Genomic DNA, 56009 nt, shown 5'->3' with positions numbered 1-56009 from the left:
GGCGAGGACCGGCCGGAGCACATCCCGCTCCTCGTCGCGGAGGCCGAGGCCCACCCCGATTCCGTGATCTGCGCCCGGCGCCGACGCCGCTTCGAAGGCGTGCGCTTCGCGCTCGGCTACGGCCTGTTCAAGGCCGTGTTCCGGCTCTGCACGGGGCGGCGCATCGACTTCGGCCATTACTGCGCGATCGCGCCGGCGCACCTGCCGCGGCTCGTCCACGCCCCGGCCCTGTGGAGCCATTTCGCCGCGAGCCTTCTCCGCTCCGGCCTGCCCCTCCACCGCGTCCCCCTCGACCGCGGCCAGCGCTATGCCGGGCGCTCGACCATGAACGCGACGGCGCTGATCCGGCACGGGCTCAACGCCATCGCCGTCTTCGAGGACGTCTGCCTCGTGCGCCTCCTCGTGCTGCTGGCGGGGTTCGGGTGCGGGGTGGTCGCCGCGATGATCGGCGTGGTGCTCGTCCGCTTCTGCACCGACCTCGCCCTGCCCGGCTGGGCGACGAACGCGGGCGGCCTGCTCCTCGTGGTGCTGTTCCAGGCGGCGCTGCTGGCGGCGACGGCGGCCGCCGCGCACCTCAACCGGCGCGCGCTGCCCGAGATCGTGCCGGCCCGCGACGCGCACTGGTTCCTGCTCGCGCCCGCCACCCCCGCGCACGAGACCAACGACGGAGACGCGAAGTGGCCAGCGGATCGCCGAGCGGCGTCCTGACGACGCCCTCCGACTACGTCGGCGGCGAACTCGAACTCTTCGCGGCCGCCCGCAACTGGAAGCGCTACTGGTCCGACGTCATCGCGCCGTTCGTCGGCGGCCGCGTGCTCGACGTGGGCGCCGGGCTGGGCGCCACGGCGGAGGTCTTCTCGGAGCGGGCGGGCATCGAAGCCTGGACCTGCCTGGAGCCCGACGCGCGCTTCGCCGCGCGCCTCGCGACGCGGGTCGAGGCGGGCGGGCTGCCCGCCCGCACGCGGGTGCTGCGCGGAACGATCCAGGACCTCACGGCCGCCGACCGCTTCGACACCGTCCTCTACATCGACGTGCTGGAGCATATCCGCGACGATCGCGGCGAGCTGGCGCGGGCGGCCGCGCGGCTCGCGGAGGGCGGCCACCTCGTCGTGCTCTCGCCGGCCCACCCGTTCCTCTACGCGCCCTTCGATGCCGCGATCGGCCACGAGCGGCGCTACACCCGGGCGACCCTGCGCGCGGCCGCGCCGGAGGGCCTGCGGCGGGTGCGGCTCGACTACCTCGACGCGGTCGGGTTCGGCGCCTCCCTCGGCAACCGCCTCGTCCTGCGGAGCGCGATGCCGAACGCGGCGCAGATCGCCGCCTGGGACCGGCTGATGGTGCCGCTCTCCCGCCGGCTCGATCCCTGGCTGGGATTCCGGGCGGGCAAATCGGTGCTGGGGATCTGGGCGCGATGAGCGCCGGGCTCCTCGGCGGCGCGTCGCCGTCCGTCGCCACGCTGCCGCGCAGCGCCGAACTCGGTTGGGGCCTGCTGACGGCCTGTCTCGCCGTCGCGACCGCGGCGGTCCCGCTCGTCCACGAGCCCACCTTCTACTTCACCGACGACTACCAGACGTACTTCATGCCGGGCTTCCTGGAGGTCGCCCGGCTGATCAAGGCGGGGGAATGGCCGTTCCTGTCTCCGCGCCTGTTCCAGGGCGGGGCGTTCCTCGCCGAGTATCAGTACGCGCTGTTCAATCCCGTCAGCGTGGCGCTCTATCTCGCGCTCGACGGGTTCGCGCGCCTCGACCGCGCCGCCGCCTTCTTCGCCCTCGTCCATGTCGGCCTGCTCGCCGGCGGCACGCACGCCCTGGCGCGCCAGGTGGGTGTGAGCCGGCCGGCCGCCGTGCTCGCCGGGCTGACCGCCGCGACGAGCGGATGGATCATCTACTGGGGCGCCATCACGTGGATCGCCGGCCTCGTCAGCACCGCGTGGCTGTCCTGGGCGGCGGCCGCGCTGATCCGCGCCTACCGGGCACCGGGCTCCGTGCCGGCGGCCGCGTGCGCCGTCTACCTGACGATCGCGAGCGGCTGGCCGTTCTCCGACGCGGCGCTCATCGCCGGCCTCGGGGTCGGCCTCCCCCTGGCGTTCCGGGCCGGGCGCGAGTGGCGGGCCTGCGTGCGGGCGGCCCTCGCGGCCGGCCTCGGCGGTCTGCTCGCCGCGCCGTCCTGGATGCCGCTCGCCGCCGCGATCGGGACGAGCTCCCGCCAGCCGGAAGTCCTGTTCCACGACATGCTGCACGCACCCCCCGCCGTGCTCCTGGCGATGGGCGTGCCGATCTGGCCCGAGACCTGGCTCGGCTTCAACGGCCTGAAGATGCATGTCGGGCCGCCGGCCCAGTACGTCTCGTGGTGGGTGCCGGCCGCGCTGGTGAACGCCTCCCGGGCGCGGCTCAATGAGCCGGCGGGCCGCGGCGTCGCCCTGGTGCTGGCGGTGACGGGCGTGCTCGCCCTGCTGGCCATCGCCCCTGGCGTGTCGCAGTTGCGCTGGCCCTTCCGCTACCTGCCCTACGTGCAGATCGGCTGCGCGGTCGTGGCGGCCTGGTTCGCCGCCCGCGACCGCTGGGCGCCCGTCCCGACGCTGGCGGTCATCGTGATCGGCGGCGCGGTCGCGCTCGCGCGCGATCCGGATATCGCCACGCTGCAGATCGCCCTGACGGCGCTCGTCGCCCTCGCGGCCGTGCTGGCCCTGCGGACGGAGGGGACGGAGCGGCTCGCCGTCATCGCCGCGAGCCATATCGTGATCTTCGCGATCCTCACCGCGGTCATGCCGTTCAACGGCCAGGTCGGCACGTGGCGGGCGCCGATGGAGCGATCGGCCTACCTGGCCCCGCCCCTGCGCCCGGGCGACACGAGCCTCGTGCTCTACGACCCGGAGTACCACCGGGCTCCGATCGCGCCGGAGGCCCAGGCCGCGCTGTTCACCGAACTGCCGCACGCCAACACGGCGCTGCTCACGGGGGCCGCGGTGGTCGGTGGCTACTCGCCCATGCCGGCGCAGGGCTTCCGCGCGTTCTGCCTGTGGCGCGGCGGGGCGACCTGCCCGGAAGCCGCCGAGCGGCTGGCGCGCCTCGACCCGGTGACGGGCGCGCGCACGCTCGATCTCGCGCGCGTGGTGCGCGTCGCGGCGGAAAGGGGCCTGCGCGCGGAAAGCTTCGCCGCTGTCGCCGGACCGGGCTGGATCCGGCGCCCCGGCGTCGTGGCGGACCTGTTCGAGCGGTCGGGCGATGGGGTCGCGCTGCCCGGGACGCTCTCGGCCGGGCCGGCGGGCTTCCGCGTCGCCGCCAGTGCGGAGGCCGCGGCCTCGGGACGCTACGATGTCGCCTCGCCGGGGGGCGGCCGCGTCGTCTGGGCGCGGGCGTGGTACCCGGGCTACGCGGCGTCCTGGAACGGCGCACCGCTGGCGGTCGAGGTCGTCAACGACGTCCTTCTGTCGACGGTGATCCCGGCCGGAGCGGGTGTGCTGCGCCTGCATTACGTGCCGGCCGGGCTGCTGCCGGGGCTCGCTCTCTCGGCGCTCGCCGCGCTGGTGCTTGCCGGCCTCGTGATATCGGGCCGGCGGGCCCGGTAGCCCTGGCCCAAGGCCGACCATCCCTACTGCGCGCAGGAGGACGAGGATCCGGCGCCGGGGCTCACGCGACCAGCGTGCCCGGAGACCCGGATCGCCGCTTCCGATGTCCAGCCGACGCCTCGATCCGGGTTAGTGTGATCGTGTCGAGACGACCGGTCCGGCACGCCGCGCTGCCCACTCAAGCCCAGGGGATCTGCATGCGCTTCCTGACGCTCGCCCGCGCTGCCGTGATCCTCGCCCCTCTGGTCTGCGGTGCCGCGCGCGGGGCGGAAACCGGGCCCCCGGGCGCGTCCACAGGTCCCGTCATGACGCCCCTCGTCGCCGACGTGCTGGCGGCGCCCCGCGCCGTGCCCATGTCGGACGGCCGCAAGCACCTCGTCTACGAGCTTCGGCTCTCGAACGTGCTGGACGGGCGCTTCGACCTCAGGCGCCTCGTCGTGCGCGACGGCCGCTCGAAACGGCCGCTTCTGGCCCTCGATCGGGAGGCGATCGGCCAGCGCCTGTCACTCGGTGGCCGGCGGGCGAGCCCCACAACGTCACTCGGGGCTTACCAGTTCGGGGTCGTCTTCCTTCACGTCCGTCTCGAGGCGGGGGCGCCCATCCCCGAGACGCTCGTCCACGACGTCGACGGCTTCGCCGAACCGCTGAAGGCCGACCTGTCGATGCAGATCGCGCCGACCCCGGTCATCGATCGGCCCCTGCCCGTGCTCGGGGCACCGCTGCGCGGACACGGCTACATCGCCGGCGACGGCTGCTGCGACTCCGTCCGGCACGTCCGCGCCCTCCTGCCGCTCAACGGGGTCTTCCGTCTCGCGCAGCGTTACGCGATCGACTGGGAGAAGATCGATGACGGGAACCGGATCGTGCGCGGTGATCTGAAGGACGTGAGGAGCTACCGCATCTACGGTGAGCCCGTGCTGGCCGTGGCGGACGGCACGGTGGTCGGTGCCCGCAACGACCTGCCCGATCAGGTCCCGGGGGCGCTGCCGTCCGACCTGCCGATCGGCGAGGCGGACGGCAACTTCATCGTCACCGACATCGGGAACGGGTCGTTCGTTCTCTATGCCCATCTCAGTCCGGGCAGCGTCAGCCTGCGTGTCGGCGATCATGTCACGCGCGGTGACCGTCTCGGTGAGGTGGGCAACAGCGGCAACAGCCAAGCGCCACACCTGCATCTGCACGTCATGGACGGTCCGAACGCGCTTCTGGCGGACGGCCTGCCTTACGTGTTCGAGGCCTTCACCGTTCCGGCTGCGGTCGAGGCGGGGACCGCCGCTTTCGATCAGGCCGAGGCGACCGGCTCGCCGCTTCACCTCGCCAGCAAGATCCCACCGTCAGCCGTCCGCGATGTCCTGCCGCTCGATCTCTCGATCGTCGATTGGGGGACGCCCCCGTCGACGCCGACCAAGCCCTGAGCGGGGCCGCGCTGGCAGGCCGACGCTCCATCCGCCCGGGTCCTTGCTGCGTCGCGGGCCTTCGGCGCAGGACCGGCGGCCACGCCTGCCAACCCCGATCAGGGTCCGTGCCGTCAGGGCGCGACCCCCACCGACGCTCGTCAGCCGCCCGCGTCGAGGCCGGCGACGAGGTGGTCCAGCTGCTCGAACTGCTCGCCCCACCCGCTCGTGCTTCCGGACGCCATCGCCGCGTCGAGCGCGTCCTTCGAGGGATAGAGGTCGCGCACGACGACCCGCGTGCGGCCGTCGATCTCCTCGAAGGTGACGGTGGTGATGGCCCCGTCTCCACCGCCCTCCTCGTTGGTCCAGACGAGGCGGGAACAGGGTGTCACCTCGATATATCGGCCGACGAACGCCATGGGCCGGTCCGAGGACGGATGGCCCATGACCAGCCGGTAGGTACCCCCGGTGCGGATATCGGCTTCGAAGGAGATCAATGAGACGCCGAACGATCGGGGCGCCCACCAGCGCTGGAACAGCTCCGGCCTCGTCCAGGCGTCGAACACGATGCGCGCCGGACCGTCGACGATCCGCGTCACCACGAGTTCCCGGTCCGATATCCGCTCGACCGTCGTGCCGGCCTTCCCGGCGGCGGCCTCATTCGGTTGGCTCGCATCCATCGGCCGTCTCCCTCTGCTTCAGTTCCTCGACGATGTGGTCCAGCGCGTCGAAACGCGAGGCCCAGAGCTTGCGGTAATCCTCGATCCAGGCCGTCTCGTCCGCGAGCCGGCTGCGGCCGAGCCTGCAGGTCCGCACGCGTCCGGCCTTCCGCGTCGTGACCAGCCCCGCCTCCTCCAGGATGCCGACATGCTTCTTCATGCCCGTGAGGGTCATCTGGAACGTGTCGGCGAGTTCCGTGATCGAGGCATCCCCGCGCCCGAGCCGTTCGAGCACGCCCCGACGCGTGGCGTCCGAGAGCGCCGCAAAAGAGACGTCGAGGCACGCTGCTAGAAACTGAACCATGTGGTTCAGTTTCTAGCAGGCCGGGCGACATCCTTCAAGGGACCGGGTCCGGGAGGGGGCCTCGCCCTGCCCGCCCGGACATCCCCGCCGCGTCCTACGCGACCTCCGCCAGATCCCCGAACAGCGACAGCACCACGGGGCGTCGGTCGAGGTTGTAGGTCGCCGCCTCCCGGGCGGCGCGGCCGAACCGTTCGGCGACCGCCACCAGGGCGGCGAGCCGGGCCGGCGGCTCGTCCCGGCGCCGGTCGAGCTCGCCCGAGACGAAGCGCAGCACCGCGTCCTGGGCCGCCTCGAACCGCGCCTCCGCGTCCCGGCCCGCCAGGGTCTCGGCCAGCTTGAGCACCCGGCCCCAGTCGGGATTGCGCGCCCGCGCCAGCAGGGTCTCGACCTCCGCCACGAGGCCGGCTGTGACCGGATCGAGCAGCGCCAGCGCCCGGGCGACCGAGCCCTCGCACAGGGAGAGCGCGCGGGCGAGGACCGCATCCTCGGGCTGGGGGAAGGGCGCGGGCAGGGCGCGCACCACCCGGGCGACGTCCTCGGCCGCGAGCGGGCGCAGCATCAGCGCCCGGCACCGGGAGCGGATCGTCGGCAGCAGGCGGCCGGGCTGGTGGGACAGGATCAGGAACAGCGCCCGCGGCGGCGGTTCCTCCAGCACCTTGAGCAGGGCGTTGGCGGCGTTGGCGTTCAGGTCCTCGGCGCTGTCGAGGATGCAGACCCGCCAGCCGGAATCCGCGGCCGTCGTGGCGAACAGGTCCAGCGCCCGGCGGACCATGTCGACGGAGATCTTGGTCGGCAGCGCCTTGGCGCCGGCCGTCCGGTGGCGGCGCAGGGCCACGAGATTCGGGTGCGACAGGCCCGCGACCTTGCCGGCGACGGGATCGTCCGCCGCCACGTCGAGCCCGGGCGGACCCCCGCCCCCGGGATGGGCGAGCAGGCGCCGCGCGACCCGGTAGGCCAGGGTCGCCTTGCCGATGCCGGGGCCGCCGCCGATCAGCCACGCATGGTGCAGGCGCCCGGCGGCGATCGCGCCCGCGAAGGCATCGGCGGCGGCCCCGTGGCCGACGAGACCGAGGGTCTCGCGCGGGCGCGGGATGCCCGGCAGGTCCCCGGGCTCGACGTCGTCGGCGGCGCGATCGATGGGCTTCATGGCGGCTGCCTACTGCGATGGGGCCGACAGGGGATAGGCCGATAGGGGCACGCGTTCACGCCGCATCGCCGCGGCTGCCCTCCCCCGGAAGCAGGTCGGGCAGGCGGGCCGCGACGGTCGCGCGGATCGCGGCCTCGACCGAATCGGGATCGCGGGCCGCGTCGATCACCGCGCAGCGCGCCGGCTCGGCCCGGGCGATCGCCAGGAATGCCTCCCGCAGCCGCACGTGGAAGTCGAGGGCTTCGGCCTCGAACCGGTCGGCCCCTTCCCCGGTCCCATTCCCGCCCCCCTGCCCCGCTCCCCGGGCGGCCGCGCGGGCGAGGCCGGCCTCGGGGGCCAGGTCGAGGATCAGGGTCAGGACCGGCCGGGTCGGGCCGACGACGACCCGCTCCAGGGCGGCGATGAGGCCGGGCTCCAGGCCCCCCGCGGCGCCCTGGTAGGCCCGGGTCGAGTCGATGAACCGGTCGCACAGCACGGTCTCGCCCCGCTCGAGCGCCGGGCGGATCAGCCGGTCGAGATGGTCGATCCGGGCGGCGCTGAACAGCAGGGCCTCCGCGAAGGGGCCGTAGGGCTTGGCGACGCCGTCGAGCAGCGCCGCGCGGATCTCCTCGGCCCGGGGCGAGCCGCCGGGCTCCCGGGTCACGCACACGCCCCGGCCGGACCGGGCGCGCAGGGTCGCGGCGAGGCGGGCGACCTGGGTCGACTTGCCGGCCCCCTCCCCGCCCTCGAAGGTGATGAAGGCGCCCCGCGCCTCCGCGGGATCCTCGAACCGCGGCACGATCACGCGCGCGGGGTCACGACGGGTTGGCGGCCCCGGCCCCGCCCCTGTCGCCGGCCTTGTCGCCGCTCCTGTCGCCCCCCTTGCCCGCCCGGTCCAGGGCCTTGCGGACGAGCCCGGTGCCGAATTCCAGCGCCGCGTCCATGGCCCGCTGCGGCAGCGTGCCGGGCTCCACGGCCGCGCCGGCATAGAGCGGCTGGTCGAGCGCCACCGTGTCGCCCCGCTGGATCCGCAGGGCGCCGACCCGCTGCCCCTCCTCCACCGGCGCGACGAGCGGCCCGGTATAGATCACCTTGGCGCTGACCCGGTCGCTGGAGCCGCGCGGCAGCAGCACCCGCACGGGCTTCTTCGCCACCAGGGGTACCGAGCCGGACTGGCCGCCGAACACCGAGGCCTCCGCGACCGTCTCGCCCGGCGCGAAGACCTGCCGGGGCTCGAAGGCCCGGAACCCCCACTCCATCAGCTTGCGCGACTCGGAGGCGCGGTCCCGGGCGGTCTTGAGCCCCGAGACCACCAGCACGAGCCGCTGGCCGTTCTGCACCGCCGAGCCGGTGAGCGCGTAGCCGGATTCCTCCAGGTAGCCGGTCTTCAGCCCGTCCGCGCCGATGTCGAGGGCGAGCAGCGGGTTGCGGTTCTGCTGGCGGATCTTGTTCCAGGTGAACTCCTTCTCGGCGAAGATCTTGTAGTAGTCCGGATAGGTGTCGATGATGTGCAGCGCGAGCTTCGCCATGTCCCGGGCCGTGACCTTCTGGTCGGGCGCCGAGTAGCCGGTGGCGTTGCGGAAGGTCGAGTTCGTCAGCCCGATCTCCTTGGCGCGCTGGTTCATCAGCCCGGCGAAGGCCTCCTCGGACCCGGCCATGTTCTCCGCGATGGTGATGGCCGCGTCGTTGCCCGACTGCACGATCAGGCCGCGGAGCAGGTCCGACATCTTGATGCGGCTGTTGACCTGCGCGAACATCGACGAGCCGCCGCCGCCCGCCCCGCCGCGCTTCCACGCGTCCTCGGTGACGGTGAACTCCGTGTCCATCGACAGGCGGCCGGATTTCAGCGCCTCGAACACGATGTCGGTGGTCATCAGCTTGGCCATGCTGGCCGGCGAGAACCGCTCGTCGGCGGCCTTCTCGAACAGGACCGAGCCGGAATCGGCGTCGATCAGGATCGCGTGGGGGGCGGCGGTCTGGAAGCCCTGCGCGGCAACGCCGGCGAGGCCCGCCCCGAGCGCGCAGGCGGCCGCGAGAAGGGTGAGAAAGGTCCTGCGCATCACCGTCGCGTCCCGCGCCTGTCCACCGGCCGAGGAAACCCCGCCCGCATCCGGATAACAAGCGTGACCATATTACGGTTTCGGCGCCGGATCGAATGCGAAATGCCGCATCGGCACCGGACGCCGTCCGCCCGGCCGGGCCGCGTCCGTCCTCAGTAGATCCCGGCCAGGCGGGCGTTCTTCGTCCCGGCGGGGCCCGCCGCGCGACCCGCCATCGCCGGCTTGGCGGCGCCGGCCTTGGGGGCCGCACCGGCCTTCCCGGGGGCGCCCGCCTGGGCGAGCGTGCCGGCCCTGGGCGGGGCTCCGCCGACGGGCGCGGCCGCCTTGGACGGGACCGCGGCGAGGCGCGCCAGGGCGAGCTTGGCGGAGGCGGGCATCGCCGCGGCGGGCGCCTTGGCGAGTTGCGTCGCGCCGGGCACGGGATGCCCGGTCCCGACCGCCTTCGGGGCGGTTCTGGCGGCCGCAGGCATGGCCTCATGCCCGGCCTCATGCCCGGCCCTATTCCCGGCCGCATGACCGGACGGCGGGGCGGCCTGGGCCAGAGCCGGGTTGAGACCCGCAACCTTCACACCCGCGGCCGGCACGCCCGCACCCCTGGAGCCCGCCTCCCGGGCCGCGGCGACCTGCACGGGCGCCGGGCGGAAGTCCCGCACCGGCGGGGCCGTGGGCTGCACCGCCGCCGGGACCGACACGGCGGCCGCGGCGAGCACGATCGGTGCGCGCACCGGCGCCCGCTCGGGCCGGGCGGCCGGAGTCGCGGCGGGCTCCTCACGCTCTTGGACACGCTCTTGAGCGGGCTTGAAGGCGAGGGGCTCGGGGGCCGAGCGCGCGTAGCGCTCGGGCTCCTCCGACGGGCCGAGATCGGCCACCATCACGGCGGAGCGCCCGGCCGGGCGCCCGTCGGTGCGCAGGCTGGCCAAGAGCTTGCGGTCGTCGCTGCCGGCGACCGAGGCCTTGCCGACATACTCGACCCGCACCCGCGCGGTGCCCTTGCGGTGGAAGCCCAGGGCATCGGCCGCCTCCTCCGAGACGTCCATGACCCGGCCCGCGTGGTAGGGGCCGCGGTCGTTGACGCGGACCACCATCGAGTAGCCGTTGTCGAGGTTGGTCACCCGGGCGTAGCTCGGCAGCGGCAGGGTCGGGTGGGCGGCCGCGATCGAGTGGCGGTCGAACACCTCGCCGTTGGCGGTCATGCGGCCGTGGAAGGCCGATCCGTACCAGGAGGCGAGGCCCTCGCGCACGTAGCCGTTCGGGTTCTCCTTCGGCACGTAGGTCTGGCCGGCCACCACGTAGGGTTTGCCGGTGTAGCGGCGTCCGCCGCCCTTCGGGATCACGTCGCCCTCGTTGTAGAGGCGCGGGCTCGCCTTGACGCCGTATTTCGGATCGACGCCGTTGCCGGCCGCCGCGAGCTTCTGCTGGGGAGAGGTGGCGCAGTTGGCGGTGGCCAGGGCCACGCCCGAGACGGCCATGAGCCGCAGGGCGAGGCGCGCCGGCCGGGGAAGCGTCGTGCGCACCATCGTGGGGGGTCACCAAACTCTACGCGTGGCCGGGGCCCGAACCGGACCGGAGGCGGCCGCGCCAAGGGGCCGCAACCGGGTCCACCCAGAATTGTAGCGGTCGCGTAAAGGAAGCCTGAACAAAGCCGGCCATCGGGGTTCAGAAACCCGGCCACGGCGGTGCCGGCAGCGCGTGTCCTGCAGGAGAGCACGGACACAGTCGGTGAGATGAACCAGAAGTTCGAAATCGCGGGGGCGTGCGGGTTCCCGCGCCGCGCCGGCGACGCCGCTCACGCAACGGCCCGGCACACCGGCCCTGGCGAAGCGCGGCGCCCCCTCGTCCAGGAGGAGAGGAGGACGCGCGCGTCAGCGGCCTTGCGCGTCGGTCAGCTGGGCGATGGACCGGGCGCCCCGCTGCTTGAACAGCAGGTCGAGGCCCTCCAGCATCAGGGCGTGCATCTTGGTCCGCTCGGCGTAGGCGAGGTCGCGGAGCTGGTCGTAGACCGGCGGCTCCAGGTAGACCGACATCTGGCGGGCGCGCTGCTTGAGCGTGGCGGCGGGCTTCGGCGCCGGGGGGGCGAGGGCCAGCGACACGATCTCGGCGCCCTGCGGCCGGGCCGCGGCCCCCTTCGCGGACAGAGCCTTGGCGGGCGGGTTCGCCGAGGCCACGATCGCCGCGAGGCTGAGCTTAGGCGGCTTGGACATGCTGGCCCGTCCTCAGGGACTGCGTGCGGCGCTCGATCCACGACCACAGGCGGCGGACCTCCCCGGCAGCCTGGCCCTTGGGGTTGAACTCGGTGACGCCCTGTCCCAGGCCGATCGCGTCTTGATGGTCGGTGCGCGACACGATGTTCACGTCCGGCAGGATTCCGAGCACCGCCAGGCCGTCCGCGGCGTCGCGGACGCGGTAGGAGCGCGGCGGGGTCTGGTTCAGCACGAAGGCGAACTTCTTCTCCAGCCGGTAGACCGCCGCCAGCGTCGGCTTGAAGGCCCGCAGGTCCGCGGGTGTCGGCCGGCACGGGATGATGCACAGGTCCGCCGCGCGGATCGCCGACAGCGTGCCGGTGGAATCGACACCCGGCGTGTCGATGAAGACGAAGTCGTAGGCGGAGTCGCGCAGGCGCTCCATCACGGCGTCGATCTGGGTGGCGTCGATCTGAGCCACCTCCGGACCGTCGGCGGTGCGGTGGTCGAGCCAGTCGGAGATGGTGGCCTGGCGGTCCATCTCCAGGATGCAGACCGTGTGGCCCGCCTCCCGGGCGGCCACCGCCAGGGAGATGCACAGCGTGCTCTTGCCGCTGCCGCCCTTCTGCGTGACGAAGGTGATCGCTTTCATCCTGGGCGTCCTCCAGAAGGCCCCGCGCGTCCCGTACCAGGCGCCAGCCGGCTCCGGCCGGCGCGCCGAGCGGGTCAACCTCAGGTGTCGAGATTCGCGGCCTGCCGCGATCCTGTGACCCAAGGATGCCCCGACGCACGGTGGGGCCATCATGGTTAACGACCCGTTAAGATCGCCACTCGCGCCGGCGACACGGATTCGGGTGGAAAGCTGGGCAGGTATCTAAACTTCAGGTTAAGATTTTCGGCACAGAATGGGTTAACAGCCTTTCCAGCGCCGTTCGAATACCGTAGCGTAGACAGGGCTGGCCTGAGGAGCGTGTCGGAGGTGAATACCTCAAGTTTAGAGACAATGGATGTCCCGGCGAGGAATGGCATGGCCGAAGCCCCGATCCCGCAATCCGTCCTGGACGCCTCCGGCGTGGTCGGAACGTGGGTCCACGATATCTGGGCCGGACAGCTGGCGCTCTCGGCCTCCCTGGCGGGTCTGCTCGGCCTCGACCCGGAGAAGGCCGCGGCCGGCGTGCCTCTCGAAGCCTTCCTCGACCGCACCCATCCCGAGGATCGCATCCGCATCGAGAGCTACCTGCACGCGGTGGCCGAGACCGGCGGCCCCATGGAGGCGGAATTCCGGACCCGCGACACCCGGACTGGCATCCGCACCCTGCTGCTGCGCGGCCGGATCGAGCGCGACCCCGCCGGCGGGGCGACCCGGGGCCGGGGCATCGCCATCGACCGGACGGAGGAGCAGGCGGCCAACCTCGTGCAGAGCGAGCGCGTCGTGAACCGGATGGCGGAGCACATCATCGCCCTGCGCGACCTCGCCCGCGCCCTCAACCGGCCGGCGCTCACGGACCGGATCGAGCACCTGATGATCGAGATCGGCTTCGAACTCGCCCGCTTCCTGCCCGAGCCCGAGGACGAGCCGCGCCACTGAGCCCCCGGACGCGCCCCTGACGGCGCCGCGCGCCCTCGATTGATCGCGCCCGGCCCGGCAAGCTACTGTCCCGGCAAAGACTTGCGGAAAGACTTTGCCGGGAGGACGGGAATGGCCCGCGACACGATCTACGACCGCGACCTCGACCGCGTGCCGGCCAACCACCAGCCGCTGACGCCCCTGCTCTACCTCGACCGGGCGGCGCGGGTCTTTCCCGACCACGTGGCGGTGATCCACGGCGCCCTGCGGCGGCCCTACCGGGACCTCTACGCCCGGGCCCGCCGCCTCGCCTCGGCGCTGGTCGGACGCGGGATCGGCCGCGGCGACACCGTGGCGGCCCTGCTCGCCAACACGCCCGAGATGATCGAGTGCCACTACGGCGTGCCGATGACCGGCGCGGTGCTCAACACCCTCAACACCCGCCTCGACGCCGAGGCGATCCGCTTCTGCCTGGAGCACGGCGAGGCCAAGGTGCTGATCACCGACCGGGAATTCGCCCGGACGGCCGCCGCGGCCCTCGAGGGCCTCGCGGCGAAACCCCTCGTGATCGACGTCGACGATCCGGAATACGACGGCCCCGGCGCCCGCCTGGGCGAGACCGACTACGAGGCCTTCCTGGCCGGCGGCGACCCGGAGCACGACTGGCAGCTGCCCGGCGACGAGTGGGACGCGATCACGCTGAACTACACGTCCGGCACCACGGGCGACCCGAAGGGCGTGGTCTACCACCACCGCGGCGCGGCGCTGCTCGCGCTCGGAAACGTCATCACGGGCGGGCTCGGCCAGCACCCGGTCTATCTCTGGACCCTGCCGATGTTCCACTGCAACGGCTGGTGCTTCCCCTGGACCCTGTCGGTCGTGGCCGGGACCCATGTCTGCCTGCGGCAGGTGCGGGCCGAGGCGATGTACCGGCTGATGGCCGAGCACGGGGTCACGCATCTCTGCGGGGCGCCGATCGTCATGCAGATGCTGATCAACGCTTCCGACGCCGAGCGCCGGGACCTGCGGACGCGCGTCGCCTTCTTCACCGCCGCGGCCCCGCCCCCCGAGGCGGTGCTCGCCGGCATGTCGGAGGCCGGATTCGACGTCACCCACCTGTACGGTCTGACCGAGAGCTACGGCCCGGCGGTGGTCAACGCCTGGCACGCCGACTGGGACGCGCTCGCGGCGGACCAGCGGGCGGCCAGGAAGGCGCGCCAGGGCGTGCGCTACCCGGTGCTGGAGGCCCTCGACGTGCGCGACCCGGAGACGCTGGAGCCGGTGCCCGCCGACGGGAGCACGATCGGCGAGGTGATGATGCGCGGCAACGTGGTGATGCGCGGCTACCTCAAGAACCCGGCGGCCACGGAGGCGGCCTTCAAGGGCGGCTGGTTCCGCACCGGCGACCTCGGGGTGAAGCACCCGGACGGCTACGTCCAGCTCAAGGACCGCTCGAAGGACATCATCATCTCGGGGGGCGAGAACATCTCGTCGATCGAGGTCGAGGATGCCCTGTTCAAGCACCCGGCGGTGGCCGCCGCCGCGGTGGTGGCCAAGCCGGACCCGAAATGGGGCGAGACGCCCTGCGCCTTCGTGGAGCTGAAGCCCGGCACCTCGCCCAGCGCCGACGAGCTGATCCAGTGGTGCCGGGGGCGGCTCGCCTCCTACAAGCTTCCCCGCCACGTGGTCTTCGGCGAATTGCCGAAGACCTCGACCGGCAAGGTGCAGAAATTCCTCCTGCGCGAGCGCGCCCGGCAGGATGAGGCCTGAGGACGAGGCGTGAGGCCTGCGGTCAGGCCTGCGGGGGATCCCGGCGGTCGGCCCGGACCGGGATCCGCACGGCCCGGGCGGCGCGCAGGTCGGCCGCGATCTGGGCGAAGAACGCCTGGATCGACACCAGGCTGAACAGGGCGATGGAGGCGACCAGGGCGGCGGAGACCAGGGTCTTGGCGGTTGCGGGATCCACGGCTTGGAGTCCTTGGTTCGGTCCCGCCCGGGCTGTCCGGGCGGGGGCGCCGCATCGGGCGTCCGATCTGCAAGGTGGGTGCTCCGCCGCGCCGACGCCAGCGTCGCCGTGGTCGCGCCAGGCATGCGCCTGGGTTCGGGCTCGGCCGGGATCGCGGTTGCCGGATGCGCGAAGGCCGGGCGCGATATTCGGACCTGACGTGCGGGGCGGTGCAGCTTTCCCGGTTGGCCGAGCGTTGCGTTTCCCGCAATAAGCGCCCGCGCGGAGCAGGGCGCATCCGGGAGGGACGGCATGGCCGGCAACGGCATCGCGAACGGCGCCCGGGTGGCGTTGCTCGCCGCTCAAGGGGTGATCCTGGGAATCACCTTGGCGGCAGGGGCGGCGCTGGCCCAGGGGACGGTCCCGGCCCAGATACCGGCCCAGATACCGGCCCAGGCGACCTCGCAGGCCCGGCCCGCCGCCCAGGGGGGACCTCAGGGCCCGTCGCAGGCGACGGTGCAGGCCACGGCGCAGGAGCCGGGCGAGCCGGTGACCCGGGCGGGCTACTTCTACATCGGCGGCCGCTACGAGAAGCTCGGCGACAAGACCGTGATGGTCGGCCAGATGTTCGTGCAGTCCCGCACCCCGGCCCGGATCACGCAAGCCTACCCGGTGGTGATGGTCCACGGCCTCGCCCAGACCGGCGTGAACTTCCTCGCCACCGCGGACGGCCGCCCGGGCTGGGTGCAGCGCTTCGTCGAGAGAGGCTACCAGGTCTACGTGGTCGATCAGGTGGGACGCGGGCGCTCGGGCACCAACCCGGAGGTCTACGGACCCTACGACCGGCTGGGCACCCGCAGCCTGGAGCGGACCCACACGGCGCCCGAGGTCTACGACCTCTACCCGCAGGCCAAGCTCCACAATCGCTGGCCGGGCGGGGCCGGCGTGCAGGGCAATGCCGGGTTCGACCAGTTCTTCGCCAGCCAGGTCCCGTTCCTGGCCAACAGCCAGCAGACCGAGGAGCTGGTCGACCCCGCCCTGGTGGCGCTCCTCGAGAAGGTCGGGCCGGCGATCCTGCTCACCCACGGCCAGGCGGCCCTGTTCGGCTGGGCGGCCTCGGACGCCCGGCCCGACCTCGTGAAGGCGCATGTGGCGGTCGAGCCGAGCGGGCCGCCCTTCTTCGACGTGCAGTTCCGCGGCGGCAAGGACTTCTGGGAGAAGGCCGGGGACGGGCGCGCCCGCGCCTATGGGCTGACCCGCATGCCCCTGACCTTCGATCCGCCCGTCAAGGCGCCCGAGGACCTGATCGTGGCGCAGCAGGCCAAGGCGACGGCCGACGGGGCCGTGCGCTGCTGGCTGCAGGGCGAGCCGGCCCGGACCCTGCCGAACCTCGCCAAGGTGCCGACCGTGGTGGTGACCGCGGAGGCCTCGTTCCACGCCACCTACGATGCCTGCACGGTCGCCTTCCTGGCCCAGGCCGGCGCCAAGCCCGACGTGATCCGGCTGGCCGACCGGGGCCTGAACGGCAACGGCCACATGATGATGCTGGAGACCAACAGCGATGCCGTGGCGGATCTGCTGGCCGGCTGGATCGCGGGCCGGGCGCGGTAGGCCGGGCCGGTAGGCCGATCGCGCGCCGGTTCCGGACCGTCGCGTCCCCTGACACGTGCCTGACCTTTCGGGCTGCCGGCCTTCGCTACCGAGGCGTGTCGCCACGGCAACAGCCGTCGCCTGAAGCGCGAGGGCCGCTTGCGATGAAGCGTGGCTGCGCGTACTCCGGGTTGAAGAAAAATCAATCCCCCCAGCAGTTTAGCACAATTCTAAACAGCGCGGCAGCGACGTCGGGACCGGTTCCGGCGCGTGCGGCCGGCTGCCCGCTTCGTCGCACACGGCCAGGTCCCATGAGAGTCGCTCACCCCCGTTCCGGCGCCCTGCGTGCCCTCCTTGCCGGCGCCTCGCTCGCCGTCCTGGTCCAGGCTGCGCCGAGCTTCGCCCAGGACGCGACGCCGCCGCGCCCCCGGGCGAACAACCCGGCCAACCAGACCGCGCAGGGAAGCGTGCAGCTCGAGGAGCTGAGCGTCACCGGCCAGGGCGGGCCGGTCGTCGCCGGACCGGTGCGGGAGGATCCGCGCGGGCCGATCACCGGCTTCGTCGCCAAGCGCTCGCTCACCGCCACCAAGACCGACACGCCGCTGATCGAGACGCCGCAATCGATCACCGTGATCGGGCGCCAGCAACTCGACGCCCAGAAGCCCCAGTCGGTCTCGGAGGCGATCCAGTACGCGCCGGGCGTGTTCGGCAGCCCCTTCGGCCCGGATACCCGCCAGGACTTCTTCCTGATCCGCGGCTTCACCACCAACGACACCGGACTCTACAAGGACGGGCTGCAACTCCTGAACTTCGGCTTCGGCGGCTTCCAGCTGGAGACGTTCGGCCTGGAGCGCATCGAGGTGCTGCGCGGACCCGCCGCCGTGCTGTTCGGCGCCGGCAATCCGGGCGGCGTCGTCAACCTCGTGTCCAAGCGCCCGCCCCTCGACCCGCTGCGCTACATCGAGGCCGGAGGCGGCTCCTTCGGGCAGAAGTACCTCGCCTTCGACCTCGGCGGCCCGGCCGACGCGGAGGGGCACTGGTTCTACCGCCTGACCGCCATCGGGCGGAACGGCGGCACCCAGGTCGACGGCGTCGAGGACAACCGCGGCTACATCGCGCCGTCCTTCACCTACAAGCCCGACGGGGCCACGACCTTCACGATCCTGTCGAGCTTCCAGCACGACGAGACCGGCCGCATCAACGCGTTCCTGCCCTATTACGGCACCGTGCGCCCGCAGGCCGAGGGCCTGCGCATCCCGCGCTCGTACAACACCCAGGACAACATCCAGAACCGGTACCGGCGCACCCAGGCCTTCATCGGCTACGAGTTCGAGCACGTCTTCAACGACGTCTGGACGGTGCGCCAGAACGCCCGCTACGCGATCTCGCAATCCTACGACAACTCCCTCAGCGGCGGCATCGGATACGTCGACCCGGTCACGCAGACCCAGCTCAGCCGCTACCGTTTCCAGGCGGCCTCGACGGCACGCCAGTTCAACGTCGACACCCAGGCGATCGCGCGGTTCGACGACGGCCTGTTCGCCCACACCTTCCTGATGGGCGTCGACTACAAGTATTTCAGCCTGAACGACAATCAGGGCACGTTCTTCGGCGTCGACCCGTTCAACCTCGCGGCGCCGAACTTCGTCAGCCCCGCCGGGCCGGTCTCACCCTACCTCATCAACTTCGACCAGTTCCAGCAGACCGGCCTCTACGTGCAGGATCAGATCAAGCTCACGCCGCAGCTGACCCTGATCGCCTCCGGCCGCGGCGACTTCACCACCAACGAGGTCAACAACAAGCTCGCCAGCCCGATCTCCCGCACGACCCAGAACGCCAACGCGGCCACCGAGCGCTTCGCGCTGATCTACAACTTCGACTTCGGCCTCGCGCCGTACGTCTCCTACGCGACCTCGTTCAACCCGCAGGTGGGCACGAACGCGTTCAGCCAGCCGTTCAAGCCGACCACGGGCGAGCAGTACGAGGCCGGCGTGAAGTACGAGCCGCCGGGGACGAACCTGTTCGTCACGGCCGCGTTCTTCGACCTCGCCCTCAACAACTCGCTCACCACCGACCCGAACAACGTCTTCAACTCGCTCCAGCTCGGGCTGACGCGCTCGCGGGGCTTCGAGGGCTCGCTCACGGCGAGCCTCACGCCGGAGCTCAACGTGGTCGCCTCGGTGACGACCTACGACCTGAAGATCGAGCGGGGCGACAATGTCGGCCGGACGCCCGCGGGCGTGCCGCAGACCTTCGCGTCGGTGTTCGGCGACTACACGATCCCCACGGGCGAATTCGCGGGCTTCGGCTTCGGCGGCGGCGTGCGCTACGTCGGGTCCTCCTTCGCCAACACCGACAACACGCTGAAGGTGCCGGAGCGCGTCCTGTTCGACACGCTGGTCCACTACACCAGCGGCAACTGGCGCTTCGCCATCAACGCCGCGAACATCTTCGACAAGCGCTTCGTCTCGTCCTGCACGTCGATCAACGCCTGCTTCTACGGCGAGGCGCGGCGGGTCACGGCGAGCCTGAGCTACAAGTGGTGAGGCGGGGGGCTTGGCGCGCTCTCCGCCGAAGTGGAGACCGGTTCGGCGAGAGCGCGCCACGACAAAGGCTTAGAGCCGCGCCTGATTGCGACGCGCATGGTACACGACAATGCGCTGTACCAAGTCGATCCACTCAAACCCCCTCATCCTGAGGTGACCGCGTCAGCGGGCCTCGAAGGAGGGCTCCAGGGATCGCGCAGGCTTCTGGAGGGCTCCTTCGATGCCTCCGCTCCGCTCCGGCACCTCAGGATGAGGTGGTGGGTGGGATGACCGGTCCGAGAGCTTCCCGGTCTTGTGTCGTGTCTCGATTGTAACGCGATCGGTCTCGGCTCTAGCGGCGCGCCCCGATCGACCGGCCGCAGCTTCCGCGCCGGTGGCCCGCGGCGGGCGTAGCGGATGCCGCTTCGCCCGCCGCCGTCAACGATGACGACGTCCCCGAAAGCCCGCGGAGCCGGAACCGGTCCGGACCCGTCAGCGGTGATGGCGGTGGTAACGGTGATGCCGGTGCATCCGGTGGGCGCGGTGCCGCATCATCCGCGATTCCATCCGGGCGTTGCGGTGCATGCCGCCGAAGCGGCCGTTGCCCTGCGCGGCGGCGTTCCGGTCGAGGCCGTCGCCCGGCGAGGCGAGGCTCGGGCTCGCGGCGCCGAGGACGAGGCCGAGCGCGAGCGTCGCGCCGAGGATGATCTTGTTCATGGGACGAATGTCTCTCCGCGACCCAGCGCCGCGCGGACCGAACGGATTAAAATCGGCCCGGTTCCGGCGCGGCCGGGGATCGTGCCGCGGCATCCTGCGGCAGGGAACGTCGGCGCTGTCCGATCGGGCCCGCTCACTCCGCGATGGCGAACAGGGTCAGCGGTCCGGGCAGCACCGCCTGCGGCACCGGGACGGCCCGGATCCCCACCGGCAGCGTTCCCTCGAGCAGATCCATGAAATCCCCTGAGGCGGCGAGCGCGATCTCGGCCGCCTTGGCCTGCGTCTCGATCCGCGCCAGGGCGTTCATCGCCGGACCCAGCACCGTGTACTCGGCCCGCACCCCGTCGTCGAAGACGCCGACCAGGAGGTCGCCCGCGTGCAGGGCGACCACGACCCGCACGGTGAACAGCCCCTCCCGCGCCCGCTCGGCGTTGAGGGCGGCGATCCGATCCCGGATCGACAGGGCGCAGGCCAGAGCCGCGCGCGCCTGGGCGTCGGGCCGGTCGAGCACGAACTGCACCAGCACGGCGTCGCCGATATACTTGTCGACCAGGCCGCCCTGCTCCGCCACCGCCGCCTGCGCGGCCGCCCGGACCGCCAGCAGGGCCTTCACCATGGCCTCGGGCGGGTGCTCGCGGGAGAGCCGGGAGAAGCCGCGGATGTCGAGGATCATCAAGCAGGCGTGGCGCCGGTGGATCCCGAGGCCGGAATCGCCGTCCTCGGCGGCGAGGTCGAGGGCGACCGTGTCGGGGACGAACCGGGCGAGCTGGGTCCGCTCGTGCTCCATGCGCAGAGCCCGGGCCACCGCGGCGCGGAGGCGGATCATGCCGTCGATCACCAGGAGGCCCGCCGCCATGAAGGTGGCGAGCCCGGTGATCTGCGCGGTCGGGAAGGTGTCGGCGTTGGGGAACAGGTCCGGATGCACCAGCCCGACCAGGAAGGCCGCGCTCCAGCAGACCGTGACCAGCCCGCAGAACACCAAGGTCTGGGCCACCCGCATGCTCAGGCCGGTCTGGAGCAGGAGCAGGAAGGCGGGCAGGCGGCTCACCGCGTCGGCGCCGAGGCCCGCCCCGCCCCCGGCCATCATGTGCTCGATGATCACGTAGACGGCGAGCCCGGCGTTGAGCCCGGTGCCGGCCCAGCTGTAGGCGTTGGCCGCGGGGCCGCCGCCCCGCTCCCGGAGCCCGAACCAGACCGTGCCGAGGCCGTAGAGGCCGAGGATGAACCAGTGGCTCAGGGCGTGGAGCGAGCCGTCATAGGCCTGCGCCGCCATCAGCAGCACCAGCACGATCACCACCCGGAGGCCGAGCAGGCGCAGGCCGCCGCCGGCCTGCATCGCCCGCAGCACCGCCGCGTCGTCGGATCCCGGTTCCGCGCGGCCCTCGGCCGGAGACCGCGCGGGCTGCAGCGCGGCGAGCGTCGGGTTGCCGGCGCTGCCCGAGGCCATCAACCGCCCCGGCCGAGGCGCCGGGCCGCCGCGAAGCGGTTGAGGAAGCGCGGCTCCTTCTCGGGGGCGATCCGGACCGCGAGGTGCAGGGTGCCGTCGGCCTCCGACCGGCGGTCGAGGATCTCGGCGTTCTCGTAGAGCCAGTTCAGCGCGGCCCCGTCCTCCGGGGGCAGCGACACTGCGAAGCTCGCGCGGTTGCGCCCGATCCGCGCCTCGATCCGGCTGGCGAGGGCGGCGAGCCCCTCCCCGGTCAGGGCCGAGACCAGGACCGGCGCGGCGCTGTCGCGGTCGTTGCGGGCCTTGGCCTGGCCGCTGAGGTTCAGGAGCCGGGTGCGCTCGCCGTCGTCGAGGAGGTCGGCCTTGTTCCAGACCTCGATGATCCGGTCCGCCGTGGTCTCGATGCCGAGCTCCCGCAGGACCTCGCCGACATCCTCGGCCTGCGCCTCGGAATCGACGTGGGCGACGTCGCGCACGTGGAGCAGCACGTCGGCCTCGATGGCATCCTCCAGCGTCGCCCGGAAGGCCGCGATCAGCGGCGTCGGCAGGTCGGAGATGAAGCCCACCGTGTCGGACAGGATCACGGTCTCGCCGTGGGGCAGCTTGGTCGCCCGGGCGGTGGGGTCGAGGGTGGCGAACAGCATGTCCTTGGCGGTGACCTCGGCGCGGGTCAGGGCGTTGAACAGGCTCGACTTGCCGGCGTTCGTGTAGCCCACCAGCGCGACGATCGGGTACGGCACCCGTGCGCGGCTCTGCCGGTGCAGGCCGCGGGTGCGCACCACCGCGTCGAGATCGCGCTCGATCCGGGTCATGCGCTCCTGGATCATGCGCCGGTCGGCCTCGATCTGGGTCTCGCCGGGGCCGCCCAGGAAGCCGAAGCCGCCGCGCTGACGCTCCAGATGGGTCCAGGATCGGACGAGCCGGGACTTCTGGTAGGCGAGGTGCGCGTGCTCCACCTGGAGCGTGCCCTCGCGCGTGGAGGCGCGCCGGCCGAAGATCTCCAGGATCAGGCCGGTGCGGTCGATGACCTTGGCGCCCCAGGCCTTCTCGAGGTTGCGCTGCTGCACGGGCGAGAGGGCGCAGTCCATCACGACGAGGCCGATCTCGCGGGCGCGGATCAGGCCGGCGATCTCCTCGACCCGGCCCTTGCCGAGATAGGTGGAGGGGCGGATCCGCGGCAGGCTGACGGCGAGGCTCTCGACCACGTCGAGCTCGATCGCGGCGGCGAGCCCGGTCGCCTCGTCGAGGCGGGCCTCCACGGAGCGCGTGGGCGTCACCGGTCCGTGCCCGGCTCCCGCGGCGCCCCGCGCGAGGTAGGGGCCGATCACCAGGGTGTGGGTCGCCGCGGCGATCTCGCCCTCGGGGGCGGCCTGCGCCTGGAGGCGGGCTTCGCCGGACGTCAGCGTTTCGGTCATACGGCCTTTGGCACCGCCGGTCGGCTGGCGGCTTCGTTCGAGAGGTCGGATCCGTCAGAATGGGGATGCGGGCGGGCCGGGCCAAGGCTTGGGGCCGGAAACGCAGCGGATATCCGCGAGGGCGCGGATTGCGCACGTCCTTCCTCCCCCTCGCCGGGCTCGCAGATTCGCATCCTTGACCGACGCGCGCTCTCCTCCCCCTTGTGGGGAGGAGTTGGAGGTGGGGGTGGTGCAGGATCGAGCGGTGCGGTGCCTTCTGCACCACCCCCACCCCTGGCCCCTCCCCACAAGGGGGAGGGAAAAGCGCCCATTTTTCAGAGCGTTGGTCTCAGACCCAGACGTGTGAATATCGTAACCTTTGCAAGGGGAGGAGACGCGCGGATCTACCTCGCCCCAACCCCACCGAAAACTCACGCCTTCTCGGCGGTCTCGTCCGGCTCGAACAGCTGCACCGGGTGGCCCGGCATGATCGTGGAGATCGCGTGCTTGTAGACCAGCTGCGAGTGCCCGTCCCGGCGCAGCAGCACGCAGAAATTGTCGAACCACGTCACCACGCCCTGGAGCTTGACGCCGTTGACGAGGAAGATGGTCAGCGGGATCTTGTTCTTGCGGACATGATTGAGAAAGGTGTCCTGAAGGTTCTGTGCGCGTTCGCCCGCCATCTTCTTGGCCTTCTTGTTGTCCCGGCTCGCTCCGTCCGGGATGGGTCTGCCGCGCGCCGGATCGTCCGACCTTCCCGACCGCGGCTGTGTATACAAGCACCATGATCTGGTGAAAGCGTGGGCGCAAGCAACCCCCGCGCCGGCCTCATCCGTGACGGATCGGCACCGCTCTCACCGCATCCCCCCGGCCGCCCGTCTCACGGACCGATGCCGAGGGATTTCAACTTACGGTGCAGGGCCGAGCGCTCCATGCCGATGAACTCGGCGGTGCGCGAGATGTTGCCGGAGAACCGCGCGATCTGCGCCACGAGGTACTCCCGCTCGAAGATCTCGCGGGCCTCCCGGAGCGCGAGGCTCATCAGCTTCTCGCCGCCCGCGCCGCCCGGCGTCGTCGGCACCAGGGCGCCGATCTCGGAGGGCAGCATCTCCGAGGTGACCTCCTGCTCCGGGTCGGCCTGGGTCAGGATCATCAGCCGCTCGACGTTGTTCTTGAGCTGGCGGACGTTGCCGGGCCAGTTGTGCGACTGCAGCACCGCCATCGCGTCCTCGGCGATCCGGCGCTTGGGCAGGCCGGTCTGGGACGAGATGTTGTCCATGAAGAACTGGATCAGCTCGGGCACGTCCTCCCGGCGCTCCGACAGGGCCGGCACCCGGATCGGCACCACCGACAGGCGGTGGAACAGGTCCTCCCGGAACCGGCCCGCGGCGATCTCCTCCTGAAGATCCCGGGATGAGGACGAGATGATGCGCACGTCGACATGCACCCGGGTGGTGCCGCCGACCCGCTGGAAGTTCTGGTCGACGAGGACGCGCAGGATCCGGTTCTGGGTCTCCCGCGGCATGTCGGCGACCTCGTCGAGGTAGAGGGTGCCGCCATGGGCTTCCTCCAGGGCGCCGACCCGCCGGCCGCTCTCGCCCTCGACCCCGAACAGCTCCGCCTCCATGGTCTCGGGCAGGATCGCGGCGGCGTTCAACAGCACGAACGGGCCGTTCGAGCGGGCCGAGGCCTTGTGCAGGCTGCGCGCCGCGAGCTCCTTGCCGGAGCCCAGCGCCCCGGTGATCATCACCCGGGCGTTGGTCGGCGCCACCCGGTCGAGGGTCTGGCGCAGCTGGTTGATGGCGAGCGACGCGCCGACGATCCGGTTGGTGGCGCCGGAGCGCGCCGTCAGGTCGCGGACCTCCCGCCGGAGCCGCGAGGCCTCCAGCGCCCGCTCGGCCACCAGGATCAGCCGGTCCGCCTTGAACGGCTTCTCGATGAAGTCGTAGGCGCCCGCCTTGATGGCCGAGACCGCGGTCTCGATGTTGCCGTGGCCCGAGATCATCACCACCGGCAGGTCGGGGTTCGCCGCCTTGATCAGGTCGAGCACCTGCAGGCCGTCGAGCCGGGAGCCCTGCAGCCAGATGTCGAGGAAGACGAGGTGCGGCCGGCGCGCCTCGATGGCGGCGAGCGCCTCGTCCGAGCCGCCGGCCGTGCGGCAGCGGTGGCCCTCGTCGTCCAGGATCCCGGCGACGAGGTCGCGGATGTCGGCCTCGTCGTCGACGATCAGGATATCGGCGCTCATGCGTGCATCTCCGCGATCCGGGGGGCCGTCGACGCGGCGCCCTTCTCCTCTGTCGTGACGGGTAGGGTTTCAGACGGCGCCGCCGCCGGCTCGGGCCCGTGCTCGCGCGGGACCCGCATCCGCACCTGGCCGCCGCGGCCGGCGGGATTGTCGTTCAGCTCGATCCCGCCGCCGTGCTCCTCAAGCACCTTGCTCACGATGGCAAGCCCCAGCCCCGTCCCACCCTCGCGGGTGGTCATGTAGGGCTCGAGCAGCCGCTGGCGGCCCTCGGCGGGGAAACCCTTGCCGTTGTCGGTGACGGCGATCACCGCGAACCCGTCCTCGACGGCGAGGCTGAGCGAGATCTTGCCCTTGCCGAGCTCGGCCTCCGGTACCTCGGCCACCGCCTCGACGGCGTTCTTGAGGATGTTGGTGATCACCTGGCTGAGCAGCCGGATGTCGAAGGCCGCCACGATCTTCTCCGAGTTCGCCGCCCCGCCCTCCGCCGCACCCGTCTGGGCCGAGAACGCGAAGTCGATGTCCGGGTGCGCGACCCGCATCATGAACAGGTTCTGCTTGGCGATCTCGGTGAGGTCGTTCGGCGCGATGGCGGGCTTGGGCATCCGCGCGAAGGCCGAGAACTCGTCGACCATGCGCTTGATCTCGTCCACCTGCCGGACGATCGTGGCGGTGCATTGGTCGAACACCTCCTTGTCGGCGGTGATGACCTTCCCGTACTTGCGCCGGATCCGCTCGGCGGAGAGCTGGATCGGGGTCAGCGGGTTCTTGATCTCGTGGGCGATGCGGCGCGCCACGTCGCCCCAGGCGGAGCTGCGCTGCGCCTGGACGAGGTCGGTGATGTCGTCGAGCGTCACCACCGAGCCGCGCGAGGCCCCCTGCGCCTGCTCGCTCGTGACCCGCACCGTGATGGTGCGCTCCCCCCGCGAGCGGGTGAGCTGGACCTGCTGCTGCTGCAGGCTGCGCGGGCGCGCCTCGCTCTCGGCGAGCACGGGGGCGAGCTCCGGCACCGCGCGGGCCAGCGGCTGGCCGACCAGGGCGTCGCTGGCGAGGTCGAGCATCCGCTCTGCGGCCGGGTTGGCGATGGTGACGAAGCCCGCTGCGTCGAGGCCGATCACCCCCGGCGAAACGCCCGACAGCACGGCCTCGGTGAAGCGGCGGCGGGTGTCGATCAGGTCGCTCGCGGCGATCAGGCCGGCGTGCTGGCGGCGCAGCTCCTGGGTCATCTTGTTGAAACTCTCGCCGAGATGGGCGAGGTCGCCGCTGGTCTTCTTGGTCGGCACCTGGGCGTAGAAATTGCCCGACGCCACCTGATCGGCGGCGTTGATCAGCCGGCGGATCGGCGCCACGAACCGGTTGGCGAAGTTCATGCCGAACCACACCGCCGAGAGCAGCGCGATCAGCGCGATCAGCAGGAACACCGACGCGAAGGTGATCTGGATCGAGCGGCGCAGCGAGTCGTAGGTGAGGTACTCGGCCGCCGCCGCCCGGGAGACGCCGGGGAAGTCGATGGCGAGCTGGCTCACCTCCCGCTGCACCATCAGCACGGCGTCGTCGTAGGCCGGCATGCGCAGCAGCGCGGCGAAGACCCGGCCCTCCGTGGGGAGCAGGCAGATCGGGTCGGCGGAGTTCGCCGCGTCCTCGAAGGCCGCCGCCGAGGGCAGGCGGTTCGTCTTCAGGACGTCGATCTTGGCCCGGGCCACCACCTCGGTGGGCCCGCGCATGATCTGCGCCACCGGCAGGCCGAGATTGGTCGCCCGGGTGGTCAGGAAGGTCTGGAACCAGTCCCGGTTGACGTCGAAGTTCGGCCGCGCGCGGGTGAGGTCGTCGGCGAGGATGCGGATCTCGCGGGCGAGGCTCTGGCACTGGTTCTCCTGGTAGGCGTCGGCCACCTCCACGGATTTCAGCACCACGTCGCGGACCCGGTCGGTGAAGCCGAGCGACAGGCCCCGGTCGATCGTCACGGACGCCACCACGGCGAGCAGGATCGTCGGCAGGATCGCGATCAGCGAGAACAGGCCGACGATGCGGGTGTGCAGCCGCGCCACCGCGGCGTTGGCCTTGCGGGCGTGCAGGAAGACCCGCGCCTCCCAGGCGATGATGACGGCGAGGCCGAGCACCAGGACGGCGTTGATGGCGAGCAGCGTCACACCGTAGGCGGGCGTCGGCGTCACCCGGATCACGCCGGCCAGGATCAGGAAGGTTGCCAGCGCCGAGACCAGGGCGATGATCACCATGGCGGCGCCGATCCAGCCCGGACCGCGCGGTCCGGGACGCAGGGACTCCGCCAGTGACGCGTCGGGGCCCACCCCCTCGCCGATCCCCTCGGGGTCGGTCGACGGGCCTTCCTCTGTCCGTGAGCGTCTCAGGAACGGCATGACTGGTGCAGGGCCACAACAGTGTGGCGGAATTAATACGAATTCGGACCGGGCGGCCACGGCCGGCTCGGCAATCCGTCGCAGCGTGCGGCAGCGGACGGAGCACATCCGTATGGCGGAGGACCTCTTGGGGCTACCCTCCGGCCGAAAGGGGGGCGTGTTGACATGCCCGGTCTCGGCCCGATCGTTCAGGGCAATCCGAAGTGTCTGCGTCTCGGGAGATTGAATACGCGGTCCGGCTGCGAGAAGATCCTGAACGAGCGTTGGCCTAGCAGCGGATGATATCGCGCGCCGGTCGTAAAATCTGTCGTGCGACAACTGGGGCCAAGCTAGATGGCGTCTCGCATATACTCTCGATCGACCGGAGGGGGCGTCGCATGGGCGACCGCGTGGCAATCGTGCCGGTGATGGCGCTGCCCCGGGGCCGCGCCTGCGGGGCGGGGCGGTGAGCGCCGCGATCCGCGTCGGCCTCATCGGCTACGGATATTCCGGCCGGACCTTCCACGCGCCGCTGATCCGGTCCGTCGCGGGCCTCGAACTCCGCATGATCGGCTCGCGCGATCCCGCCAAGGTCGAGGCCGACCTTCCCGGCGTGACGGTGGTCCCCGACCCGAACGCCGTCGCCGGGTCGGAAGCCGTCGATCTCGTGGTGATCGCCGCACCCAACCACAGTCATGCCCCCCTGGCGCGGGCTGCCCTGGCGGCGGGCAAGCACGTCGTCGTCGACAAGCCCTTCACCCTCGATCTGGCCGAGGCCCGCGCCCTGCGCGCGGCGGCGCGGAGCCGGGACCGGCTGCTCGCGGTCTTCCACAACCGCCGTTGGGACAGCGACTTCCTGACCGTCCGCAGGGCCATCGACGCGGGCGTGATCGGCCCGGTGCGGCACCTCGAATCCCATCTCGACCGGTTCCGACCCCGCGTGCGCGACCGGTGGCGGGAGAATGCCGGGCCCGGCAGCGGGATCTGGTACGATCTCGGCCCGCACCTCGTGGATCAGGCGCTCCAGCTCTTCGGCCTGCCCGATCGGGTGACCGCGAACCTCGCACAGCTCCGGAACGGCGCGCGGTCCGACGATTGGGCCCACGCGGTGCTGGACTATCCGGGCCTGCGGGTGGTGCTGCACGCGAGCATGCTGGTCGCCGGCGGATCGCCCCGCTTCGTGGTCCACGGCGAGGGCGGCAGCCTGATCAAGCACCGTGCCGATCCGCAGGAGGGGCAGTTGCTGGCCGGACTGGCCCCGGGCGCGCCGGGATGGGGCGCAGATCCGGACGAGCTGGAGATGCACGACGGTTCGGGTGCGGTGACGCGCATGCCCGCCGTGGCCGGGGATCAGCGGCTGTTCTACCGGAGGGTGGCGGAGACGCTGCTGCGCGGCCCGGTCGACGATGCGGCGCTGGAGGCGGTGCGGGTGATGGCATGCCTGGAGGCGGCCCATATCTCGGCCCGCACCGGGAGGTCGGTCGCCCCCGCGGTTGCGCTGGACGAGCGCGGACCCTGAGGGGCGCGACCTTTGCGCGCTCCTCCACTCTGGGCGGCGGCCCGCGGCCGGCCGGATCTTGACCCTGCCCGCGGTGGGCCATAACCCCGGAACCGGAGGCGAACGGGGTCTGGTGGCCCTCCTGGTCTTCAAAACCAGTGGTACGCCAACAGCGTACGGTGGGTTCGATTCCCATCCGCTTCCGCCAGAAACCGGTCCACCGGCACCCGCGATCGTCCAGACACCGTTGCTCCGGAAGCAGCCGCTCGGATCAACCGCCCGAGAGCGTCCGCCGGTGTTCGGCCAGATCCACGCTCAAGGTGCGGAGGCGGATGCTGTGCCGGATAAGCGCAAACCTCGTTGACGAGAACCTGCAGGTCCCGGTGCGCCCTCCGAAGGACCTGATGCCCCAGGGTCGGATGATGAGGGCGTTCCGGGCATCGCAGCAGGGATCGCGGATGTCGGCGCACGATTCGGAGGCGCGGTTGCCGAGCCGGTCGCCGCGCATGAACCGTCACAGGTCCTCATCCCGAGCCTGTCGAGGGACATCGGCAAACCAGGTCTCCATCGGCTTGCCGCCAACGGTCTGCGTGATCGCCTCCGGACGTGCAGGGGGGCTCTCTAAAGACCGGGTTGGCCTCCGGATGCCGGGCGCGGTGGCGCAGGTGGACGAAGCATTTGCGTCCCGCCCATCGGTGCGACGACAGCATGCGTTCACGCTCAGCTCCACTTTGTCGCGGCGTCCTCCAGTCACTCTCGACACGTATCAAGCATCCTATTAACGGTACGGCGTCGAATGGGGTGAGTCGATGATAAGATTTATAATGATATTATTATCTTCATCGACTTTCCTGTCCGGGCCGGCTTTGGCGCGTCTCAAAATAGACGATTTGGCGTCCTCATGGCCGCGTGCGTCGATGTCCGACAAGATCGATTTCACCAACCGCATGGGAAAGGCGATGAGCGCTCTCTCGCCCGATCTGACACACGAATACTTCATGCGTTGCCTGGAAGAGACTGCCAATGTCGGCGATACGAAGCAGCTGACGCTGAGCGACATGGTCCGCACATGCGTGTCGCTCCAGGGCGCTCCCCCCTCCGATGATCCCTGATCCGTCCGGTGTTCGCCGCACCCGTCAGAGCTTGGCGGGAATGGCCATGTCGGCCATTGGCGGCGCTCTTCCGTGTGGCGCCTTCTGTTCACGTCGATCGTCTCGGCCGCGGTCCTTGTGGCGCTGACGGTCGCCTTCATCGTCCGATCGAGCCCATCCGAGACGGGTTCGGGCCCGGTTCCGGTCGGGGCTGGACACATGGTTGCCACGCCCCGGACGGCGACCGCGGCCCTGTTCTGCGCGTTCAACACCGTCTCCCGCCAGACGCCCCCGACCGGCTTCTCTTCCCGCGCCGCGGTCCAACCGGAGGAAACCCGCCATGCAACGTCACGCGATCCTGGGGGCGGCCGCCGTCCTGATCCTGAGCGCAGCCACCGCCCGCGCCGAGGCGCCGCCGGATCTCCCGGCTCCCAAGCGAAACGCCGCCAAGATCGCCGGTCTCGTCGGCTTCGTGAATGTTCATTGCGGGCAGCTTCGGACCGACAGTGACAGGTTCAAGCGCGCCGTTCAGGCGCTGGGCGTCGATCCGGCCGAGCTCGACCGGGATGCTCTGCTACTGGAGGCGCGGTCCTATCTCGCCGCGTACGAGAAGGACGTCCCGAGCAGCTGCCAGCGGGCGGACGATCTGTTCGGCCCGGGCGGCAAGGTCATTCCCGGCCTGTTCCTCCCGCGGTAGGGGCGCATCCCGGAGCGTTGCCGGCCAACGCCGCGAGCCCGTCAGTCGTTCAGGCAGAGCCGGAAATACGATGCCCGGATCGCCTCCTTCTCGCGAAACCCCTCGGCGCGGGGGTTGAGCAGTTCCGGGCCGTCGGGGACCCGGCCGAATTCCCGCGTCCTCAGATCAACCAGAAATCCGCGCTCGCCCGTGTACAAGCCGTCGCGATTTTTGACGTTGACCGACCCGCAGACATACAGGCCGTCTCGCCGCCGCAGCACGGAGACCTTGGCGTCTGGACTGTTCAGGTTGCGGCCGATCAGCGTCAGGACGGTTCCGGTGTCGGCCGGGCCGAGGGCGGCGTCGGAGCCGTCCTCGACTGTTTGACCGAGGACGGGTCCCTGCATCGCCGACAGGACGGCCAGCACCGCCGCGACGACAGGGCGTTTGCTGCGCCAACCGTGCGGACCCATCCCGTTCCCCTCCCGAAGATTGACAAATCAAGGCCGCGCATCCCGTCACCCGGACGGGTCGCGCATCGCCGCGGTCGGTGCAGCGGCGCGCGCTGTACGACCGCGTTCCCGCAGATCAGCGCGGGCGGGTGCGGCCGGCTTCCTTGCGGAGCGCCGTGAGGAGTTCGCCCTCGAAGATCAGGGCGGATCCGTAGTGGAATTCCGGATCGAACGCATGCTTGGCGTTCATGACCGAGGACGCGCTCTGCATGGCGATGAGGCGGCCCGCCTCATCGAACAGGCCCGAGCCCGAGCCGCCGTAGCCGTCGTTGCAATCGTGCCGCACGCGGCGGATCGCGTCCTCGCTCGGCGGATCGATCCGGTGGATCGTGCAGTGCTCCAAGCTGCTGGACCCGCGATAATTCTCGTGGCCCGCAGGCGACACCAGGGTCACGGGCAGCGCGACTTCGCCGGACGGCAGGTCGGGAAGCTCGGGCAGCGGCTGGGGCATGGCGTCGGCCGGCTGCGCAAGCCGCAGGATCGCCCAATCGTCGGTGATGTGCAGGCTGCGCGCCTCTGCCCCCGTCCCGAGGTGCAGGCTGTCGGCCAGAAAATCATAGTTACGTCCCGCGATCTGGAAGTAGCAGTCCGACACCGAGCGGGTCACCTCGAGTTTTCGCGTGCGGAAATTGTGGGCGTTGAGCACGACGATCGACGGATCGGCGATGAGCCAGGCCGCCGCCGCCTTCTGGGGGACGCCGTCGGGGCGCTGGCACCAGAGAACGCCCGCCCCCTTGTAGAGCGCGAAGTCGGCACTCTGCAGGTCGCGCCGGCCGTCGCGCGGGTAGAGGGCCGCGACCCGAAGCGGCTCCGCCGCGGAGGGGCCAAGGATCAGCATCGTCGTCATCGCGGCCGCGGCCCGGAGCCGGAAGCGCCAAGTCCAACTCGACCTCATCAAGACCTCCGGGACACCGCGTGATTTCAGGCGCTCAGCACCGCGTATTCGTGACGGTGTTTGAAGGCCGGTCAAGCCGCTCGGCTGCGCCTCATTGTTCCTGACCGAATTGCCGAATGTTCCCGGAGTAAAAATTGGAAATTCCTAGAGACAGTCCCCAGTTGAACTTGCTAGAGATCAAATGCGTAAACGTCTGTAATAAGTCTCTCATAAGAGAATAACTTCTGAAGTTCGCAAGAGAGGCGTGCAGGCGGCAGGATAGATCTCAAGATATCCCGCACCGCAATAATTATTATAGCCGCGGTGCCGTGAGGCGAGGCGGCTTGGTGAGGAGATGCATGATGAGGACGAGAAGGCTCGCGCGTTCAGTCTCGACCCTGGCGATCCTGGCCATGGCGCCGGTCGCCATGGCCGGCATGGCGGCCGCCAACGACAAGCTCGAGCAGCTGTCGAAGAGCGACGACAACTGGGTGATGCCCGGGAAGAACTACGACTCGAACAATTACAGCGATCTGACGCAGATCAACAAGGACAACGTCAAGCAGCTCAAGCCGGCCTGGACCTTCTCCACCGGCCTGCTCAACGGCCACGAGGGCGCGCCGCTCGTCGTCGACGGCAAGATGTACATCCACACATCGTTTCCGAACAACACCTTCGCCATCGGCCTCGACGATCCGGGCCATATCCTGTGGCAGGACAAGCCGAAGCAGAACCCGGCCGCCCGCTCGGTCGCCTGCTGCGACCTGGTGAATCGCGGGCTCGCCTACTGGCCGGGCGACGGCAAGACCCCGCCGCTGATCCTCAAGACCCAGCTCGACGGCAACGTCGTCGCCCTGAACGCCCAGTCCGGCGAGACGGTCTGGAAGGTCGAGAATTCCGACATCAAGGTCGGCTCGACGCTGACCATCGCCCCCTACGTGGTGAAGGACAAGGTGATCATCGGCTCCTCGGGCGCCGAGCTCGGCGTGCGCGGCTATCTCACGGCCTACGACGTGAAGACCGGCGCCCAGGTCTGGCGGGCCTACGCCACCGGTCCGGATCAGGATCTGCTGCTCGCCGACGACTTCAACGTCAAGAACGCCCATTACGGCCAGAAGGGCCTCGGCACGGCCACCTGGGAGGGCGATGCCTGGAAGATCGGCGGCGGCACCAACTGGGGCTGGTACGCCTACGACCCGGGCACGAACATGATCTACTTCGGCACCGGCAACCCGGCACCGTGGAACGAGACCATGCGGCCGGGCGACAACAAGTGGACCATGACCATCTTCGGCCGCGACGCCGATACCGGCAAGGCCCATTTCGGCTACCAGAAGACGCCGCACGACGAGTGGGACTATGCCGGCGTCAACGTGATGATGCTGTCCGAGCAGAAGGACAAGGACGGGAAGATGAGGAAGCTCCTCACCCATCCGGACCGCAACGGCATCGTCTACACCCTCGACCGGACCGACGGCTCGCTGGTCTCGGCCAACAAGATCGACGACACCGTCAACGTGTTCAAGTCGGTCGATCTGAAGTCCGGCACCCCGGTCCGCGATCCGGAATACGGCACGCGGATGGACCACCTCGCCAAGGACATCTGTCCCTCGGCGATGGGCTACCACAACCAGGGCCACGATTCGTACGATCCGAAGCGTCAGGCCTTCTTCATGGGCATCAACCACATCTGCATGGATTGGGAGCCCTTCATGCTGCCCTACCGGGCGGGCCAGTTCTTCGTCGGCGCGACGCTGAACATGTATCCGGGCCCGAAGGGTGACCGCCAGAACTACGAGGGGCTCGGCCAGATCAAGAGCTACAACGCCATCACTGGCAAGTTCAACTGGGAGAAGATGGAGCGCTTCGCGGTTTGGGGCGGCACCACCGCCACCGCCGGGAATATCGTGCTCTACGGGACGCTGGACGGCTTCATCAAGGCGCGGGACTCCGACAACGGCGACCTGCTCTGGAAGTTCAAGCTGCCCTCCGGGGCGATCGGCTACCCGATCACCTACAGCCACAAGGGCACGCAGTACGTCGCCATCTACTACGGCGTCGGCGGCTGGCCGGGCGTGGGCCTCGTCTTCGACCTGCAGGACCCGACCGCCGGCCTCGGCGCGGTGGGCGCCTTCAAGAAGCTCGCCAACTACACCCAGATGGGCGGCGGCGTGGTCGTCTTCTCGCTCGACGGCAAGGGCCCCTACGACGACCCGAGCGTCGGCGAGTACCAGCAGGCGGCCGCCAAGTAACGCGCATCGGCACCGCCGGCCCCCGGCCGGCGGTGCCCTCGACCGAGCGGCACGCGCGCCGGACCGGTCTGGGTCCCGGAGCGCGCTCCGCCGAAATGAACACCGGTTCGGCCCCAGCGAGCGCGCCGAAGCGGATCGGGACCTGCGTCCGCAGAAGAACAAGATCAGATGAGGGAATAGAACCCATGCCGCTGTCCAGCAGATCGATGCTGCGCGCGGGACTCTGCGCCACACTCCTCGCCCTCGCGACGGCACCGGCCGCCGCGCAGGAATCGGAGGCGCAGGCGGACCGTCGGCCCACGCCCGCCGCACCGGTGACGCCGCCGGCGGATCCGTCCACCCTTCGCATCTGCGCCTCCGCCAAGCAGCCGCCGCTCTCGATGCGGGACGGCTCGGGACTGGAGAACCGGATCGCCGTCGCCGTCGCCGAGGCGATGGGCCGGAAGCCGGCCTTCGCCTGGATCGACAAGCCGGCGATCTACCTCGTGCGCGACGGCCTGGAGAAGAAGATCTGCGACGTGGTGGTCGGCCTCGACAGCGACGACCCGCGGGTGCTGACCACGAAGCCCTATTACCGCAGCGGCTACGTCTTCATCACGCGCGCCGACAAGGATCTCGACGTGAAGTCCTGGTCCGATCCGCGGCTCAAGAGCGTCGATCACATGGTGGTGCCGTTCGGCTCCCCCGGCGAGGCGATGCTCAAGGATATCGGCCGCTACGAGGAGGACATGGCCTACCTCTACTCGCTCGTGAACTTCCGCTCGCCGCGCAACCAGTACACCCAGATCGACCCGGCCCGGATCGTCAGCGAGGTCGCCAACGACAAGGCCGATGTCGGCGTGGCCTTCGCCCCGGACGTGGCGCGCTACGTCAAGGCCTCGACCGTGCCCCTGCGCATCACGCTGGTGCCGAACGACACGGTGAGCAGCGACGGCCGTCCCATGCCGCAGATGTTCGATCAGGCGATGGGCGTGCGCAAGGACGACCCGGCCCTGAAGGACGCCCTCGACGCCGCCGTCGCGAAGGCCGGGCCGCAGATCGACGCGATCCTGAAGCAGGACGGCGTGCCCGTCGCGGCGACGAACTAGCGTCGCGTCGCACCGCTCACATCACGATTTCCCAGAGTTCGCAGACCGCGCATGTCTCATCGCATTCCTCATCTCGCGCTGATCGCCAGTCTCGGCATCGCGGCCCTCGCCTATGGCGGGGCCGTGCTTGCCCAGCCGCAGGCGGGGCCACAGACCGGCATCCAATTCCACAACACCATCACCGGCGAGGTGATGGACACCAGCGAGGGCAAGCCCGGCGGCCGGGATACCAAGGCCGTTCAGACCTTCTTCCAGACCGGCAAGAACGTCTACATCGACGACAAGTCCTGCCTGCGCAACGGCGAGAGCCTGTTCCTCACCTCGTGCTCGGGCTGCCACGGGCACCTCGCCGAGGGCAAGGTCGGGCCAGGCCTGAACGACAATTACTGGACCTACCCGGCCAACACCGAAGATGTCGGCCTGTTCTCGACACTCTGGGGCGGCGCCAACGGCATGATGGGCCCGCACAACGAGGACCTCAATCCCGATGAGATGCTGCAGGTCATCGCGTGGATCCGGCATCTCTACACGGGCCCCGTGAAGGATGCGGCCTGGCTCAGCGACGACCAGAAGAAGAACTACAAGCCCTTCAAGGAGGGCGAGACCTTCGCCAAGGACGCCCCCGGACAGTGCAAGCCGCTGCCGGAGTGAGCGTTCGCGCGATGCTGCGCCCACCCGGGACGCGGTCGAACGGCCTGACCGGCCATCCAGGGAGAGAAGGAGCCTGACGATGCGGATGATGATCACGGCGGCGGTTCTGGCCGCAGGAACGATCCTGGCGGCACCGGCCGTCGCCTATGACGGGCAGACCTGCAAGGCGCCGGGCAATTGCTGGGAGCCCAAGCCCGGCTTCCCCGAGAAGGTCGCCGGATCCAAGTACGATCCGAAGCACGACCCGAAGGAGGTCAGCAAGCAGGCCGACTCCATCAAGCAGATGGAGGAGCGCAACAGGCAGCGCGTCGACCACGCCCAGAAGACGGGCAAGTTCGAGTACGACGTCGCCAAGATCTCCGCCAAGTAACCGGTCCCCGGCACGGGCGGCGCGCCTCGGCGGCCGTCCGTGCTGACCCACGCGTCCGAGCAGCACCCATGAACACTCCGCGCTCCGGCGACGCGATGTTGATCGACTGGCGGGCCGCGGCCGCCCGGTTCGAGGAGGAGGTCGCGAAGGCCGTGGTCGGTCAGGAGCGGGCGATCCGCCTCGTGACCATCGCCATCTTCGCCCGCGGCCACGTCATGCTGGAGGGCGATGTCGGCGTCGGCAAGACCACGCTGCTGCGGGCCGTGGCCCGGGCCCTCGGCGGCGCCTACGAGCGGGTCGAGGGAACGGTGGACATGATGCCCACCGACCTCGTCTATCATACCTACCTCGCCGAGGACGGCCGCCCCCGGGTCGAGCCCGGGCCGGTGCTGCGCCGGGCGGAGGACCTGTCGGTCTTCTTCTTCAACGAGATCAACCGCGCCCGTCCGCAGGTCCACGCGCTGCTCCTGCGGATCATGGCCGAGCGGACGGTCAGCGCCTTCAACCGCGAGTACCGGTTTCCGAACCTCCAGGTCTTCGCCGACCGCAACCGCGTCGAGCGCGAGGAGACCTTCGAGCTGCCGGCCGCCGCCCGGGACCGGTTCCTGATGGAGATCGGCATGGAGGCGCCGCGGGACGCAGAGGCGCGGCGCGCCCTGGTCTTCGACCCGCGGTTCCACGACACGGACCGTCTCATCGAGACCGTGGCCGAGGGCGTCCTGGACCACGCGGGCATCGGCGGCATCAGCGCGGCGATCCAGCACGCGATCCAGGCGGCGCCCGAGATCGAGGCCTACGTGGTCGCGCTCTGGGAGGCCCTGGTGCGGCCGGCCGAGGCCGGCATCCGCCTCCCGGACGTCGATATGGGCGGGCTCATACAGGGCGGCGCCTCGCCGCGCGGCGTCGCCTTCCTCGTGCGGGCCGCCCGGGTCCGCGCCTGGCTGGAGGGGCGCGACTGGCTGGTGCCGGAGGATGTGCGCGCGGTCTTTCCCGAGGTGATGGCCCACCGGGTCTTCCTCGAACCGATCCACGAGATTCGGCGCTCCGAGATCGTTCCGGCCCTGTGCCGAGCGGTCTTCGAAACGGTGCCGGCCCCATGACCGGCCCCATGACCGGCCCCATGACCGGCTTCATGACCGGCCCCATGACCGGCTGCATGACCGGCCCCGCGGTTGGTCCCACGACCGGACGGCCGACCGCCGAGATCCTCTACCTGCCGCGCTGGCGGCCGCGCGGCAGCCGCGTCGGCGCCCATCGCGGGCGGGACGCCGGCGGGCTCGGCACCTACCGCGATCAGGTCTCGTTCCTGAGCCTGCCCGATGCCCGCCGGATCGACATGCGCGCGACCCTGCGCGACCCGTTCGAGGGCGTGCATGTCCGGCGCTTCGAGGCCCGCACCGCGGTCGAGATCTGGGCCCTCGTCGATCTGTCGGGCTCGATGCGCTACCGGGGGGCGGCCGACCGGATGATGCTGGCGCGCGACCTCTGCACCGGCCTGGCGGCCTCGGCGACGCGCATCGGCGACGGCTTCGGGGTGATCGGCTGCGACGCCGCGATCCGGGCCGACCTCTACCTTCCGGCCACCCGCCGGCGCGGACCGGCCCTGGCGACCGCCGACCGGCTGACGCGCGTCCCCCGCCGGGGAAGCAGCGCCGCCGGGATGCTGGACGCCGCGCGCCAGCTGACCGGCCGGCCGAAACTCGTCTTCGTCATCTCCGACTTCCGGTGGCCCGAGACCCTGGTCGGCACGGTGTTCGGCGCCCTGGCGCTGCACGACACCGTGCCGGTGCTCCTCGCCGACAGCGCCGAGGATGCGGGCCTGCCGGCCTGGGGGCTGGTCGAACTCGACGATCTGGAGGGCGGCGGCCGCCGCCTCGTGTTCCTGCGGCCGAGCCTCCGGCGGCGCTGGCTCGACCGGGAGCGCGAGCGGCGGGAGGAGCTGAGGGTCGCGGCTCTCGCCGCCGGGGCCCGCACCCCGTTCGTCCTCGCCGACCGGTTCGACGCCGACGCCCTCAGCCGTCATCTCCTGGCGACCTGATCACATGCGGCTGGCCTCCCTCGCCCTCCTCGCCCTGATCGCGCTGCCGTTCCATCCCGGGACGGCCGGCGCGCAGGTCCGCGACATCGAAGTGCGCGTGCCGCGGCCGTTCGGCTACTTCCTCGGCGATCTCCTGCACGCCCAGGTCGACATCGCCGTCGATCCGGGCTTCAGCCTGCAGAGGGCGTCCCTGCCGCAGCCCGGCCCGGTGACGTACTGGCTCGACCTGCGCGCCATCGACGTGGCGACCGGTGCGGGTCGGATCCGCCTGAACCTGACCTATCAGACCTTCTACGCGGCCCTCGACACGCGCCAGGTCGCGGTGCCGGGCTTCTCGGTGGTGCTGGAGAGCGCGGCCGCGGGCGGGACGACATCGGCCAGGGCCGAGATCCCGGGATGGTCGCTCGGCATGGCGTCCCTGCGCGAGATCCAGCCGCCCCAGCGCGAAGATCCGGCGGAGTACCTGCGCCCGGACGGGCGGGCGCGGCGCCTCGATCCCGCACCGCTCCAGCAGGCCTCGCTGCTCTGCCTCGTCCTGGCCGTCCTGTCCCTGGCCGCGCTCGCCTATGACCGGGCGTGGTTCGGGCGGCGCCGCAAGCGTCCCTTCACCCGTGCCGCGCGGGCCCTGCGCGGCCTCGGACGGGACGGCGACGGCGGCTACCGCGAGGCCCTGCGCCTCGTCCATCGCGGGCTGGACGAGACCGATGCGCGCCGCGTGCTGGCCGATGACCTGCCCGCCTTCCTCGCGCGGCATCCCGCCTTCCGGAGCGAGGCGGCGGCGCTCGACCGCTTCTTCGCCGCCTCGCGTCGCGCCTTCTTCGGCCGGGATCCGGCCGCCGCCCGGGCCGTGTGCCCCCGGTCCGAGATCGAGGCGAGTCTCCGTCGTCTCGCGGCGGTCGAGCGGACGGCCTGAGATGGGTACGGGTTCCGCGTTCGCCGGTTGGGCCGCCGGTTTGGCCGCCGGCTGGGTCACCGATTTCGGCGCAGCCGCGCCCTGGGCCTTGTGGCTGCTGCCGCTCGCCCTGATCCCGCTCGTGGTCTCCGGCCGGCGCCGGGCCGCGATCCCGGCCGTATCCGCCGTCCCGGAGGATCCCGTGTCCCGGTGGATCAGCCGCGCCTTGACGACGGCCGGGATCCTGGCGGTCGGCGGTCTTGTGGTCGCGCTGGCGGGCCCCTACCGGCTGGGCGAGCGCGTCATCCGGATCGGCATCGGCGCGCAGGTGTCGATGCTGATCGACCGGTCCGGCAGCATGAACGAGACCTTCGCCGGACGTCAGCCCTCGGGATTGGACGAATCGAAGGCGGCCGCCTCGCGGCGCCTGCTTGCAGGCTTCGTCGGGGCCCGCAGCCACGACCTGTTCGCCGTCACCGCGTTCTCGACCGCCCCGATGCTGGTGATGCCGATGACGGATCGCCATGACGCGGTGCGGGCCGCCATCGCGGCGATCGACCGTCCGGGCCTCGACTACACCAACGTCGCCCGCGGCCTCGCCATGGCGCTGTCGCAGTTCGGGCCGGAGGGCGGCGGCTCCCGGGTGCTGCTGTTCATCTCGGACGGCGCCGCCGTGATCGATCCCCGGGTGCAGGATCAGCTCCGCGCCGCCTTCGCGAAGCTGCGGCCGAACCTGTACTGGCTGTTCCTGCGCACCAAGGGCGCCCCGTCGATCCACGACCGGCCGGCCGGGGAGGATACCCCGCAGGCGGCGCCGGAGCGCCATCTCGACCTGTTCTTCAAGAGCCTCGGCGTGCCCTACCGGGCGTTCGAGGCGGAGGGGCCGCAGGCGGTCGCCGACGCGATCGCGCAGATCGAGGCGCTGGAGCGGGATCCGATCCCCTACACGGAGGTGCATCCCCGCCGGGACCTGACCTGGATCGGCGACGCGCTGGCGGCATTCGGGCTCGCGCTCCTCGTCGCGGCCGCCCTGGCCGAGGCGGATCTGGCCCGGCGGCCGGCACCGGCGCGACCGGGTGCCGGTGCGAAGCCGCTGCCCGAAGCCGCGAGGAAGACCGCATGAGCGCGTCCCGGGATCCTCGGCAGGCCGCGCGTCGCGGCTGGGGGCGCGTGCGGCCGAACCTGCTCCTCGCGCTGCCGATCCTGTTCGCGCTGGCCGCCGCCGGCTTCGGCGCCGCGGCCTGGCGGGCGGAACGGGCGAACGGCACGATCGCGGCCCTTGAGGCCGGGACCGATGCGGACGTCGCCCTGGACGCGCCGGCCCCGGTGCTGGCGGCCCGCGTCCGGTTCCTGGCCCAGCGTGACCGGCTCGGGGAGACCGAGCCCCTGGTGGCGGCCCTCGATCGGGCGGAGGCGCCCGAGTCCGCCGCGCGGGCGCGCTATCTCGTCGCCAACGCGCGGGTGCGCGACGCCTTCACCCTCATCACCCGCGGCGCGCTCGACAAGGCCGGCCCGCAGGTGACGCTCGCCCGCCAGGATTATCGCCGCGCCCTGCGCGACCGGCCGGATTTCTGGGACGCCAAGTTCAACCTCGACGTCGCCTCGCGCCTGATCCGGGATTACCCGGAGTTCGAACGCAAGGCGGGCGAGGAGCTTCAAGCCGATCCGAAGCAGATCTGGACGGATATCCCCGGTCAGCCGAAGGGCGGCCCATGATTGCTCGGCCTTCGATGACCGCACGGCCTTCCTCGGCCCTCCGGCTACCCGTGGCGCGCAACCTGCGCGGACGCCGCTTCCAGGCCCTCGCCCTCGCCCTCGTGCTGGTGCTCGTGGCGCTGGTGACGCCACCGCTGCCGGTCACGCGCACCGGCGTCGCCGTGCTCGCCATCGTCGACATCACCGGATCGATGAACACCCGCGACTCCGTGCGCGACGGTCAACCCGAGAGTCGCCTCGAGACGGTGAAGACCGCCCTGCGCCGCCTCGTGGCCGACCTGCCCTGCGGCTCCCGGATGGCGCTCGGCCTGTTCACCGAGCGGCGCCCGTTCCTGCTGTTCACGCCGGTCGAGGTCTGCGCCGACGTCACGCCGCTCGACGGGGCGTTGGCGGCCCTGGACTGGCGCATGGCCTGGGAAGGCGACAGCCGCATCGCCGCCGGCCTCGACCGGGCCCTCGCGATGGCGGCCGATCTCGGGACCGACCTGCTGTTCATCTCGGACGGTCAGGAGTCGCCGCCGCTGCCCGCCGGACGCAGGCCGGCCTTCGACGCGGAGCCGGGCGCGGTGCGCGGTCTGATCGTCGGCGTCGGCGGATACGGGCTCTCGCCGATCCCCAGATTCGACGATCGCGGCCGCGAGCGCGGCTTCTACGCCGAGACCGACGTGCCGCAGGAGAACCGGTTCGGGCCGCCGCCGGAGGATGCGGAGACGCGGGAGGGTTACAATCCGCGCAACGCCCCGTTCGGCGCGGCGGCCGCGCACGGCACCGAGCACCTCTCGTCGGTGCGCGAGAGCTACCTGAAGAGCCTCGCGGCGGCCACCGGCCTCGCCTACGCGCATCTCGACGGGCCCGGGGGCCTCGCGACCGCCCTGTTCGCGGCGGCGACGCCCCGGCCGCTCCCGGGACGGATCGATCCGCGGCCGTACCTCGCCGCCGCGTCCCTCCTCCTCGTGCTCGGCGTGCTGCTCGCCGCGCGCGGCAATCCCCTTCGCCTTCCCGTCCCGCGTACCCGGAGTGCCTGACCATGCGCCCAACCGCCCCCGCCCTCCTGTTGGCCCTCGCGGCGGGCACGGCCCTGGCCCACGGCCCGACCCCCCAGAAGGTCGATCAGACGATCACGATCCGGGCGAGCCCGGATGCGGTCTGGAAGGTGGTCGGCCCCTTCGGCGGCATCGGCTCCTGGCATCCCGGGGTGGCGTCCGTGGAGGCGACCGGCGGGGATTCCGAGGGCGGCGTGCGCAAGGTGACCCTCAAGGCCGGCGGCACCCTGGTCGAGGGCCTCGACGAGTGGAAGGCGGAGGGGCGCACCTATTCCTACCGGATGTCCGATCCGGACCTGAAGGCGCTGCCGGTCTCGTCCTACTCGGCGACCGTGACCGTGACGCCGGAGGGGGACGGGTCGAAGGTCGAATGGATGGGCCGCTTCTACCGCGGCGATACCGGCAACGAGCCGCCCGAGAACCTCTCGGACGCGGCCGGCAGGGAGGCGATGAACCGCTACTTCGCCGACGGCCTGAAGGGCCTGAAGGCCAAGGTGGAGGCTGGGGCGACGCGATGAGTGCCGCCAGGACCGCCGCCGGAGGACCTCCGGGGATAGGCCGGGGCGCGGCGCTGGCGGCGTTGCTGGCCACCCTGTCGGCGTTCCTCGGATCCGCCGGGGCGCAGGAACTGGCGGTGGTGAGCCAGCAGGGCGCACGGGTCTCGCGGATCGCGGCAGGGGCCCTGTCGGCCGCGGTGTCGGTGGCGCCCGCCCCGGCCGTCGTGGCCGCGGATGCGGGCGGACGCCTCTACGTCAGCCATCCGGACGGGCACGCGATCACGGTGGTCGAGCCGGACGGCGCGCTGCGCCGGCTGCCCTTCGCCGGCCAAGCCTTCGGACTGGCGGTGGAGCCGGACGGGCGGGCGATCTATGTCGGCGACTGGTCGGGCAACCGGGTCGCGCGCCTCTCGGCCGCGACCGGGGCGGTCGAAGCGGCGGTCGACGTCGGACGCGACCCCGCCGGCCTCGTCCTCGGCGCGGCCGGGCGCCTCTACGTCGCCGAGCGGGAGAGCCGCTCCGTCGGCATCATCGACACCGGGCGGATGGAGCGGGTCGCCAGCCTGCCGGTCGGGGACGGGCCGTTCGCGCTCGCCCACGACCCGGTCCGTCAGCGGCTCTATGTCGCCAATGTCCGCAGCAACGACGTCACCGTGATCGATGCCGCGGCGGCGCGCGTGCTGGGGCGCGTGACGGTCGGGGCGAGCCCCTACGGCGTGGCCGTGAGCGGGGATGGCGCGCGCGTCCTCGTCACCAACCAGCACGCGGCGTCGGTCTCAGTGATCGATGCCGCCGCCCTGTCGGTCGTCGCAACCGTGCCGGTCGGCCGATATCCGGAGGGCGTGGCGATGCTGGGGACGCGCGCCTACGTCGCCAACTGGTTCTCGGACGATGTGTCCGTCATCGATCTCGACAGCCTGCGCGTGATGGGGCGGATCCCGGTCGCCGAGGGCCCGCGCACGATCGTCGCCCTGCCGCCGGCCGGTACCAGGGCCGGGCCGGCAGCCGGAGCCGCGGCCGGGACGGCGGCCGAGGGACGATCCCGATGAGAGCGCTGCGCGCCGTCCTCGCCGTGCTGACGCTGTCGGCCTGTGACCGCGGCACGGAGGCCGAGACAACGGACCCATCGGTCGTCGCCCGTACCTCGGAATCCGAGCTGCCCGCCTGGCTCGCGCCCACGGACGGAACCGACCCGGCCCGGTGGCTCGCCGGTCGCGAGGCGGGGCATCCGCTTCCGGCCGATGCCCCGCCGGTGCGCGCCCTGCGCGCGACGCTGACGACCGCGTCGGCCGGGTTCATCGAGGACCCGCGCATGATCGCCAACCGGACCCTCCAGCTCGGCCAGATGCTCGCCGAGGTCGGAAAGACGGAAGGCTACCGCAGCCTGATCGAGGGACTCGGGCAGGTCGCGGCCCTGCGCGGTCGGCACAAGAGCCTCTACGGCGAGATGTGCCAGCACTACTTCAACACGCGCAACCGGGGACTCGATCATCACGCCGCGCTGGAGGATCTCGCCGCGCATGACGTGCGGCCGCTCGACGAGAGTCGGAGCGAGGGGAGGAGGCCATGACTGCGCTCCCGGTGGGGACGCAGAGGACCGTCCGCGCCGCCTCCCGCGGCCAGGAATCCATGCTGGTCGTCGACCATCACCCGGTCGTCCGCGAGGGCTTCCGCCACATCGCCGGGAAACTGGGCATCGGCCGGATTCTGGAAGCGGCCGATATCGTCGCTGGATACGATGTCTTCTACAGCCAGAGACCGCGTCTGGTCGTGACCGATCTGTACTTCGAGGAAGACGGCCTCTCCGGCCTCACCCTGATCCGCCGGATACGGGCCGCCAATCCAGCGGCGCGCATTCTGGTCTTCAGCATGCACGACGATCCGATCCTGGTGGCGCACGCGCTGCGGGTCGGTGCCGGCGGCTTCGTCGTGAAGCACGCCTCCATCACGATCCTGCTGGAGGCCCTCGCGGAGGTGCGGGCGGGTCGCGGATACCTTCCGCATGAGATCGCCACGCTGGTCGCGATGCTGGATCTCCGCGACCAGCCGGCTCCGCTCGCCAGCCTGACGGCTCGGGAGCTGCAGATCCTCTCTCTCGTCGGTCAGGGCAAGTCGTATCCCGAAATCGCGAAGAAGATCCCCATCAAGTATCGAAGGCTTATCAGTGAAATTTCCAACGTGCGGGCCAAGGTCGGAGCGAAGAACATTTTCGATCTCATCCAGTTCGCTCAATCGCACAAATCTCTGGGTCTTTAGGCGATATGAGCCGGGCCTGGGACCAAGCGTCAGGGCTGTCTCGACATGGGCTCGCGGGCGCGACGCCCGTCACCGGCGATGGCTTCCCGTCGCCCCGTCCAGAATCGCTCCGCAGTCGCGCAGCATTCGGCGACGCGGCGAAGGTCGAGGTCGTGTCCAGATTGCCTGTTCAGATGTCGAACGCGTAGGTCAGCGCGTGATCAATGTTCGTCTTTGTCTATACGGCGATCGATCAAGTATCGCATTTGACGACCTGGGTCGAATCGACTAGGCGAGATTCGGAACCCTGCTCTGCGGGGCCGTCACCGTGCGAGAAGCGATGCCATCGGCCGACGTAACAGCCACGCTCGCCGCGTCCGAATCCGTCGACATCCCGCCCTGCCCGATCACCGGCGCGCCGGCGATCCGCTGCATCGAGCGCCTGGACACCACCTTCCTCACGGCGCTGTGGCATGTCTGCGGCCGCGTCGATGTCGGCCCGCTGCTGATGCGGGCCGGGACAATCCGCCTCTGGGAATCGCCCACGGGTCTCGCGTTCTTCCACCCGCCGGTGGACGGCGACGAAGCCTTCTACCGGGGGTTCTACAAGCACATCAGCGCGCACGAGAAGCTCGCCGGCACCGCGACGGTCCGCCGCGAGTTCCAGAAGGCCGCCGAGCAGGTTCCGGACGGCGCCCGCGTGCTCGATGTCGGCTGCGGCGAGGGCGGGTTCCGCCACTACGTGCCCCGCGCCCACTACACGGGGCTCGATCCGAACTTCGCGGCCATCGATCCGAGCGGAGCGATCCTCGACGAGACCGTCGAGGCGCACGGACGGCGGGTCGGTCCGGTCTACGACGTGGCCTGCGCGTTCCAGGTGCTCGAACACGTGTCCGATCCGCTCGGGTTCGCCAGGGCGATGGCGGCCTGCGTCAAGCCCGGCGGGCTCGTCCTCCTGGGCACGCCGCTCTGGCCGTCGCCCAACACCACGCTGCCGAACTTCGTGATCAACGCGCCGCCCCATCACCTGACATGGTGGACGCCGAACGCCCTGGAGGTGTTGGCCCGGGAGATCGGCTGCACCCCGGAGGCGGTCCACCCGATCGGCATGGACCAGCACGATTCGATCGTGCACTGGATGGTGAAGATGTCGCCGGTCCGCTGCCGGGACCGGTTCTTCCGGTTCAACTGGGGCTGGCTCGCCTCCCTGGCCTTCGCCTACGCGGTCGGGTCCCGGCTCGATCGCTGGCTGAAGCTGCCGAAGCGGACGCCCACGAACGCGATCCTGCTGGTGGCGCGCAAGGCCGGGTGAGGGCGCATACCGTTTCCGGTTGATCAGATCGGTTCCACCGTCATTGTGAGCGGAGCGAAGCAATCCAGCAGCGCCACGCTCTTCGGCCTCCCGCTGCCCTGGATCGCTTCGCTGCGCTCGCGATGACGGAGCCGGCCGGATCGACCGAAGCGTTCAATCGGAAACGGTTCAGCGCGCCGCCTCGAAGGCGCCGAGGAACGCCGTCAGGTTCTCCGGCAGGGCCGCACAGAGGTAGCCGCCCTCTTGGATCAGGGCGGTGGGCAGCCCGGCCCGGGCAATCCGCTCCGCCGCCGCCGCGAAGCCCGCCCGGGTCACCCGCAGGGCGCCGATCGGGTCGTCCTCCGAGGCGTCGAGGCCCAGCGCCACCACGAGCCCGCGCGGCCTGCAGGCGGCGACCGCCGCCAGTCCCGCCTCCACGGCGGCGAGCCAGGGCGCGTCGCCCGAGCCCGGCGGCAGCGGCAGGTTGCGGTTGAAGCCGAGGCCGGCCCCCTCCCCGGCCTCGTCGGCGTAGCCCGCGTAGAACGGGAAGTAGTCCGACGGGTCCGCGTGCACCGAGACGGTGAGCACGTCGGCGCGGGCGTAGAAGATCCCCTGCGTGCCGTTGCCGTGGTGGACGTCGATGTCGAGGATCGCCACCGGGCCGCCCGCCGCGGCGCGCATCCGCGCGGCCGCGATCGCGCTGTTGTTGAGGAAGCAGAAGCCGCCTGCCGACTCCGCGTAGGCGTGGTGGCCGGGCGGGCGGCACAGGGCGTAGGCGTGACCTGCCGCTAGGGCCGCGTCGGCGGCCGCGACGGCGCATTGGGCCGAGCCGTAGACCGCCGGCCACGTGCCGGCCCGGATCGGCGTCGAGGTGTCGGCCATGTAGAGGCCGGTGAGCCCGAGCAGGCCCGCGGGCTTCCGGTGCATCTGCGGCCGGGCGAAGACGCCGGTGAGGATCTCGTCGCCGATTCCCGGCATCTCGGCCCGCCGGGCCCAGGCCTCGGCCAGGAACGCCACGTAGCCCGGATCGTGCACCGCCCGGACCGGGTCGAGGCCGTGATCGCCGGGGACCACGAGGTCGTGCCCGGCGGACCGGGCCGCGTCGTGCAGGATCGCGTAGCGCGCGGCCTGCTCGGGATGTGGGATCGGCGTGCCGCGCCGCCAGTAGTGCTCGGGATCGTGCCGGCCTGAGTCGGGCGTGTGGAAGATGCGCATCCCGGGAGGTTAGGCCCCCACGGGCTGCGCGTCATCCGTCCGGACCGAGGCCACCCGTGCAAGACGGATCCGCGCGCGGGCGCCGGGCCGCGCACCCCGCCCGCTCCGCGCGCCGGCGCCCTCCGACGGGGCCTCCGGCCGAGGCGCCGCCCGCGACCCGGCCGGCTCCGGCTCCGCCGGCCCGTCATCCCGGTCCACCGGGGAAGAGGGGTCGCGCACGCACCACCCCGACGGTGCGGGGGTGGCCGCGATCTCGCGCAGCAGGGTCGGGACCCGCGCCCAGGGCTCGGTGACCGGCCGGACGTTCGGCCGGCGCGCGGCCCGCTCCGAGCCGCCGGCGGCCTGGATGGTGGGCCAGCGCGCGCAGAAGGCCTCGACGCAGGCCGGGTCGAAGTGGCGGCCGCTCTCGGCGCGGATGCAGGCCAGCGCCGCCTCGAACGACAGGGCCTCCTTGTAGGGCCGCGGCGTGGTCAGGGCGTCGAACACGTCCGCCACCGCGACGATCCGGGCCGCAAGGGGAATGTCCGCTCCGGCGAGCCCCTCCGGATAGCCGCTGCCGTCCCAGCGCTCGTGATGCGCGGCGGCGATCTCGGCGGCCAGCCGGATCAGCGCGGAGGCGCTGCCGCCGAGGATGCGCTGGCCGATGGCCGCGTGCGTCTTGATCTGGGCGAACTCGTCGGGATCGAGCCGGCCGGGCTTCAGCAGGATTCCGTCCGGGATCCCGACCTTGCCGACATCGTGCAGCGGCGCGGCGAGGTAGAGGTTGCGGCAGAGTTCCGGCGTCAGGCCGAGCGCCTCGGCGACGATCTGGCTGTAGCGGGCGACCCGCCATGTGTGGTCGCCCGTGTCGTTGTCGCGGTACTCGACGGCGAGCGCCAGGCGGAAGATGATCTCCTCCTCGCGCTCCCGCATGTGCCGCAGGGCCGCCTCCACCTCGCCGTCGAGCCAGGCCGCCTGCTCGGCCAGCCGCCGCACCGCCTTGGCGAGCCGGATCACGTTGCGCAGCCGCACGGTCAGCTCGACGCCCCGCATGGACGTGTCGAGGACGTCGGTCGCCCCCGCCTCCAGGGCGGCGAGCCGCACCGCGTCTGCGCTGTCGTCGGTGATCATCACGATGGGCACCTGGGCGTAGTGCGGGATGGTCCGCAGGCACCGGATGAAGGCGATCCCGTCCCGCGCGCGGGTGTGGCAGTCGACCAGCACCAGATCGAAGGCGCGCATCTGCGCCTCGACGAGGGCGGTGGCCAGCTCGGCGTGATCGGTCACGCTCACGCCGGGCTCGGCTTCCAGCAGCCGGCGCAGCCGCAGGCGCATGGTCGCGCTGTCGTCGATCAGGAGCGCGTCCATCATGGGCTCTCGTGCCGGATCGCGGGCGCGCGGGGCGCGGGGCCGGGTTGGAGGTGAGCAGAAGAACTCGGCAGGCCGGCCCCGCGAGCGACGCAGTCGCCGCGGCCCCGCCGCGGCACGCGCCGCATCGCGCCGACAGACCAGATTGGGGATTTTGCCATCGCCACAAAGGATTCTGAATTTCGTAGAAAATGTTGGTTCGGCGCGAGTTAAAGGATGATGAATTGTCTTTGATCGGCCAAAAATTCAATACATAAATGCATCTGAGTCACTACAAATAAAAGGCGTGATTTTTCCCGGAAGTACTGGAATTGCTGTCAGCTGGCGGATACAATTCCGAGAATGAAGGTATTTACAGCTCCGGCCTGTCGGAGCGCTTATGAACAGGATCGGCCCGGCCGTGCGTGTGCGGTTCGGCTTCCGGGCCTGTGCGGCGGGGGAAACGCTGACACCGGAAGGGGCCGGCGCTACGGTCGGCCCCCGGCCGGCGGGGAGGGCGCGTCGGGAGGCGCCTGCGCGATGATGCGGTTCGATCTCGTCGATCTCGGCCTGTTCCGGCACGTGGTCGAGGCCGGCTCGATCACCCACGGGGCCGTGCGGGCGAACCTCGCCCTGGCGGCGGCCTCGACGCGGATCCGGCTGATGGAGGACTCCCTCGGCGCCGCGCTCCTGACCCGGAGCCGGCAGGGCGTCAGCCCGACCCCGGCCGGGCGCGCACTCCTCGTCCACGCCCGGGAGGTCCTGGCCGGGGTCGAGCGGCTGCGCGAGGAGATGTCGGCCTTCTCGGGCGGGGCCTTCGGCCAGATCCGGGTGCTGGCCAACACCAACGCGCTGACCGAATTCCTGCCGGAGGCGCTCTCGGCCTTCCTGGCCGGGCATCCCGGGATCGGCGTCGAGATCGACGAGCGCACCTCCGAGGAGATCGTCGGACTGGTGGCCGAGGGGGTGGCCGATCTCGGCATCCTGTCGGGCACCGTGGATACCGGCTCGCTCCAGACCTTCCCGTTCCGGGAGGACCGGTTCGTGCTGGTGGCGGCCCGGGACCATCCCCTGGCGGTGCGCGGGGCGATCCCCTTCGCGGAGGTGCTCGGCCACGACCTCGTCGGCCTCGACCGGCGCAGCGCCATCAGCCGGTTCCTCGTCGCCCAGGCGGTGCGCGAGGGCCGGCCGATGCGCCTGCGGGTGCAGTTGCGCGGCTTCGACGCCGTCTGCCGTCTGGTCGAGGCCCGGGTCGGCCTGGCGGTCCTGCCCGAGAGCGCGGCCGCCCGGGCCGCGCAGGGGCTGAGCCTCGCGGTGGTGCCCCTCGCCGACCCCTGGGCGAAGCGCGACCTGACCCTGTGCCTGCGCGACCTCGACGGGCTGCCGCCGTTCATCCGGGCCTTCGTGGCGGAGCTTCGGGGCTAGAGCGCGCTCCGCCGACGGGAGGTCGGTTCGGCATCAGGAGGCGCCGTCATCAGGGGTCTGATGCCGTGCGGGACAGGGGCTGCCGACGCGACCCGCGCAAACGGGTCTCCCGGCAGGCTGCCCGCCGCGATCCGGCTGCCCTAAACTGACGGCTGCCGGAGCCGAATCGCAGGAGCCATCGTGAACCGTCCGCCGTCACGCAGGGGCATCGCGCTCCTTCTCGCCGCAGGATTCCTGGTTCCGGCGGTTCCGGCGTGGGCCGCATCGTCCGCGATCCGCAGGGTCGCCTTCGCCTGCCCCGCCGGGCAGACCCTCACGGTCGCGTTCGACACCGGCGACCTGAACGCGCCGGCCGTCGTCAACCCGCCCGCCGGTCCCGCGCTCACCCTGCCCGTCCAGCCGCACGCGGACGGGATCTGGTACGGGGATGCGCGCCACGAACTGCGCGGCCGGGGGCGCACGGTGACGTGGACGGAGGCGGGCAAGCCCCCGCTCACCTGCACGGAGTCCGGCGCCGGCGAGTGAGTGCCGCGGATGTCGCGATGACCTGTCCGATTCAGGTCCACGGGCCGTCCCGGCTCGCCACGCCCGGCCTGGGCCGGGCCACCATGGGCCGGGCCACGATCGCGGCCTTCTGTGCCGACCCGGTCAAGCGGGACTGCGGCCTCCGCAGCCTGCGCACCAGCCTCGACGCCCACGGCCTCGCGCTGGAGCCGTAGAGCCGCCGGGGCATTGCCCCGGACCGCCCTTGGTTTAGCCTCCGGCTGATTCCGTCGGAGGAGACTGGGACGATGCCGATCGAGACCGTGGAGGCCGCCGGCCGCCGCCGGGGCGCCAATCTCCTGGTGGAGGTGCTGCGCTCGGAGGGGGTGCGCTACATCTTCGGCAATCCCGGCACCACCGAACTGCCGCTGATCGACGCCCTCACCGAGGCGCCGGACATCGCCTACATCCTGGCCCTGCAGGAGGCGACCGCGGTGGCCATGGCGGACGGCTACGCGCAGGGCGCGCGCCGGCCCGCCTTCCTCAACCTGCACACGGCGGGCGGCCTCGGCCACGCCATGGGCGGGCTGGTGAACTCCCAGGTCTCGGGCACGCCGCTGGTGGTCACCGCCGGGCAGCAGGATCTCCGCCACGCGCTGACCGACCCGCTGCTGATGGGCGACCTCGTCGCCATCGCCGACCCGGTGATGAAATGGGCCCGCGAGGTGACGAGCCCGGACCAGATCCCGATTCTGCTGCGCCGCGCCTTCCACGATGCGGGGGCCGCCCCCTCCGGCCCGGTCTTCCTGTCCCTGCCCATGGACGTGATGGAGGCGATGAGCGCCGTGCCGGCCGGCGAGACCTCGACCATCGACCAGCGGGCGGTCGCTGGCTCCCTCGACCGCTTGGCCGAAAAGCTCGCCGCCATCGCGCCGGGCCGCCTCGCCCTGATCGCGGGCGACGAGATCGACGCTTCCGACGCCTCGGCGCAGATGGTGGCGCTGGCCGACCTGCTGGCGGCGCCGGTCTACGGCTCGTCCTGGCCGGCCCACATCCCCTTCCCCACCGCGCACCCGCTCTGGGCCGGCAACCTCCCGACCCGGGCCGACGCCATCGCCGACATCCTCGGGCGCTACGACGCGGTGTTCGCGCTCGGCGGCAAGTCTCTGATCACCGTGCTCTACTCGGACGTCTCGGCGGTGCCGCCGGGCGTTCAGGTGTTCCAGCTCTCGGCGGACGTCCGCGACCTCGGGCGCACCTACGCCACCTGCCTGTCGACGGTGGGCGACATCCGCGCCTCGCTGGACGCCCTGCTGCCGCTGCTGGCTCCCCGCCTCGCCGACCGGGCCGATGTCTTCGAAGGGTTGCGCAGCCAAGCCGTGACCGTCCGGGCCGAGCGGCGGGCGAAGCTCGCCGCCGCCGCCGACGCGGCCTTCGAGGATCCGGTGATCGCGCCGCTGGTCGCCGCCCGGGAGGTCGCCCGCGCGGTCGGGGCCGAGACCACCATCGTGGACGAGGCGCCCGCGACGCTGACCCACCTGCGCACCTTCCTCGACAGCCCCTCGGCGCATCAATACGCGGCGATGCGCGGCGGCGTCCTCGGCTGGGGCATGCCGGCGGCGGTGGGCTTTTCCCTGGGCCTCGACCGCGCGCCCGTGGTCTGTGTCGTGGGCGACGGGGCCGCGATGTATTCGCCGCAGGCCTTGTGGACCGCCGCGCATGAAAAGCTGCCGGTCACCTTCGTGGTGATCAACAACGCCGAGTACAACATCCTCAAGACGTTCATGAAGGGCCAGGCGCACTACGCCTCGGTGCGCGCCAACCGCTTCATCGCCATGGACCTCACCGACCCGCGGGTCGATTTCTTGGCGCTCGCCGCCTCCATGGGGGTGCCCGCCCGGCGGGTGACGGCCGCCACCGACATCGCCCCGGCGATCGAGGCCGGGATCCGGTCGGGGGGCGCCAACCTCGTGGAGGTGGTGGTGCGGGCGACGTGATCGGACCCGGCGCGCGGGCGCTCGCTCAGCCCGCGCGGCGCAGCGTGCGCCCGAAGAGTCCGAGCATCGCGTCCCAGCCGCGCGCGGCGGCGGCTGGGTCGTAGACGGGAAAATCCGGCATCATCCAGCCATGCGCGGCGGGATAGGTCTCCGCCCCGTACCGGACACCCCCCTGGCTCAGCGCCGCCTCCAGCCGCTCGGCCATCTCGGGCGGGTAGCTGCGATCATTCTCGGCCGCGGCGATGTAGACCTCCGCCTTCAGTTGCGGCGCGAGGCGGTGGGGACTCGCCGGCTCATCGGTCGCCAGATTGCCGCCGTGAAAGCTGGCCACGGCCGCGAAACGCTCGGGATACGTCCCGGCCGCCGTCAGCGCCATGCGGCCGCCCATGCAGAAGCCCACCGCCCCGACCACGCGGCCCGCGACGTCGTCCCGGGTATCGAGATAGGCGAGCAGAGCACCCGTATCCGCGGCCGCCTTCACGTTGTCGGTCGTGGCCATCAGCGGCCCCAGGATGGTGCGGAAGTCGCCCTTGAACACCTCCGCGGGCACGAATGGCTCGTACGGTCCGTAGCGATAGAAGAGGTCCGGCAGCAGCACGAGATAGCCGCCCGCCGCGAGCTGCCGCGCCATGTCGAGCAGACCCGGCCGGATGCCGCCGGCATCCATGTAGAGGATCGCCGCGGGCCAGGGCCCGGCGCCCTCGGGCGTGACGACGTGTGTCGGGCACGTCCCGTCCTGGGTTCGGATCGCGACTTCTTGGACGACCATGGGGCGTTCCTCGACCGGGCGGTGAGGCCTTCTGCGCCCGGTCACCGGAAACCGCCAGGGGGCGGAGGCCGGTTTGTCGAACACCCGTTCCTGCCCGTCCGGATCCAGGACGGGCGTGCCGGCAGCGGGCGCGCGGACTCACTCCAGTCCCGGCACCGGCACCCCGAAGGCCGCCGCCAGCAGCACCATGTTGAGCGCGAGCACCACCGCGGCCCCCGCCACCGCGGCCGCCTGGGTCAGCGGCCCGTTGGCGAAGGGACCCATCACGCTGCGCCGCCGGGTGAACACCACCAGGGCCACCATCGGCACCGGCAGGGCGAGCGACAGCACCACCTGGGACAGGACCAGCGCCTGCGTCGGGTCGACGCCGATCGCCACCACCACGAAGGCCGGCAGCATCGTCACCAGCCGGCGGACGAGGAGCGGGATGCGCCAGCCGGTGAAGCCCTGCATCACCAATTGCCCGGCAAGCGTGCCCACCACCGAGGAGGAGATCCCGGAGGCGAGGAGCGACACCAGGAAGGCCGCCCCCGCGGCGGGACCCAGCAGCGGCGTCAGGGTGCGGTAGGCCTCGCCGATCTCCGCCACCTCGCTGTGGCCGAGATGGAAGGCCGCCGCCGCCATGATCACCATCGCCATGTTGACGAGCCCCGCCAGCAGCAGCGCCACCACCACCTCGCGGTTCGAGTAGCGCACCAGCAGGCGCCGGTCGGCCTCGGTGCGGGGATTGCCCCGGCTCTGCGTGAGGCCCGAGTGCAGGAACAACGCGTGCGGCATCACGGTGGCGCCGATGATCCCCACCGCGATGGTGAGCGCCTGCGCGTCCGGAATTTTTGGGGTGACGAGGCCCCTGGCGGCCTCGCCCCAGGCCACGGGCGCCACCAGCAGCTCGACCGCGTAGCAGAGGCCGATCGTGCCGACCATCGCGCCGATGGCGATCTCCAGCGGCCGGAAGCCCTCGTGCTCCAAGAGGAGGATCGCGTAGGTGACGATCGCGGTGATCCCCATGCCGGCCATCAGCGGCATGCCGGTGAGCAGCGACAGGCCGATGGCGCCGCCGAGGAACTCCGCGAGGTCGGTGGCCATGGCGGCGACCTCGCTGATGCCCCAGAGAGCCAGGCGCACCGGCCGCGTCGTCGCGTCCCGGCAATGCTCGGCGAGGTTCTTTCCCGTCACGATCCCGAGCTTGGCCGAGAGCGCCTGGAACAGCATCGCCGTGAGGTTGGCGAGCAGCACCACCCAGAGCAGGCCGTAGCCGTAGCGGGCGCCGGCCTGGATGTTGGTGGCGAAGTTGCCGGGGTCCATGTAGGCGATCGACGCCGTGACGGCCGGACCTGCGAACAGCAGGAACCGGCCGCGGCCGCCCTTCCGCCCGTCGAGGACGTCGCGGATGGCGCCCTCGGTCCGCCGGCTCATCGCTCCGGGCGCGGCGCCGCCCGGGGCCGTCGCGGCGTTCGGCGCCACCATGATCACCCCCACCTCAAAGATATAGCGTAGGCTATATTCACGGCTGAGCCCGTCGGATGCAAGAGGTGCGTGCCGCTCTCACGGGACTCCCCTGCCGGCCCCGGTGTTTGCTAGACAGGGCGGGGGCGGCGCATGCGAGCCGAGAGGGGGAAGCCGATGCAGGATGCATCCGAGCCGGGCTCGCCGGAGACCGTGCTGGTCGATCCGGAGCGGCACGTGGAGAGCTTCCGCCAGGCGCGCGAGGCGAGGCGCTCGGAGCTGGTCGAGGATTACGTCGAATTGATCGACGACCTGATCGGCGACGGCGGCGAGGCGCGGCAGGTGGACATCGCGGCCCGCCTCGGCGTGGCGCAGCCGACCGTCGCCAAGATGCTCAAGCGCCTGTGCGAGGACGGTTTCGTCCAGCAGCGGCCCTATCGCGGCGTTTTCCTGACCGAGGCCGGCCGGCGGCTGGCCGCCCAGGCCCGGGAGCGCCACCGGATCGTGGAGCGCTTCCTCTGCGCGCTGGGGGTGAGCCCCGAGACCGCCCGGCGGGACGCGGAGGGGATCGAGCACCATGTCAGCGCCGAGACGCTGGAGGCGTTCCGGGCCTTCGCGGAGCGGCACGGGCGGACGTGACCGGCCGCCCCGCCCTCACACCGTCGGCGCCGCCACCTTCTGGCGCAGGCCCAGGATCACCGCCCGGAGCATCTCGGCCCCGGCCTCGCCGGCATCCGGCAGGGTGCCAGTGCGGGAGGCGTAGATCCGCTCGTGCACGAAGGCGAGCTTGGCGATCACCGCGGGCGTCAGCTTGAACGGGTAGAGCGCCGGCTGGCCCATGCTGTGGGACAGCGAGTTGATCGCGTAGGTCAGCGGCAGCCACGCGGCGATCAACCGGTCGAGATCCAGGGTGTTGTAGGGATCGAAGTCGATCACGGTCGGCGCCTGCGGCACCGCATGCGCCCTCTGACGCAGGCGCGGGCGCACGTGCAGCTCGAAGGTCGAGGCGGTCTCGACCGTGTCGACGATGTGCAGGTAATGCGCGAAGGTCTCGGCGAAATCCTCCCAGGGATGGGCGGTGGCGTAGGCCGAGACGTAGGCCTCGTCCCAGTCGGCCGGCGCGCCCCTGGCGTAGTGGTCCTGCAGGGCCTGGACGTAGTTCAGCCGCTCGTCGCCGAACAGCGCCCGGAAGGGTTCCCAGGAGGGGCTGTTCAGCACCAGCAGATACCAGAAGTAATGCCCGATCTCATGCCGGAAATGACCGAGCAGCGTGCGGTAATGCTCGCCGAACAGGATCCGGCGGCGCTCCCGCTCGACATCGTCGGCCTCGGCGATGTTCATGGTGATCAGGCCGTTGATGTGGCCCGTCAGCACCGGCGGCCCGCCGGAAAAGCTCTCGGACGGATCGACCAGGAAGTCGAAGGCCAGGCCGTCGGTGTACTGGGCGCGGGTTGCCAGCGGCAGTTCCAGGCGCAGCAGCGAGTAGAACAGC

At 71.4% G+C, this 56009-nt stretch carries 52 protein-coding genes, 1 tRNA gene and 1 pseudogene (2 of these 54 cut by a window edge); 32 read left to right on the top strand and 22 right to left on the bottom strand.

The window, feature by feature from the left end:
• The 4 genes from ACLBX9_RS02340 to ACLBX9_RS02325 form a co-directional block, all read left to right on the top strand.
• Positions 1-708 carry the 3' portion of a glycosyltransferase gene (locus ACLBX9_RS02340; protein WP_447717752.1) on the top strand. Its footprint begins 405 nt before the window's first position, so 708 of the gene's 1113 nt are visible here — the last part of the coding sequence; its start codon lies off the left edge, out of view; its stop codon occupies positions 706-708.
• Positions 678-1415 (top strand): class I SAM-dependent methyltransferase, encoded by a 738-nt coding sequence (locus tag ACLBX9_RS02335; RefSeq protein ID WP_051072291.1) that lies wholly within the window; start codon positions 678-680, stop codon positions 1413-1415. Before ACLBX9_RS02340 ends, ACLBX9_RS02335 begins: the two co-directional genes overlap by 31 nt.
• Positions 1412-3568 (top strand): hypothetical protein, encoded by a 2157-nt coding sequence (locus ACLBX9_RS02330; RefSeq protein ID WP_010686451.1) that lies wholly within the window; start codon positions 1412-1414, stop codon positions 3566-3568. Before ACLBX9_RS02335 ends, ACLBX9_RS02330 begins: the two co-directional genes overlap by 4 nt.
• 197 nt (positions 3569-3765) lie before the next feature.
• Positions 3766-4983 (top strand): M23 family metallopeptidase, encoded by a 1218-nt coding sequence (locus ACLBX9_RS02325; protein WP_010686452.1) that lies wholly within the window; start codon positions 3766-3768, stop codon positions 4981-4983.
• A gap of 140 nt (positions 4984-5123) precedes the next feature.
• On the opposite strand, the gene ACLBX9_RS02320 is transcribed toward ACLBX9_RS02325, so the two are convergent.
• The 8 genes from ACLBX9_RS02320 to ACLBX9_RS02285 form a co-directional block, all read right to left on the bottom strand.
• Positions 5124-5642 carry an SRPBCC family protein gene (locus tag ACLBX9_RS02320; RefSeq protein WP_010686453.1) on the bottom strand — a complete coding sequence of 173 codons (519 nt, stop codon included), beginning with the start codon at positions 5640-5642 and terminating at the stop codon, positions 5124-5126.
• Positions 5620-5985 (bottom strand): ArsR/SmtB family transcription factor, encoded by a 366-nt coding sequence (locus tag ACLBX9_RS02315; RefSeq protein ID WP_447717751.1) that lies wholly within the window; start codon positions 5983-5985, stop codon positions 5620-5622. The genes ACLBX9_RS02320 and ACLBX9_RS02315 overlap by 23 nt, the downstream gene beginning before the upstream one ends.
• 94 nt (positions 5986-6079) lie before the next feature.
• On the bottom strand, positions 6080-7132 hold the full coding sequence (locus ACLBX9_RS02310) for a DNA polymerase III subunit delta' (protein ID WP_447717750.1): 1053 nt from the start codon (positions 7130-7132) through the stop codon (positions 6080-6082).
• 55 nt (positions 7133-7187) lie between these two features.
• A complete protein-coding gene (tmk, locus tag ACLBX9_RS02305; protein ID WP_447717749.1) occupies positions 7188-7916 on the bottom strand; it encodes a dTMP kinase in 729 nt (242 codons plus the stop codon).
• A 10-nt stretch (positions 7917-7926) separates the two neighbouring features.
• Complete coding sequence (locus ACLBX9_RS02300; protein WP_447717748.1) at positions 7927-9171, bottom strand: D-alanyl-D-alanine carboxypeptidase family protein; 1245 nt, start codon at positions 9169-9171, stop codon at positions 7927-7929.
• 152 nt (positions 9172-9323) lie between these two features.
• On the bottom strand, positions 9324-10688 hold the full coding sequence (locus tag ACLBX9_RS02295; RefSeq protein WP_447717747.1) for a septal ring lytic transglycosylase RlpA family protein: 1365 nt from the start codon (positions 10686-10688) through the stop codon (positions 9324-9326).
• Positions 10689-11033: 345 nt separating this feature from the next.
• Complete coding sequence (locus ACLBX9_RS02290; RefSeq protein ID WP_010686459.1) at positions 11034-11372, bottom strand: ribbon-helix-helix domain-containing protein; 339 nt, start codon at positions 11370-11372, stop codon at positions 11034-11036.
• Positions 11356-12003: a ParA family protein gene (locus ACLBX9_RS02285; protein WP_010686460.1), complete on the bottom strand. Its 648-nt coding sequence runs from the start codon at positions 12001-12003 to the stop codon at positions 11356-11358. The genes ACLBX9_RS02290 and ACLBX9_RS02285 overlap by 17 nt, the downstream gene beginning before the upstream one ends.
• A gap of 375 nt (positions 12004-12378) precedes the next feature.
• On the opposite strand from ACLBX9_RS02285, the gene ACLBX9_RS02280 reads away from it, so the two are divergent.
• Both ACLBX9_RS02280 and ACLBX9_RS02275 read left to right on the top strand, forming a co-directional pair.
• Positions 12379-12939 (top strand): PAS domain-containing protein, encoded by a 561-nt coding sequence (locus ACLBX9_RS02280; RefSeq protein ID WP_039894448.1) that lies wholly within the window; start codon positions 12379-12381, stop codon positions 12937-12939.
• 111 nt (positions 12940-13050) lie between these two features.
• Entirely contained in the window at positions 13051-14688 is a 1638-nt protein-coding gene (locus ACLBX9_RS02275; RefSeq protein ID WP_447717746.1) for an acyl-CoA synthetase, read from the top strand.
• 22 nt (positions 14689-14710) lie between these two features.
• Here ACLBX9_RS02275 and ACLBX9_RS02270 read toward each other — a convergent pair whose 3' ends face one another.
• Positions 14711-14884 carry a hypothetical protein gene (locus ACLBX9_RS02270; protein WP_447717745.1) on the bottom strand — a complete coding sequence of 58 codons (174 nt, stop codon included), beginning with the start codon at positions 14882-14884 and terminating at the stop codon, positions 14711-14713.
• 291 nt (positions 14885-15175) lie between these two features.
• On the opposite strand from ACLBX9_RS02270, the gene ACLBX9_RS02265 reads away from it, so the two are divergent.
• Both ACLBX9_RS02265 and ACLBX9_RS02260 read left to right on the top strand, forming a co-directional pair.
• Positions 15176-16474 (top strand): alpha/beta hydrolase, encoded by a 1299-nt coding sequence (locus ACLBX9_RS02265; RefSeq protein ID WP_447717744.1) that lies wholly within the window; start codon positions 15176-15178, stop codon positions 16472-16474.
• A 290-nt stretch (positions 16475-16764) separates the two neighbouring features.
• Positions 16765-18999, top strand: a complete 2235-nt coding sequence (locus tag ACLBX9_RS02260; protein ID WP_010686464.1) for a TonB-dependent siderophore receptor — start codon at positions 16765-16767, stop codon at positions 18997-18999.
• A 471-nt stretch (positions 19000-19470) separates the two neighbouring features.
• Here the strand turns inward: ACLBX9_RS02260 and ACLBX9_RS02255 are convergent, their stop codons facing one another.
• The 6 genes from ACLBX9_RS02255 to ACLBX9_RS02230 all read right to left on the bottom strand — a co-directional run bounded on the left by ACLBX9_RS02255 (position 19471) and on the right by ACLBX9_RS02230 (position 27153).
• Positions 19471-19695: a hypothetical protein gene (locus tag ACLBX9_RS02255; protein ID WP_010686465.1), complete on the bottom strand. Its 225-nt coding sequence runs from the start codon at positions 19693-19695 to the stop codon at positions 19471-19473.
• A 133-nt stretch (positions 19696-19828) separates the two neighbouring features.
• On the bottom strand, positions 19829-21142 hold the full coding sequence (locus ACLBX9_RS02250) for an adenylate/guanylate cyclase domain-containing protein (RefSeq protein ID WP_447717743.1): 1314 nt from the start codon (positions 21140-21142) through the stop codon (positions 19829-19831).
• Positions 21142-22554, bottom strand: a complete 1413-nt coding sequence (hflX, locus tag ACLBX9_RS02245) for a GTPase HflX (protein WP_447717742.1) — start codon at positions 22552-22554, stop codon at positions 21142-21144. The genes ACLBX9_RS02250 and hflX overlap by 1 nt, the downstream gene beginning before the upstream one ends.
• 410 nt (positions 22555-22964) lie before the next feature.
• Positions 22965-23216 (bottom strand): RNA chaperone Hfq, encoded by a 252-nt coding sequence (hfq, locus tag ACLBX9_RS02240; protein WP_007563033.1) that lies wholly within the window; start codon positions 23214-23216, stop codon positions 22965-22967.
• 197 nt (positions 23217-23413) lie between these two features.
• Entirely contained in the window at positions 23414-24778 is a 1365-nt protein-coding gene (ntrX, locus tag ACLBX9_RS02235; protein ID WP_010686468.1) for a nitrogen assimilation response regulator NtrX, read from the bottom strand.
• A complete protein-coding gene (locus ACLBX9_RS02230; RefSeq protein WP_447717741.1) occupies positions 24775-27153 on the bottom strand; it encodes an ATP-binding protein in 2379 nt (792 codons plus the stop codon). The genes ntrX and ACLBX9_RS02230 overlap by 4 nt, the downstream gene beginning before the upstream one ends.
• 445 nt (positions 27154-27598) lie before the next feature.
• On the opposite strand from ACLBX9_RS02230, the gene ACLBX9_RS02225 reads away from it, so the two are divergent.
• The 4 genes from ACLBX9_RS02225 (at position 27599) to ACLBX9_RS02210 (ending at position 30418) form a co-directional block, all read left to right on the top strand.
• Positions 27599-28651, top strand: coding sequence for an oxidoreductase (locus ACLBX9_RS02225; protein WP_447717740.1), 1053 nt, complete (start codon positions 27599-27601; stop codon positions 28649-28651).
• 94 nt (positions 28652-28745) lie between these two features.
• A tRNA-Sec gene (locus ACLBX9_RS02220) sits at positions 28746-28838 on the top strand.
• Between the two features lie 709 nt (positions 28839-29547).
• Entirely contained in the window at positions 29548-29742 is a 195-nt protein-coding gene (locus ACLBX9_RS02215; protein ID WP_447717739.1) for a hypothetical protein, read from the top strand.
• A gap of 319 nt (positions 29743-30061) precedes the next feature.
• Entirely contained in the window at positions 30062-30418 is a 357-nt protein-coding gene (locus ACLBX9_RS02210) for a hypothetical protein (RefSeq protein WP_447717738.1), read from the top strand.
• Between the two features lie 41 nt (positions 30419-30459).
• Here ACLBX9_RS02210 and ACLBX9_RS02205 read toward each other — a convergent pair whose 3' ends face one another.
• Positions 30460-30870 carry a hypothetical protein gene (locus ACLBX9_RS02205; protein ID WP_447717737.1) on the bottom strand — a complete coding sequence of 137 codons (411 nt, stop codon included), beginning with the start codon at positions 30868-30870 and terminating at the stop codon, positions 30460-30462.
• A 115-nt stretch (positions 30871-30985) separates the two neighbouring features.
• Positions 30986-31747: a S1 family peptidase gene (locus tag ACLBX9_RS02200; RefSeq protein WP_447717763.1), complete on the bottom strand. Its 762-nt coding sequence runs from the start codon at positions 31745-31747 to the stop codon at positions 30986-30988.
• A gap of 398 nt (positions 31748-32145) precedes the next feature.
• Here ACLBX9_RS02200 and ACLBX9_RS02195 point away from each other — a divergent pair, with 398 nt between their 5' ends.
• The 15 genes from ACLBX9_RS02195 to ACLBX9_RS02125 all read left to right on the top strand — a co-directional run bounded on the left by ACLBX9_RS02195 (position 32146) and on the right by ACLBX9_RS02125 (position 45877).
• Positions 32146-34035: a methanol/ethanol family PQQ-dependent dehydrogenase gene (locus ACLBX9_RS02195; RefSeq protein ID WP_447717762.1), complete on the top strand. Its 1890-nt coding sequence runs from the start codon at positions 32146-32148 to the stop codon at positions 34033-34035.
• 185 nt (positions 34036-34220) lie between these two features.
• Complete coding sequence (moxJ, locus tag ACLBX9_RS02190; protein ID WP_010686850.1) at positions 34221-35123, top strand: methanol oxidation system protein MoxJ; 903 nt, start codon at positions 34221-34223, stop codon at positions 35121-35123.
• A gap of 51 nt (positions 35124-35174) precedes the next feature.
• Positions 35175-35774 carry a cytochrome c(L), periplasmic gene (moxG, locus tag ACLBX9_RS02185; RefSeq protein WP_447717736.1) on the top strand — a complete coding sequence of 200 codons (600 nt, stop codon included), beginning with the start codon at positions 35175-35177 and terminating at the stop codon, positions 35772-35774.
• 79 nt (positions 35775-35853) lie between these two features.
• Entirely contained in the window at positions 35854-36144 is a 291-nt protein-coding gene (locus tag ACLBX9_RS02180; protein WP_010686848.1) for a methanol dehydrogenase [cytochrome c] subunit, read from the top strand.
• 68 nt (positions 36145-36212) lie between these two features.
• Entirely contained in the window at positions 36213-37244 is a 1032-nt protein-coding gene (locus tag ACLBX9_RS02175; RefSeq protein WP_010686847.1) for an AAA family ATPase, read from the top strand.
• Positions 37245-37300: 56 nt separating this feature from the next.
• Complete coding sequence (locus ACLBX9_RS02170) at positions 37301-38182, top strand: DUF58 domain-containing protein (protein WP_447717761.1); 882 nt, start codon at positions 37301-37303, stop codon at positions 38180-38182.
• Positions 38183-38186: 4 nt separating this feature from the next.
• The gene (locus ACLBX9_RS02165; RefSeq protein WP_010686845.1) at positions 38187-39095 is read left to right on the top strand and encodes a hypothetical protein; all 909 of its coding nucleotides are present in this window, start codon (positions 38187-38189) and stop codon (positions 39093-39095) included.
• A 1-nt stretch (position 39096) separates the two neighbouring features.
• On the top strand, positions 39097-40197 hold the full coding sequence (locus ACLBX9_RS02160) for a vWA domain-containing protein (protein WP_447717735.1): 1101 nt from the start codon (positions 39097-39099) through the stop codon (positions 40195-40197).
• Positions 40194-40790, top strand: coding sequence for an MxaK protein (locus tag ACLBX9_RS02155; RefSeq protein WP_447717734.1), 597 nt, complete (start codon positions 40194-40196; stop codon positions 40788-40790). Before ACLBX9_RS02160 ends, ACLBX9_RS02155 begins: the two co-directional genes overlap by 4 nt.
• A gap of 14 nt (positions 40791-40804) precedes the next feature.
• Positions 40805-41815 carry a vWA domain-containing protein gene (locus ACLBX9_RS02150; protein WP_039894613.1) on the top strand — a complete coding sequence of 337 codons (1011 nt, stop codon included), beginning with the start codon at positions 40805-40807 and terminating at the stop codon, positions 41813-41815.
• Between the two features lie 2 nt (positions 41816-41817).
• On the top strand, positions 41818-42351 hold the full coding sequence (locus ACLBX9_RS02145) for an SRPBCC family protein (protein ID WP_447717733.1): 534 nt from the start codon (positions 41818-41820) through the stop codon (positions 42349-42351).
• Positions 42348-43379 carry a YncE family protein gene (locus ACLBX9_RS02140; RefSeq protein ID WP_447717732.1) on the top strand — a complete coding sequence of 344 codons (1032 nt, stop codon included), beginning with the start codon at positions 42348-42350 and terminating at the stop codon, positions 43377-43379. The genes ACLBX9_RS02145 and ACLBX9_RS02140 overlap by 4 nt, the downstream gene beginning before the upstream one ends.
• Positions 43376-43900 (top strand): MxaH protein, encoded by a 525-nt coding sequence (locus tag ACLBX9_RS02135; RefSeq protein WP_447717731.1) that lies wholly within the window; start codon positions 43376-43378, stop codon positions 43898-43900. The genes ACLBX9_RS02140 and ACLBX9_RS02135 overlap by 4 nt, the downstream gene beginning before the upstream one ends.
• On the top strand, positions 43897-44586 hold the full coding sequence (locus tag ACLBX9_RS02130) for a response regulator transcription factor (protein ID WP_447717730.1): 690 nt from the start codon (positions 43897-43899) through the stop codon (positions 44584-44586). The genes ACLBX9_RS02135 and ACLBX9_RS02130 overlap by 4 nt, the downstream gene beginning before the upstream one ends.
• Before the next feature lie 319 nt (positions 44587-44905).
• On the top strand, positions 44906-45877 hold the full coding sequence (locus ACLBX9_RS02125) for a class I SAM-dependent methyltransferase (protein WP_447717729.1): 972 nt from the start codon (positions 44906-44908) through the stop codon (positions 45875-45877).
• Between the two features lie 168 nt (positions 45878-46045).
• On the opposite strand, the gene ACLBX9_RS02120 is transcribed toward ACLBX9_RS02125, so the two are convergent.
• Positions 46046-47071 carry a histone deacetylase family protein gene (locus tag ACLBX9_RS02120; RefSeq protein WP_447717728.1) on the bottom strand — a complete coding sequence of 342 codons (1026 nt, stop codon included), beginning with the start codon at positions 47069-47071 and terminating at the stop codon, positions 46046-46048.
• Positions 47072-47317: 246 nt separating this feature from the next.
• A pseudogene (locus ACLBX9_RS02115) lies at positions 47318-48418 on the bottom strand (HD-GYP domain-containing protein); the annotation flags it as partial.
• Positions 48419-48937: 519 nt separating this feature from the next.
• Here ACLBX9_RS02115 and ACLBX9_RS02110 point away from each other — a divergent pair.
• The 4 genes from ACLBX9_RS02110 to ACLBX9_RS02095 all read left to right on the top strand — a co-directional run bounded on the left by ACLBX9_RS02110 (position 48938) and on the right by ACLBX9_RS02095 (position 52302).
• Positions 48938-49822: a LysR substrate-binding domain-containing protein gene (locus ACLBX9_RS02110; protein ID WP_447717727.1), complete on the top strand. Its 885-nt coding sequence runs from the start codon at positions 48938-48940 to the stop codon at positions 49820-49822.
• A 180-nt stretch (positions 49823-50002) separates the two neighbouring features.
• Positions 50003-50347 (top strand): MliC family protein, encoded by a 345-nt coding sequence (locus ACLBX9_RS02105; RefSeq protein ID WP_447717726.1) that lies wholly within the window; start codon positions 50003-50005, stop codon positions 50345-50347.
• 17 nt (positions 50348-50364) lie between these two features.
• Complete coding sequence (locus ACLBX9_RS02100) at positions 50365-50541, top strand: hypothetical protein (RefSeq protein ID WP_447717725.1); 177 nt, start codon at positions 50365-50367, stop codon at positions 50539-50541.
• Between the two features lie 72 nt (positions 50542-50613).
• Positions 50614-52302 (top strand): thiamine pyrophosphate-binding protein, encoded by a 1689-nt coding sequence (locus ACLBX9_RS02095; protein ID WP_447717724.1) that lies wholly within the window; start codon positions 50614-50616, stop codon positions 52300-52302.
• A gap of 25 nt (positions 52303-52327) precedes the next feature.
• Here the strand turns inward: ACLBX9_RS02095 and ACLBX9_RS02090 are convergent, their stop codons facing one another.
• Both ACLBX9_RS02090 and ACLBX9_RS02085 read right to left on the bottom strand, forming a co-directional pair.
• Positions 52328-53071: a dienelactone hydrolase family protein gene (locus tag ACLBX9_RS02090; protein WP_010686830.1), complete on the bottom strand. Its 744-nt coding sequence runs from the start codon at positions 53069-53071 to the stop codon at positions 52328-52330.
• A gap of 138 nt (positions 53072-53209) precedes the next feature.
• Positions 53210-54538 (bottom strand): Nramp family divalent metal transporter, encoded by a 1329-nt coding sequence (locus tag ACLBX9_RS02085; RefSeq protein ID WP_447717723.1) that lies wholly within the window; start codon positions 54536-54538, stop codon positions 53210-53212.
• Positions 54539-54694: 156 nt separating this feature from the next.
• Between ACLBX9_RS02085 and mntR the strand changes: the two genes are divergently transcribed.
• A complete protein-coding gene (gene mntR / locus ACLBX9_RS02080) occupies positions 54695-55156 on the top strand; it encodes a manganese-binding transcriptional regulator MntR (RefSeq protein WP_447717722.1) in 462 nt (153 codons plus the stop codon).
• A 15-nt stretch (positions 55157-55171) separates the two neighbouring features.
• Here the strand turns inward: mntR and ACLBX9_RS02075 are convergent, their stop codons facing one another.
• Positions 55172-56009, bottom strand: the 3' portion of a protein-coding gene (locus tag ACLBX9_RS02075) for a zinc-binding metallopeptidase family protein (protein WP_447717721.1). 359 nt of this gene lie beyond the right edge of the window; only the last 838 of its 1197 coding nucleotides appear in the window; its start codon lies off the right edge, out of view — the gene reads right to left on this strand; its stop codon occupies positions 55172-55174.

The organism is Methylobacterium sp. A49B (assembly GCF_053346215.1).
The sequence above is the reverse complement of the archived record's forward strand: the minus strand, read 5'-3'. Positions and strand labels throughout refer to the sequence as shown.

Coding starts and splice junctions, on each gene's coding strand:
- ACLBX9_RS02330 (WP_010686451.1), top strand. CDS start 1,412: ATGAGCGCCGGGCTCCTCGGCGGCGCGTCGCCGTCCGTCGCCACGCTG.
- ACLBX9_RS02325 (WP_010686452.1), top strand. CDS start 3,766: ATGCGCTTCCTGACGCTCGCCCGCGCTGCCGTGATCCTCGCCCCTCTG.
- ACLBX9_RS02320 (WP_010686453.1), bottom strand. CDS start 5,642: ATGGATGCGAGCCAACCGAATGAGGCCGCCGCCGGGAAGGCCGGCACG.
- ACLBX9_RS02315 (WP_447717751.1), bottom strand. CDS start 5,985: ATGGTTCAGTTTCTAGCAGCGTGCCTCGACGTCTCTTTTGCGGCGCTC.
- ACLBX9_RS02310 (WP_447717750.1), bottom strand. CDS start 7,132: ATGAAGCCCATCGATCGCGCCGCCGACGACGTCGAGCCCGGGGACCTG.
- ACLBX9_RS02300 (WP_447717748.1), bottom strand. CDS start 9,171: ATGCGCAGGACCTTTCTCACCCTTCTCGCGGCCGCCTGCGCGCTCGGG.
- ACLBX9_RS02295 (WP_447717747.1), bottom strand. CDS start 10,688: ATGGTGCGCACGACGCTTCCCCGGCCGGCGCGCCTCGCCCTGCGGCTC.
- ACLBX9_RS02290 (WP_010686459.1), bottom strand. CDS start 11,372: ATGTCCAAGCCGCCTAAGCTCAGCCTCGCGGCGATCGTGGCCTCGGCG.
- ACLBX9_RS02285 (WP_010686460.1), bottom strand. CDS start 12,003: ATGAAAGCGATCACCTTCGTCACGCAGAAGGGCGGCAGCGGCAAGAGC.
- ACLBX9_RS02280 (WP_039894448.1), top strand. CDS start 12,379: ATGGCCGAAGCCCCGATCCCGCAATCCGTCCTGGACGCCTCCGGCGTG.
- ACLBX9_RS02275 (WP_447717746.1), top strand. CDS start 13,051: ATGGCCCGCGACACGATCTACGACCGCGACCTCGACCGCGTGCCGGCC.
- ACLBX9_RS02265 (WP_447717744.1), top strand. CDS start 15,176: ATGGCCGGCAACGGCATCGCGAACGGCGCCCGGGTGGCGTTGCTCGCC.
- ACLBX9_RS02260 (WP_010686464.1), top strand. CDS start 16,765: ATGAGAGTCGCTCACCCCCGTTCCGGCGCCCTGCGTGCCCTCCTTGCC.
- ACLBX9_RS02255 (WP_010686465.1), bottom strand. CDS start 19,695: ATGAACAAGATCATCCTCGGCGCGACGCTCGCGCTCGGCCTCGTCCTC.
- ACLBX9_RS02250 (WP_447717743.1), bottom strand. CDS start 21,142: ATGGCCTCGGGCAGCGCCGGCAACCCGACGCTCGCCGCGCTGCAGCCC.
- hflX (WP_447717742.1), bottom strand. CDS start 22,554: ATGACCGAAACGCTGACGTCCGGCGAAGCCCGCCTCCAGGCGCAGGCC.
- hfq (WP_007563033.1), bottom strand. CDS start 23,216: ATGGCGGGCGAACGCGCACAGAACCTTCAGGACACCTTTCTCAATCAT.
- ntrX (WP_010686468.1), bottom strand. CDS start 24,778: ATGAGCGCCGATATCCTGATCGTCGACGACGAGGCCGACATCCGCGAC.
- ACLBX9_RS02230 (WP_447717741.1), bottom strand. CDS start 27,153: ATGCCGTTCCTGAGACGCTCACGGACAGAGGAAGGCCCGTCGACCGAC.
- ACLBX9_RS02215 (WP_447717739.1), top strand. CDS start 29,548: ATGTCCGACAAGATCGATTTCACCAACCGCATGGGAAAGGCGATGAGC.
- ACLBX9_RS02210 (WP_447717738.1), top strand. CDS start 30,062: ATGCAACGTCACGCGATCCTGGGGGCGGCCGCCGTCCTGATCCTGAGC.
- ACLBX9_RS02205 (WP_447717737.1), bottom strand. CDS start 30,870: ATGGGTCCGCACGGTTGGCGCAGCAAACGCCCTGTCGTCGCGGCGGTG.
- ACLBX9_RS02200 (WP_447717763.1), bottom strand. CDS start 31,747: ATGCTGATCCTTGGCCCCTCCGCGGCGGAGCCGCTTCGGGTCGCGGCC.
- ACLBX9_RS02195 (WP_447717762.1), top strand. CDS start 32,146: ATGAGGACGAGAAGGCTCGCGCGTTCAGTCTCGACCCTGGCGATCCTG.
- moxJ (WP_010686850.1), top strand. CDS start 34,221: ATGCCGCTGTCCAGCAGATCGATGCTGCGCGCGGGACTCTGCGCCACA.
- moxG (WP_447717736.1), top strand. CDS start 35,175: ATGTCTCATCGCATTCCTCATCTCGCGCTGATCGCCAGTCTCGGCATC.
- ACLBX9_RS02180 (WP_010686848.1), top strand. CDS start 35,854: ATGCGGATGATGATCACGGCGGCGGTTCTGGCCGCAGGAACGATCCTG.
- ACLBX9_RS02175 (WP_010686847.1), top strand. CDS start 36,213: ATGAACACTCCGCGCTCCGGCGACGCGATGTTGATCGACTGGCGGGCC.
- ACLBX9_RS02170 (WP_447717761.1), top strand. CDS start 37,301: ATGACCGGCCCCGCGGTTGGTCCCACGACCGGACGGCCGACCGCCGAG.
- ACLBX9_RS02165 (WP_010686845.1), top strand. CDS start 38,187: ATGCGGCTGGCCTCCCTCGCCCTCCTCGCCCTGATCGCGCTGCCGTTC.
- ACLBX9_RS02160 (WP_447717735.1), top strand. CDS start 39,097: ATGGGTACGGGTTCCGCGTTCGCCGGTTGGGCCGCCGGTTTGGCCGCC.
- ACLBX9_RS02155 (WP_447717734.1), top strand. CDS start 40,194: ATGAGCGCGTCCCGGGATCCTCGGCAGGCCGCGCGTCGCGGCTGGGGG.
- ACLBX9_RS02150 (WP_039894613.1), top strand. CDS start 40,805: ATGACCGCACGGCCTTCCTCGGCCCTCCGGCTACCCGTGGCGCGCAAC.
- ACLBX9_RS02145 (WP_447717733.1), top strand. CDS start 41,818: ATGCGCCCAACCGCCCCCGCCCTCCTGTTGGCCCTCGCGGCGGGCACG.
- ACLBX9_RS02140 (WP_447717732.1), top strand. CDS start 42,348: ATGAGTGCCGCCAGGACCGCCGCCGGAGGACCTCCGGGGATAGGCCGG.
- ACLBX9_RS02135 (WP_447717731.1), top strand. CDS start 43,376: ATGAGAGCGCTGCGCGCCGTCCTCGCCGTGCTGACGCTGTCGGCCTGT.
- ACLBX9_RS02130 (WP_447717730.1), top strand. CDS start 43,897: ATGACTGCGCTCCCGGTGGGGACGCAGAGGACCGTCCGCGCCGCCTCC.
- ACLBX9_RS02125 (WP_447717729.1), top strand. CDS start 44,906: ATGCCATCGGCCGACGTAACAGCCACGCTCGCCGCGTCCGAATCCGTC.
- ACLBX9_RS02120 (WP_447717728.1), bottom strand. CDS start 47,071: ATGCGCATCTTCCACACGCCCGACTCAGGCCGGCACGATCCCGAGCAC.
- ACLBX9_RS02110 (WP_447717727.1), top strand. CDS start 48,938: ATGATGCGGTTCGATCTCGTCGATCTCGGCCTGTTCCGGCACGTGGTC.
- ACLBX9_RS02100 (WP_447717725.1), top strand. CDS start 50,365: ATGACCTGTCCGATTCAGGTCCACGGGCCGTCCCGGCTCGCCACGCCC.
- ACLBX9_RS02095 (WP_447717724.1), top strand. CDS start 50,614: ATGCCGATCGAGACCGTGGAGGCCGCCGGCCGCCGCCGGGGCGCCAAT.
- ACLBX9_RS02090 (WP_010686830.1), bottom strand. CDS start 53,071: ATGGTCGTCCAAGAAGTCGCGATCCGAACCCAGGACGGGACGTGCCCG.
- ACLBX9_RS02085 (WP_447717723.1), bottom strand. CDS start 54,538: ATGGTGGCGCCGAACGCCGCGACGGCCCCGGGCGGCGCCGCGCCCGGA.
- mntR (WP_447717722.1), top strand. CDS start 54,695: ATGCAGGATGCATCCGAGCCGGGCTCGCCGGAGACCGTGCTGGTCGAT.